The following is a 57671-nucleotide window of genomic DNA, read 5'->3' on the forward strand; positions in this document are numbered from 1 at the left end:
GATTAATGTCCGCGGCTCCTGTGCCAAATCGCGTAATACCTCCCGGCGCCCTTTACTTTTTGCCGGCAAAAAACCTTCGTAACAAAAACGATCGGAAGGTAGCCCAGCGGCAGATAATGCCGTAATGGCTGCACAAGGCCCCGGCAATGGGACAACATTAATACCCGCTTCACGGCAACGACGGACAACGTGATACCCCGGATCATTGATCAATGGTGTTCCGGCATCAGAGACAAGAGCAATACTCAAACCTTGCTGCAATTTCGCAATTAATTGATCTGCTTTCTGCTGTTCATTATGATCATGAAGTGCGAACATGCGCGCATTAATGGCAAAATGCTGAAGCAATAAGCCAGTGTGTCGCGTATCTTCGGCTGCAATCAGATCGACATGTTTAAGAACTTCAAGTGCACGCTGAGTGATATCCCCCAGATTTCCAATAGGGGTTGGCACAACATACAGCGTAGATGTCGTAACCACTGCTCGATTGGGTTGATTCATTGTTTCATCCGAATGACCGATTTAAAATTGAGCATCTTTGAAAAAAACATCACTGGATACAGTATGCTTCCCTCAATTTTTGTGCGTTTCAAAACTGGTTTAGTCTGCTCAGCAGTGCTGACGACTATGATTATTGCAGGGTGTACCATGCCTAAACCGCAAGGGCAACCATCTTCTGAGCCACAAGACAAGATCAGCGCAGAGATTAACCGCTATCAAGCTATTATTGATGCCGCTGATAACCAGCCTTCTCTGGATGTCATCCGTGCTTATATTGCACTGGAACCACACACAGTAAATAAAGCTACACATCAGAAAAATATTGATGATACATGGCAGGTTCTGACGCATCTGACTTCACAACAACTAAGCGAATTGGTAATTAATGCCAATGAATATACGCTTCAGGGATGGTTAGATCTGCTAAATGCTTATCAGACCAATAAGCAGGATCAGGATAAGCTACGTTCTGCTATTCGTGACTGGCAAATCCGCTATCCAGATAATCCCGCTGCTCGGAGTTTACCTGCTGCCCTGCAACAAATGCTGTTTACCCCCACAGATCGTCAGGCCAGCATAGGGCTGTTTCTGCCTCTGAGTGGTCAGGCAAAAGCGTTTGGTGAAGCGATCCGCCAAGGCTTCCTTGATGCACAAAAAGGCTTGCCACACCCCGAACGACCTGTGAATACAACTGATTCTGCCAATGTTCATTCCGTTAATACCAGTACTGCTGATATCGGAGACACGCATAATACAACAACGGGTGATGCTCTCAGAGATGTAGCAGGAACAGATATGGCAAATTCTGAAACCGGAAACCCTGAAAATAATTCCGGCAATACCAGTACAGCAGCTCAATTTACGATCAGCCCGGTTCCTATCAATGATCATCCTGTGAAAATCTATGACACCAGCAGTCAGCCTCTGGCTAATCTGTTGGCACAAGCTGAACAAGATGGGGTTACACTGGTAGTCGGCCCATTACTGAAACCTCAGGTTGAGCAATTGACACAACTCAACACATCATTAGATATTCTGGCACTCAACAAACCGGATATATTACAACCTCATTCCAATATCTGTTATTTCTCCCTGTCACCGGAAGATGAAGCTAAAAGTGCCGCCTTACATATCTGGCATCAACAGAAACATAATCCACTGGTGTTAGTACCGCGTACGGTATTGGGTGATCGAGTGGCAAAAGCCTTTGCAGCCGAATGGCAGAAATTAGGCGGTTCCGACGTCTTACAACAATCCTTCGGAACCACAACAGAGATGAGACAATCCATGAACCGTGGTGTTGGGATTCGTTTATCCGGCACACCAATTTCTGTCAGTCCTTCTTCCGTCAATACTTCCACTCCTGGCATTGACGAGCCACAAGCTAATAAAACCTTATCCGTTGCTGTTACCAGCACTTCACGTGAGCAAATTGATGCGGTTTACATCGTTGCGACAACAAATGAATTAGCGCTGATCAAGCCAATGATCGATATGGCAATCAGTTCTCGTGAAAAACCCGCTCTTTATGCCAATTCACGTAGCAATAAAGCAGATGCTGGGCCAGATTTTCGCCTAGAAATGGATGGTATGCAATTCAGCGATGTTCCGTTATTAACAGGAACGAATATTCCCTTGATGAAACAGGCAGCAAATAAATTTGGTAATGATTATTCTCTTATGCGCCTTTACGCGATGGGAATCGATGCCTGGTCATTAGCCAATCATTTTACTCAATTACAACAAGGTATCGGGTTCAATATGAATGGAGCATCTGGAGAGCTTTCCATCACAGAGGGTTGTACAATATCCCGTCAGCTACCGTGGATGCAATTTAATAATGGACGCATTGTGGTTGAGAACCGTGTGACAGAAATTAATCCCGCTGATAATACTGACAGCACGATTAACAGTACCTCAGACAATATTTCTGCCATTGATAATACTTCTGTTCAGAATACAAACAAAAATATTGCCATACAGTCGGTACAATAAGTGACTTTTTCTTTTTGACTGGTAATTTCAGGATGAAAAAAAACCAAAACAATCGCTATGCTCAGGGATGCTATTATGAACAACAAGTTAAACAATTTTTGCAGCAACAAGGTCTTGTCTTTGTCGCAGAGAATGTGAAAATTCGTGGCGGGGAAATTGATCTGATCATGCGTGATAAACAAACATGGGTCTTTGTCGAAGTTCGTTTCCGCCAAAATGCACAATACGGCGATGCCGTTGCTACAATTACCCGAAGCAAACGCAGAAAGATATTGCGCACCGCCTCGTTCTGGCTTTATCAGCGTGATGAATGTTTTGAAACTGCGGCCTGCCGCTTTGATGTTTGTGCAATTACTGGTCAAAAATTTGAATGGCTGAAAGATGCTTTTAATTTAAATGAAAACCTATCTGATAGGTTCTGAATTTACTCGATCAATAAAATAGAAATATATAGGTCATAACGTGCTGGATAGAATTAAAGTCTGCTTTACCGAAAGTATTCAAACACAAATCGCAGCAGCAGAGGCATTACCCGACGCGATATCCCGCGCCGCAATGATGATGGTTCAGTCACTGCTGAATGGCAACAAGATCCTGTGCTGTGGTAATGGCGGCTCAGCCGCAACAGCACAACGTTTTACAGCCAGTATGATAAACCGATTTGAGACAGAGCGACCAAGTCTGCCAGCGTTGTCGCTGAATGCTGATAATGTGGTGATCACTGCCATTGCCGGCAGTAAACAGCCAGAAGAGATCTACGCTAAACAAGTCAGAGCACTGGGGCAGACTGGAGATGTTCTGCTGGCTATCTCTACACATGGAAACAGCCGGGCGATTATCAAAGCAGTAGAAGCCGCTGTCACCCGTGATATGACTATTGTTGCATTGACGGGTTTTGATGGCGGTGAACTGGCAGGGTTGTTGGGTCCACAAGATGTAGAAATCCGCATCCCTTCCCATCACAGTGTCAGAATTCAGGAAGTGCACATGCTGACAATTAACTGTCTGTGTGACTTAATCGATAATACGTTATTCCCTCATCAGGATGACTAAGGAGCCAAATAATGCGGTTATTTTCTCTATTATTGGTATTTTGTGGTGCAATATTATTGCAAGGATGTATTGGTGCTGCCATCGTCGGCTCTGCTGCTATTGCAACCAAAGCAGGCACCGATCCCCGTACAGTCGGGCAACAAGTTGACGATACCACTTTAGAAGCTCGTATCAGTAATGCCATCAGTAAGGACCCACAAATTAAGTCCCGAGCTCGTATCGTTACAACAGTTTATGAAGGTAAGGTGCTATTAACCGGCCAGAGCCCAGATATGCAGCTAGCAGATCGAGCCAAGCAGATAGCATCAAAAATTGAAGGGGTTAGTGTAGTTTACAACGAAATCAGACAAGGTAATCCTGTTACACTCAGTACTGCATCTTTAGATACCTGGCTGACAACGAAAGTACGTTCGAAAATTCTGGCCAGTGATGCAGTGAAGTCATCAAATATTAAAATTGTGACTGAAAATGGCGAAGTCTTTTTATTTGGCATTGTTACCCGGCAGGAAGGAGCTGATGCCGCGAAGATTGCCAGTGAAACTGACGGGGTTAAACGCGTAACCATCGCGTTCATTTATCTTGATTAGATTTCGATATTAGAAGTAGCGATTAGCACGATACAAATCACGGCATTAACAGTAAAACTGTCGCCGTTAATTTTTTCCAACACGCCCTGGCAAACAACTCTGTCAAACAAACTATTCCAAACAAAGCGGCACAAAAAGAGCTGCTTTGTTTGGGTTTTTCTACTGTTTCCTGAGCGCTGCATTTCAAATTATTTGCTCAATTTATTTGATTTTAGATAATGCTGTCCCCCTAATAACTGCATTTGCCGTAAAATCCATCGCTGACGTTGCAACACATAAGGAGAAGGCGTATCAACCCTATAACGGAGAGGATTAGGTAACACTGCCGCCAAAAGAGCGGCCTCGGAGGCTGTCAATCGACTGGCTGGTTTGCTGAAATAGTGTTGAGCAGCTTCTTCCACACCAAAAATACCATCACCAAATTCAGCAATATTGAGATAGACGGTCAAAATACGTTTCTTCGGCCACAGTAGCTCCAGCACAACCGTCATTCCCGTCTCCAACCCTTTTCTCACCCAACTACGCCCTTCCCACAGAAAGAGGTTTTTAGCTGTTTGCTGAGTTATGGTAGAAGCACCACGTATTCGCTTCCGATACTTTTTGTTATGTTCCACTGCCATTGCTATCGCTGGAAAATCAAATCCCCAGTGTTCCGGAAACCGTTGATCCTCGGCAGCAATCACGGCTAATGCCATATAAGGTGAAATTTGATCTTGATCTACCCAAGTAGAGCGAGAAACATAAGATAAATTAATTGACACTAAAGCGCTGATCTGTTTTTCCAGCATTACCATAGAAAACGGCACTGGCAGAAATGAAAATGTGATTACAGCAACAAACCACAAAAGAGTGATCATGCCCACAATTTTTTTCAACCAGTGCCATAATATTGAAAAAGGATTTCTCATCCTATTACTCAATCATTTCCAATATTTTTCTGACCAATTTGTCTATCCCTATTTCGGCCTCAGATAAAGATTGAGCAAGCATATAAGCTGGCGTTGTAACAATTTTATTTTCAAAATCAACAACAATGCCATCAACCGGACACGCTATATGAACCCCTCCCATTTTTTCTATCTGTGCTACCATTTCGGGATCATTACCTACAGTGACTTTTATCGGTTTATCTAATATTTTGGGAACCATAACGGGTGCAATACACATAAAACCCATTGGCTTACCTTTTTGGTGCATATTTTGCACAACGCTTAAAATTTCTTTATTTATTTCACAGTCAGATCCTTTAAATGCGAAATTACATAAATTTTTAGCTACGCCAAAACCGCCGGGAACAATCAATGCATCCAAAGTATTAACATCAACCTCAGATAATGGCTGAATATTACCTCTTGTTATACGGGCTGACTCTTCCATTATGTGACGGATTTCTTGTTTCTCCTCTCCATTAAGATGATTAATTACATGATGTTGTGACTCATCAGGCGAAAAAAAAGACACTTCAGCACCCAAACGACTCAAAGAGAGCATAGTTAAAACGGATTCGTGGATTTCACTACCGTCATAGACCCCACATCCACTTAATATAACTGCAACAGATTTCATATTTCTCTCCATTTGTAGTAGATTAATGCTTAACCCCTTAGAGGGTTAAACACCAATCTTCATCACAGATTTTAATGAATCTTGTAACAAAAAATCTGGTCATGTTCCCAATGGTTAGATCGGTGATGAGATGTAGTATTCACGCTCAATGAACGTACCTATCACTTTGTCGTGCATTTCTTCGGATTTGGAATAACCTATTGTCTTTCTATTCAACCTCTTTATCCGGATACGAAGCGTAAGATTCGTTCTCTCGATACGTTGGGTAAATTTCTTTCCCGTGAGGTGTTTTTTCTTAGGCAGGTAATCGTAAACGGCATAATCATCTGTACAGTAAAACCGGATAGTAAAAGGAGATAGGAGTGCCAGCAGCTTTTTCAACGTCTTCCTGCTGCGATCCCCAAACACATGTGCCACTACCCGTTTCCTATTCGGCTCCCACGCATACCAGAGCCAGCGCTGATTTCTTTTATTACCGACAAATGACCACTGCTCGTCTATTTCACAGACAATATGAATTTCACTGCCCGAAAGCGGCAGCGTAGTTACTTGTCTTGGCGTGAGTTTTTTAATGTGCGAATGACCGTGTTAATACCGACTTTCAGAACCCGAGCCGTGTCCCTGACACCAGCGTTATTCATGGACATATCAATAATTCGTTCTTTCATGCCGGGGTGGCAGGCTTGGTAGGTATAGTTCAGTTGGAAGGTTTTACGGCAAGCATAACAGTGATAGCGGGGGTGCCCAGTACGCCCTTTTCCATGCCCTTTAACCTCGTCTGTTTTATGACAGTAACGACAAACCACATCAACTTTAGCCATATCTCACCCAGAATAAAAAGTAAGGAGTTTATCACAATATCTAACCATTGGGAGCATAACCAAAAATCTTATCTTTGCTATGTTGGTACTTGTATTCTGTGTGGAAGAATTCTTTAATTGCTCGCGCCTAAAATAAATCTTAGATAAGCGGGCAAACAAGTTTCCCTGGTGTTGGCGCAGTATTCGCGCACCCCAACTTCGGTTGGGGTTATTTTTTTGTAGCGTCCGCCAGCCAGTTTCTCAATGTTTCCGTATCATGTTTCCATTCCTGACTCAGCTCATCTACCCACTCCTGCACGTTATCCCACCACGCGGGTAAATCTGGTGACTGGATCTGCTGTGCTAATTGTTGTAAATGACGTAATCCGACAGAACCGACAGCACCCTTGATTTTATGAGCCTCTTCCGTAATTCCTTTTTGATCCTTTGCTGTCATATTCGATTCCAGTAAGGCAAGGTAGTTCGGCATCATATTTTCAAAGATGGTCAGATTATCAGATATCATCTTCGGACCTACCAAGTCGATATACTGATTGAGCATCTCTAAATCAAGTAGTTCATCAATGAATGCTTCATCCTTTTTCAAGGGCTCCGGTAACCGTGGTTCAGATTCAGCCAATTTACCCCAGAATTTTTCCATTACGGCAGTCAGTTCTTTCACAGAAAGAGGCTTATTGAGAACTTCATCCATGCCTGCCTCAAGATATTCTTTCTTGTCTTTCAAAACATTGGCAGTCAGAGCGATCAGAGGAGGAAGAGTGTGATTCTGGTAACGTTTATGCAATTCACGAGCAATATCCCATCCAGTCATATCCGGTAATTGGATATCAAGCAGCACCAAGTCATACTCATCGGGATCAAACATCTCCAGAGCATCACGGCCATTCATGGCGACATCTACACTATTACCGAGTTTCTCCAGAACAGAACGGGCAACAATGACATTCAGCTCAATATCCTCAACCAACAGGATATTCAGTGCGGGTAATGGCAGTGAATCTTCTTCTTCCCCTCCTACAGCGTTTTCATCAATCGCAGGGGCAATCACAGATAAGGTAAAACAAGATCCCTCACCTACTGTACTCTTAACCGTAATATCACCTTCCATAGCTTGTGCGAGCCGTTTGGATACAGCAAGACCGATCCCTGTCCCCGTGGCCGGACGTCCGCCAGCACTGTCTCTCACCTGATAATACATGGCGAAGATTTTTTCTAGCTCATCAGAGGGGATACCAATACCGGAATCAGTGACTTCAAACAGCAGGCGATCTTCTTCTTCACACCAGATACGCACTCTGATTTCGCCTTTCTGGGTAAATTTCACGGCATTGCTAATTAAATTCCACAGAATTTGGCGTAGGCGAGTACCATCAGCCAAGACCTTAGCGGGTAATGGCAATTCTGGCTCTAAAACAAACCGAATGCCTTTTGGTTGTGCCAACAATCCAGACAAATTCTCCAAATCAGCCATAAAACCAGTAAAATCAATCGGCTGAGTGTCAAGTTGGATCTTACGGCGCTCAATTTTATCTAACTCAATAATATCATTAAAGATATTACCCAGAGTGATCGCACTGACGTGGATTGTTTTTAGATAGTTGCACTGTTCAGGTGTCAGATTGGTATCCATCAGAATACGGCTTAAGCCGACAATGCCATTTAAAGGCGTACGAAGCTCATGGCTAATCGTAGAGATAAAGGTAGTCTTATCTCTGCTGGCATTCTCCAACGCGTCCTGATAGCGCTTACGCTCCGTTATATCGCGTCCAAATCCCATCAGACCATGACGTCTACCGATACGATCATAAAAAGGAACTTTTCTCAGCTCAAAACAGGCCTTGCGTCCATCAGGATAAACCAGCCATTGTTCATAAGTCAGCGAGACGTTATGACGAAAGACTTTTTCATCCGTTTCCATCACCTTGCTGGCAATTTCCTTGTCGTAAACTTCTATCGGTGTCAGACCAATCAGTTGTTTTTCACTTTTGCCTGTCAGCAGTTCCATCGCACGGTTACAGCCAGAAAACTCATTATCTTCATTGCGGTAATAAACTAGATCAGGTGAAGCATCAAGGAATGAACGTAACAGAACCGATTGCTGTTCAAGTTCAATCTGTGTTTTTTCACGGTACTCCATTTCTAATTTCAATTTGTCCAACAATACCAGATGCGCTTTTTCTGCTTTTTCCCTTTCGCTGATTTCTTGATTTAATTGAGTAATATTATCTTTTAGCTGCTGATTCAATATTGCATCACGTTGACGCATTTCCTCCAGTTTTGCCACCAAACTGGATAAGCGTTGACGGGACTCTTCAAGTTGTTCCACGACAATAGAGAGAAAATAAACCGCCCACGGCGTAATTAATAAACCAAAAAAGATGGAACGGATTAAATCGATACGTTGTACTTCCCCATGCAAGACGAATGTCACTGCCATTTGCATCGTCATTGCCAAGATCACCAGAACAGATGCCAGTAGTAACGAAAAGCGTACTAATCCCAGTTTCATCATTAAATCAACGTAATATTGGGCAAGCCCCCTGATCAGCTTCATAACAACTCCATAATAACTCCAAGTAAAATCACCAGATTGAATCATAACTTAAATAAAGCCCAACTTCGTTAAGGGATATTGTTCTTAACTCCCTTAAAAGAATAAATAATCAAAAAAACAGAATATTAAATCAAACCCGATTTTAGTGACTTATAAAAGAATAAAAATCAATCAATCATTTACTCTTAACGAACACAAAATACACAACAAAATGCCAATAAAATTCACCAACAAAGATAAATATTCTAAAAAAAGTCATTTTATAAGCATATTTAAAATACATAATATGGATAAATTAGTGATATAACTCACATCATTTCTAAGTCATGATCTGAGTCACATAATAAGGTAGTAACAATATTTTTATTTTAATTCAATCTGATATGTATTTTTCAATTACATAAAACACGATCTGGCATTATTTGACCTGTTTTATTTTTCTCGCTAAGTTGGGAATTCACTGAAAATTACCTGTTGGTTATTTCTCCAACTCATATTTATGCAGTGACCTTATACAAAAACACAATATCATTTCGCTCTGCTGTTTTTATTAACGGTTATGACTGATAACCAGTTATTACCAATAAAACTTAAACAAACAAATGGTATTTGACTGAGGGCGCAATTCAGACGTCTGTAGCAATAATAATCTATATCATCTCGTGAGTGATGTAAGAGTCGGACAGAACTTGGGAGCTTTACCATGTTGTATGACAAATTACAGGAAAAAGATAACTGTGGCTTTGGATTAATCGCACATATTGAAGGAGAGCCAAGCCACAAGGTTGTGCGCACAGCAATACATGCACTTGCCAGGATGCAACATCGGGGAGCAATTCTGGCAGATGGAAAAACAGGTGATGGCTGTGGCTTATTAATGCAAAAACCTGACCGGTTTTTTCAGATGATTGCCCATGAACAATCATGGCGACTGGCAAAAAACTACGCTGTCGGTATGTTGTTTTTGAGCCAGGATAGCCAGATAGCCCAATCATGCCGCGATATTATCGAACAAGAATTAGAAAATGAAACGCTGTCCATTGCCGGATGGCGAGAAGTCCCTATAAATCGCGATATCTTAGGCAACATCGCACTGTCAAGCCTTCCCCGAATTGAACAAATTTTTGTTAATGCCCCTGCCGGATGGCGATCACAGGATTTAGAACGTCGTCTATTCATTGCCCGTCGCCGTATAGAGAAACGCATTACCGATGACGATTTTTATATTTGCAGCCTCTCCAATCTGGTCACGATTTACAAAGGGCTATGTATGGCGGCTGATCTGCCTCGATTCTACTCGGATTTGGCAGATTTACGCATGGAGTCAGCGATCTGCCTGTTCCATCAACGGTTTTCAACTAATACCGTCCCTCGCTGGCCATTAGCACAGCCGTTTCGTTATCTGGCTCATAATGGTGAAATCAATACGATCACCGGAAACCGCGAATGGGCCAAAGCGAGAGCCTATAAATTCCGTACGCCTTTGATCCCTGACTTACAAACTGCGGCTCCTTTTGTCAACGAAACAGGTTCAGACTCCAGTTCACTGGATAATATGCTGGAACTATTTCTCAATGGCGGTATGGATTTGATCCGTGCAATGCGCTTACTGGTTCCCCCCGCATGGCAGAACAACCCAGATATGGATGACGATCTGCGTGCTTTCTTCGATTTTAATTCCATGCATATGGAGCCGTGGGATGGGCCGGCGGGTATCGTTATTTCTGATGGACGCTATGCAGCCTGTAATCTCGACCGCAACGGTTTACGTCCGGCACGTTATGTTATTACGAAGGATAAACTGATCACCTGTGCTTCAGAAGTCGGGATCTGGGAGTACCAACCCGATGAAGTCGTAGAAAAAGGACGTATCGGTCCAGGTGAATTAATGGTAATCGATACCCGGAAAGGCCGAATTCTTCATTCTGCCGAAACCGATAACGATTTGAAAAGCCGCCATCCTTATAAAGAGTGGCTGGAAAAGAATGTCAGGCACCTGATTCCTTTCGAAAAATTACCAGAAGAACAAGTTGGCACACGGGATTTGGATGATCGCATGTTGGCAACCTATCACAAACAGTTTGCCTACAGTCATGAAGAGCTGGACCAAATCATTCGCGTACTCGGCGAGAATGGTCAGGAAGCAACGGGTTCAATGGGGGATGATACACCATTTGCCGTACTTTCCAGCCGCCCACGCATAATCTATGACTATTTCCGCCAGCAATTTGCTCAAGTGACCAATCCTCCCATCGATCCGCTGCGTGAAGCACATGTTATGTCGTTGTCCACCCGCATAGGCCGGGAGATGAACGTCTTTTGTGAAGCTGAAGGACAGGCTCACCGCCTGAGTTTCGAATCCCCGGTACTGCTCTATCCCGATTTTGTGCAACTGACAACACAGCAAAGCTCTTATTATCGCGCAGAAACATTGGATTTAACGTTTAACCCACAAGAAACGAATCTCAAGACCGCAATTTCAACCCTGTGCGAACAAGCAGAAAAACGTGTCCGTAATGGTGCGGTATTGCTGGTCTTATCCGACCGTAATATTTCTCCAGAAAGATTACCGATCCCTGCCCCAATGGCAGTTGGTGCCATCCAGCACTGTTTGGTGGAAAAAAGTTTGCGTTGTGATGCCAACCTGATAGTCGAAACTGCCAGTGCCCGCGATCCACACCATTTTGCGGTATTGCTTGGCTTTGGTGCTACCGCTGTTTACCCTTATTTGGCGTATGAATCATTGGGCAAAATGGTCGATGATGGCACAATCAATACCCCATATGCCCGTGTGATGCTGAATTATCGCAATGGTATCAATAAAGGGTTATATAAAATTATGTCCAAAATGGGCATCTCCACGATTTCATCCTATCGCTGTTCTAAGTTGTTTGAGGCTGTCGGCTTACATTCTGAAATAACAGATCGCTGCTTCAATGGGGTCGTCAGCCGGATTGAAGGGGCTGATTTCAACGATTTTGAACAAGATTTGCGTAACCTTTCCAGACGGGCGTGGCTGTACCGCCATACGATCGATCAGGGTGGATTACTGAAATATGTCCACAATGGGGAATATCACGCTTATAACCCTGATGTCGTGAGTACCTTACAAGCAGCCGTTCACAGCGGCAAGTACAGTGATTACCAGAAGTACTCACAATTGGTCAACGGCCGCCCTATCACAACACTACGCGACCTGCTGGCAATATCTCCAAAAGGAGAGCCGATTCCCATTGAAGAAGTCGAACCCGCCGAAGCGCTGTTCAAACGTTTTGACACCGCGGCGATGTCAATTGGTGCGCTAAGTCCTGAAGCACATGAAGCACTGGCTGAAGCAATGAATACACTGGGTGGTTTCTCCAATTCCGGCGAAGGTGGAGAAGATCCTGCTCGCTATGGTACGAAAAAAGTTTCCCGGATTAAGCAAGTTGCCTCCGGGCGTTTTGGCGTCACTCCCGCTTATTTAAGCAGTGCCGATGTTATTCAAATTAAAGTTGCCCAGGGAGCAAAACCCGGTGAAGGCGGGCAATTACCGGGAGATAAGGTAACACCATACATCGCCAGACTACGTTATTCGATTCCCGGTGTGACATTGATTTCGCCACCACCGCATCACGATATTTATTCCATCGAAGATTTGGCCCAGTTAATTTTTGATCTGAAACAGGTCAATCCTAATGCCCTGATTTCTGTGAAATTGGTTTCAGAGCCGGGTGTAGGAACCATCGCTACCGGCGTAGCAAAAGCCTATGCCGATTTAATCACTATCGCCGGCTATGACGGAGGAACAGGAGCAAGCCCTCTGTCCTCTGTGAAATATGCCGGTTGTCCGTGGGAACTCGGCTTAGTAGAAACCCAGCAAGCGCTGGTCGCTAATGGCCTGCGCCATAAAATTCGTCTTCAGGTTGACGGCGGGTTAAAAACAGGTGTAGACATTATCAAAGCCGCTATTTTAGGTGCAGAAAGTTTTGGTTTTGGTACGGGACCAATGGTTGCGCTCGGCTGTAAGTACCTGAGAATTTGTCATCTCAATAACTGTGCAACCGGAGTAGCTACACAAGATGAAAAATTGCGTCAGTCTCATTATCACGGGCTGCCTGAACGAGTAATTCATTATTTCCGCTTTATCGCACAGGAAACGCGTGAAATTCTGGCTCAACTGGGAATGCGCAAATTAACAGATTTGATTGGCCGCACAGATTTGCTTGAAATATTGGAAGGTATCTCTGCCAAACAAAGCAAACTCAATCTTGAACCTTTACTGGAAACAGCACAGCCCCATGAAGGTAAAGCCCAGTATTGCACTGAAGATAACCCTTCCTTTGATCAGGGCGTGCTCAATAAAGCTATTATCAATCAGGCCCTGCCTTTTGTTAAAAAGGCGCAGAGTAAAAAATTCTATTTTGATATCCAGAATACTGACCGCTCTGTCGGGGCATCACTGTCTGGCGCGATTGCCGCAATACATGGTGATCAGGGACTGGCGGGTAACCCAATAAAATTACATTTTACAGGAACAGCCGGACAAAGTTTTGGAGTCTGGAACGCAGGCGGAGTTGAATTAACATTAACTGGTGATGCCAATGATTATGTCGGCAAGGGCATGGCAGGTGGACAGATTGTTATTTTGCCTCCGGTAGGCTCTGCATTCAAAAGTCACGAAGCAACGATTATTGGCAATACCTGCCTTTATGGTGCAACTGGCGGAAAATTATTTGCCGCCGGATGTGCAGGTGAACGCTTTGCAGTAAGAAACTCAGGTGCCATCACCGTGGTTGAGGAGATTGGAGATAATGGCTGTGAATATATGACTGGTGGAATAGTCTGTGTTCTGGGTAACACAGGAGTCAACTTTGGCGCAGGTATGACAGGAGGATTCGCGTATGTTCTCGATGAATCTGATGATTTCCGCAAACGGGTTAACTCTGAATTAGTCGAAGTTCTCTCAATTGATACCCTCTCCATTCATAAAGAACACCTACGCGGATTAATCACCGAACATGTTCGCCTGACTGGCTCACAACACGGTGAAAGTATTCTGGAAAACTGGTCACAATGGGTCAATAAGTTCGCACTGGTTAAACCTAAGTCCAGTGATGTCAGTGCACTGCTGGGGCACCGCAGCCGCTCCTCCGCAGAATTGCGGATTCAGGCGCAGTAGGAGTTAAGAATGAGTCAAAATGTTTATCAATTTATCGATCTACAGCGTGTCGATCCACCCAAAAAAGCGTTGAAAATCAGAAAAATAGAATTCGTGGAAATTTATGAGCCTTTTTCTGAAATTCAAGCACAGGCGCAAGCAGATCGCTGCCTCGCATGTGGAAATCCGTATTGTGAGTGGAAGTGCCCGGTACACAACTACATCCCGAACTGGCTAAAATTAGCCAATGAAGGCCGCATTATTGAAGCAGCAGAGCTATCCCATCAAACAAATAGCCTGCCGGAAGTTTGTGGGCGGGTTTGTCCGCAGGATCGTCTTTGTGAAGGTGCCTGTACACTGAATGACGATTTTGGTGCCGTCACTATCGGTAATATTGAGCGTTATATTAACGATACTGCTATTGCGATGGGTTGGAAACCCGATATGTCACACGTGAGTACGACCGACAAACGAGTCGCCGTCGTTGGAGCAGGCCCTGCCGGATTGGCATGTGCTGATGTTCTGACACGCAATGGTGTACAGGTTGTCGTTTACGATCGACATCCTGAAATCGGCGGATTGCTCACATTTGGTATTCCTGCTTTTAAACTAGAAAAAGAAGTCATGAGCCGGCGCAGAGAAATTTTTACCGAAATGGGTATCAAATTCTGTCTGAATACAGAGATAGGGAAAGATGTCACACTTGCTGAACTCACAAAGCAATTTGATGCCGTCTTTTTGGGTGTTGGAACTTATCAGTCCATACATGGTGGTCTGGAAAATGAAAATGCCGACGGGGTATATGATGCTCTGCCTTTTCTAATTGCCAATACCCGTCATTTAATGGGCTATGAAGAATTACCGGAACAACCCTATATTGATATGAAAAATAAGCGGGTTCTGGTTCTGGGGGGTGGTGACACAGCAATGGACTGCGTACGTACTTCTGTTCGTCAGGGTGCAACCCATGTGATCTGTGCCTATCGGCGGGATGAAGACAACATGCCGGGTTCTCGCCGTGAAGTGAAAAATGCCCGGGAAGAAGGTGCTGAATTCCAATTCAACCTCCAACCAGTCAGCATTGAAGTCAATGATAAAGGCCATGTTCGAGGTGTCAAAGTAGCTAAAACACAATTAGGAGAAATGGATGAAAAAGGCCGGCGCCAGGCCGAAATCATTCCAGATTCAGAGTTTATCATTGAAGCCGATGCTGTGATTATGGCGTTTGGTTTCAAACCACATACCATGCAATGGCTGGATGAATATCAGGTCAATCTTGATCAACAAGGACGCATTATCGCCCCCGAATCCAGTGATTTTCCTTTCCAAACCAGCAACCCTAAAATTTTTGCTGGTGGAGATGCTGTCAGAGGTTCTGATTTAGTCGTCACTGCCATTGCTGAAGGCAGGAGAGCCGCCTCCGGTATTCTTGATTACCTTGAGGTTTAATTTCATCTTATCCTAAATTTTTCTCCGGTCTTCTGACTGGAGAAAATCTCACAAAATAGACTCTCACTTCTTTTATTGTCATTCCAAAACCACTTCTTGTTGGATTTATTGATCATTTTCATTTGATTGATGAATTCTATCAATGAATATGAAATTGATCGTCAATACCGATCAATTTATTGATCTTTTTTGATTCATCTGGTACATTTTTTGTGTATACAGAAGATTGTGTTCTAAAACCACCATCTCCTATGGAAGTAGTGATGATTTCCGTTTTACTACCATGATTATTGTATTTTTCTGTGTTATGCGACTATTCTTATATCCCAAAAGTAAATATTTGAATTTAATATCTTAGCTAATCTTAAAAATAGGTTTGACTTCTTTTTAAAGAAAGATTTCAGCATATAGCTCTAGGATATAAAGAAGATATGAGGGATTAATGAAATAAGATGATGATTTATACGTAAATTACAGATTTGAAGCCTGCACTTTCAAGTAAACTAATTAAATAATAAACAATTTAAAATTAATTACATAATAGTAACTCCGAGAACTAAATGCGTTTACTAACTAAAATATCTCTGCTCTCTTTCATATTCTTAATTAGTTCCCCTTCGGTCGCTGGATTATCTACCCCTATAGAAATCAGACAGCAAGTAAAAGAAAGGGGGGTGAATTCCATCGTTGCTGAAATAGGTGAACAAGGTAAAAGGAACGAAATTGCTCATTATATTACGACTGGAAATCCTGAATGGGTAAAAATTGCTTTTGAGTTAACTCCCAACATACATCAAGACTTTTCCAAACAGATTGTTAATTCCTTATCTTTTGCCCTGATTAATAATCCTGTTGAAGTTCTAACACTGGCAAACAAACGCAAACCTTCCTTATCAAGTGATATCTGTAATATTCCACCAACATTAATAGGTTTGGAAAATAAAGAGCAATTTGTTCGAAATGTAGCTAAAAGTTTAAATGCAGCCAAAAAATCAGCAAGCAGAAAGGACAAAGAAAATATAGAGATATGTCAATGGGAGTTGAACCAGTCTTACACTGAATATTTGTAATACAATATCAATTCAATAACCAATAAAGACAACTAAAAATAAAGGAGATTTTTATCTCCTTTATTTTAACGACTTATTGGCACTACATGGTTTATGTGCCTATTTTACCACACGTAATATCGGGCGGCCTTTTGGTGGTTGAGGGGGTTCATCATCCGGAGAATTATCATCATGTTGTGTTTTCATATCACGAATCAGCACCAGATTATCAGCCACCGGAGAATCGGAATCTTCCTGCCCAGATCCCGCTTCATAGGCTACTTCTGGCTCAAACATCATTCCGGCCCCATTTTCACGAGCATAAACTGCGATCACAGCAGACATAGGAACAGAAACCTGACGTGCTACCCCACCAAAACGAGCATTGAAGCGAACTTCGTCATTGGCTAATTCCAGATTACCAACCGCCCGTGGAGAAATATTCAGGATGATCTGCCCGTTCTGCGCATATTCCATCGGAACGCTTACTCCATATTGAGTAACATCCACAACGATATGCGGAGTCAAGTCATTATCCAGCAGCCACTCATAGTGTGCCCGCAATAAATAAGGGCGGCGGGGAGATATTTGAGTCATACCCATACATTAACTCCGTGACTGTAAACGTATTTCACGCTCCGCTTCTGTCAATGAAGCCAGAAACGCATCACGTTCAAATACACGTTGCATATAGACTTGAAGATCTTTGGCTCCCGGGCCAGATAACTCAACACCCAGTACAGGTAAACGCCACAACAGAGGAGAGAGATAGCAGTCTACCAAACTGAATTCATCGCTCATGAAGAAAGGCATCTCTCTGAAAATAGGTGCTATTGCCAGCAACTCTTCAGCAAGCTGTTTCCGTGCAGCATTGGCTTCCTGCATATTCCCTTCCTGAATTTTGTACATCAGGGAATACCAGTCTTTTTCAATTCTGTGCATCATCAAACGGCTGGAACCTCGTGCAACAGGGTATACAGGCATGAGCGGTGGATGCGGGAAACGCTCATCCAAATATTCCATTATGATGCGAGAATCATAAAGAGTCAGCTCACGATCAACGAGGGTAGGAACCGTCTGATACGGGTTCAGGTCAATAAGATCCTGCGGCAGATTGCCTGCTTCAACGTGTTCTATTTCAACGCTGACCCCTTTCTCCGCCAGTACAATTCGCACTTGATGGCTAAAAATGTCGGTCGGGCCGGAAAACAGAGTCATTACCGAACGTTTGTTGGCAGCGACAGCCATGAAAACCTCCAAGTTTATCTAAAAAAAGGAACGAACAGCCCTTCAATGAACAATGGCTATTCTCGCTCATATTCTCATCCGGCTTCGCGCTTATTATCCGAGGATTATAGACAAATCAGGCAAACACATGGACAAGACAAAAAATTGTCACTAGTTTACCAGATTTTGAACATTTTGTGGGGAAGTAGATTAAGAATTAATGATGATATATTGGAGTTCAGAAATTTATCTCTGCAATATGCTTTTTTTTCTGGAAAAAAAGAGTATTCACAAAGGCAAGAAAACCCAAAGATAAAAAACCCGCCATAAAAATGGCGGGTTTCAACATTAATCCAATGCCACCATTGCGGCAAAAAATTAACGCTTGGAGAACTGTGGACGACGACGTGCTTTGCGCAGACCCACTTTTTTACGTTCAACTTCACGAGCATCGCGAGTAACGAAGCCAGCTTTGCGAAGATCAGAACGCAGAGTCTCGTCATAAGCCATCAGTGCACGGGTAATACCGTGACGGATTGCACCTGCCTGACCAGAGATACCACCACCTTTAACAGTGATGTACAGATCCAGTTTGTCCAGCATGTCAACCAGCTCAAGTGGCTGACGAACAACCATGCGCGCAGTTTCACGACCGAAGTAAACTTCAAGGCTGCGTTGGTTGATTACGATGTTACCGCTACCTGGCTTAATGAAGACACGAGCGGAAGAGCTTTTGCGGCGACCAGTGCCGTAGTATTGATTTTCAGCCATTGCCTATAATCCCGATTAAATGTCCAGAACTTGTGGTTGCTGTGCCGCATGGTTGTGCTCACTGCCCGCGTAAACTTTCAGTTTACGGTACATTGCACGACCCAGTGGCCCTTTTGGCAGCATGCCTTTAACCGCGATTTCAATGACACGCTCAGGACGGCGGGCAATCATCTCTTCAAAGGTCGCTTGCTTGATACCACCGATGTGACCAGTGTGGTGATAATAGATTTTGTCAGCACGTTTATTGCCGGTTACAGCAACTTTCTCTGCGTTAACAATAATGATGTAATCACCAGTATCAACGTGCGGAGTGTATTCCGCTTTGTGCTTGCCGCGCAGGCGACGAGCTATTTCAGTTGCAAGACGGCCCAGAGTTTTGCCATCTGCGTCAACAACATACCAGTCGCGTTTTACGGTTTCTGGTTTAGCTGTAAAAGTTTTCATTAAAGCTTACCCAATTATAAGTTACACGTTGGTGAACGCTCGAGGTTCAGAAACTTTTTTGAGGTTCACACGACTCATGTCCAGCAAACCTACCCCTTCGAATAGCCTATGCCGGCACTAATGCAAGTTTTTCGGGAAATAAAAAATCCTGCTGTAACGTGGGGTCGCAAGATTATAGAGAAGTCGCTATAAAAAATCGACCCCAAATTCAATAATTATCTCGCCAGATAACGGTAATCCTGGCGAAATCTCTCTAGAATTTCACCGAATATCAAGGCAGATGCGGGCGCTGCAAATATTCCTCACTCTGCATTTCCTGTAAACGGGACAGGCAACGCTGGTACTCAAAACGGAGTAATTCTCCCTGATAAATCTCTTCCATTGGCGCTTCAGCATTGATGATCAATTTCACGTGACGTTCATAGAATTCATCGACCAATGCAATAAAACGCCGCGCAGCACTCTCATTCAATACCGTCATCACCGGTACGTCATGCAGCAAGACAGAGTGGTAGATCTTAGACAACGCAATATAGTCCAACTGGCTGCGGGGTTCCTCACACAACGTCTTGAAATTGATTGCCAACACACCATCAACACTGTTAATCGCAGGCATCTTACGATGATTAATCTCTAGTACCGGTGCTGGCTCACCTTCCCGCCCGGCCAGACGCAGGAAAACCTGATGCATCTCTTGGTGGGTACTTTCCGACAGTGGCGTCAAATAAAGATGTGCCTGAGTGAGTGTCCGCAATCGATAATCAATTCCGGCATCTACATTCATCACGTCACAATATTTCTTGATTTGTTCAATCGCTGGCAGGAAACGCGCGCGTTGTAACCCGTTCCGATACAGTTCATCTGGTGGGATATTTGATGTTGCCACCAGTGCAATTCCTCGTCTGAACAAAGCTTCTAATAATGTGCCGAGGATCATAGCATCCGTAATGTCAGAAACAAAAAATTCATCAAAGCAGAGTACATCCGTTTGTGCTTTGAAACCATCTGCCACAATTTCCAGAGGGTTTTCGCGCCCCTGTAATTCAGTTAATTCTTCATGTACCCGCAGCATAAAACGGTGGAAATGGAGGCGTAATTTCCGTTCAGTAGGCAAACTCCGGAAAAACATATCCATCAACCATGTTTTTCCTCGTCCCACGCCTCCCCACATATAAAGCCCCTGAACCGGACGAATCTGTTCTGTTGATGAGCGCTTCAACAACTTACTCAATAGCCCTTTCAATCCATTTGTTTTCACGCCATCTGAATATAAGGTATTACTGGCAGAAAACTGCACGAGATCATGATAAATCATATCAAGGCGGACAACTGTCTTGTGTTGCACTTCATCAGGTTGATATTGTCCATCGGACAGCGCAATTTGGTAAAGAGACGAAGGTGTAATCGGTGACATTAACGTGGTGATCCTTAAAAATTTTTTATTCCCGGTCTACATACCTTGGGTATAACTCACAACCTATCATGACAAATTCGTATAAAATTAACATCTCAGGTGATATATAAATTAATTAAATAATAATCAATATTCCACTCTGACTGAATTAACGGTTATAGTGATAGCTGTGATGTTAATAAAGGAGTTGCCATGACTTGGGAATACGCACTGATCGGATTAATTATTGGTTTTATCATCGGAGCACTGGCTGTCCGCTTTGGCAGCACAAAATTGCGTCAGCAAAATGCGGTACAAGCAGAACTGGAGAAAAATCGGGCAGAACTTGAAGAATATCGCAAAGAGCTGGTTAGCCATTTTGCCCGTAGCGCCGAATTGCTGGATAATATGGCTCGTGATTATCGCCAGTTGTATCAGCATATGGCTAAAAGCTCCAATGAGCTGATGCCAAACATGCCTGTACAGGATAATCCCTTTAATTACCGTCTTAACGAATCCAAGACCGATTCTAATCAAATTGTCACCGATACGCCTCCGCGAGACTATTCTGAAGGTGCATCCGGCCTGTTTCGTCCAATTCAAGACCAAAAGCAATAAATCGCCTTGCCGTGGTAACAATCAGCATCACGGCAAGCTACTTTATCCTGTTATATACGTTTGTTTTTTATTTTTTATTCAGGTAAATCCCTGTAAAGACATTCAACAAAACTACATTATTAGTGAACTTTGCTGAATACTTGGTAGTCATAACTGCAACGAAACAATTATGATTGAGACCTGTCTCAATTAGAGTAATTTCTCAGAAAGCAGAATTTCTTTATGAGATGGGAATTTTAAGTACGATTTTCCTTTTCTGGCTTAAGTATGTAAGAGAACGTATTCAATGAAAAGTAAAAACACATTGCTCAGCGCACTCGCGATCAGTATTGGATTATCTTTGGCCTCGGTTCCAATGGAAAGTAATGCAGCTTTACCTGCTGCCATGGCCTCTCAAGAATTGCCGAGCCTGGCTCCAATGCTGGAAAAAATTCTTCCTTCTGTCGTTACCATACATGTTGCTGGTACTGAGGTGCAAACCCAACAGCTTCAGCTACCAGAAGACTTCCAGTTCTTCTTTGGGCCAGGTTTTCCGCCAATGGAAAAAAGAAGCCGGCCATTCCAGGGATTAGGTTCTGGTGTCATTATTAATGTCGATAAAGGGTACGTACTTACTAACAATCACGTTATCAATAATGCGGATAAAATTAAAGTCCAGCTAAATGACGGGCGTGAATATTCGGCCAAACTCATCGGGCGTGACCCACAAACTGACATTGCTCTTTTACAGTTAAAAGATGCCAAAAATCTGACTGCCATCAAATTTGCTAACTCAGATCAGCTACGTGTCGGTGACTATGCTGTTGCCATCGGCAATCCATTTGGGCTAGGGCAAACCGTTACCTCAGGGATCATTTCCGCCCTTGGCCGTAGTGGCCTGAATCTGGAAGGTTTGGAAAACTTTATTCAGACTGATGCCTCCATTAACCGGGGTAACTCTGGTGGTGCTCTGATTAACCTAAAAGGGGAGCTGATTGGTATTAATACTGCTATCGTCGCACCAAGCGGTGGCAATGTTGGCATTGGCTTTGCCATCCCAAGTAATATGGCCAAGAACTTAGCCGATCAGCTGATTGCTCATGGTGAAGTAAAACGAGGCCTGCTTGGTATCAGAGGTACCGAAATGTCAGCAGATATCGCCAAGGCACTGAATATTGATGCGCAACAAGGTGCATTTGTCAGTGAAGTCACGCCTAAGTCTGCTGCGGCTAAAGCGGGTATCAAGCCAGGAGATGTATTGGTCTCCATTGATGGCAAAAAAATTAATAGCTTTGCTGAGTTAAGGGCGAAGATCGGCACTACCCTTCCAGGTAAAGAGGTCAAAGTTGGTTTACTGCGTAAAGGGAAGCCAATGGAAGTAACTGTCATACTGGAAAACAGTGAAAATCAGGCAACTAAAGCGGAAAAACTGAGTATTGCTCTGCAAGGTGCAACTCTCAGCACTAGCATCGTGAATAACACTCCTGGCGTAAAAGTCGATGCAGTTGCCAAAAATTCACCAGCGGCAATGGTAGGTTTGCAGAAGAATGATTTGATTATCGGTGCTAATAATGTTCGAGTTAAGAACATCAATGAACTGCAAAAAATACTGGAAGAAAAACCATCCGTTATTGCCCTGAATATTCTGCGTGGTAGCGATAATATTTACCTACTGCTGCACAGTTAATCAATATATACCTCTATGAATTTCAGGTTGTAGCGTGATAACAAAACAGTGTGATAACAAACAATCCGAAAGATAAAAGGTATAGAAAAGGCAGACACAGGAATAAGCTGTGTCTGCTCGCTTCTGTGCTATGCTTTTTTAACTTATTGATTATTGAATAATGCCATGCTGATCAAATTACTGCGCTCCATATTGGTAGGATTACTTATTGCAACGATTTTCCTGGTTGCTATACCATCACTGCGTCCCAATAAGTTAAATAATTTCCTATACAGCAACGACACAGAAAAACCTTCCAGTTACAGTCAAGGCGTTCGCCGGGCAGCTCCTGCTGTCGTTAACATCTATAGCACCAGCATAGGTAGCTTTTCCCATGAACCACGGGAGCTTATCCCTCTGGGTTCTGGTGTTATTATGAGTGAGCAGGGGTATATACTCACCAACAAACATGTCATCAATAAAGTGGGATCTATTATTGTGGCGTTGCAAGATGGGCATTTTTATGAAGCGCTGTTGGTCGGCTCTGATGGCCCGACCGATCTGGCTGTTCTCAAGATAAACGCTGAAAATCTCCCGGTGATCCCGATCAATCTCAAACATACTCCCCATGTGGGCGATATCGTGCTGGCAATCGGCAACCCTTACAACTTAGGGCAGACCATTACTCAGGGTATTATCAGTGCGACCGGGCGTGTCGGGCTCAGCCCGACACGGCGACAAAATTTTCTGCAAACAGACGCGTCAATTAATCAAGGTAGTTCCGGCGGTGCGCTGGTTAATACATTAGGAGAACTGGTGGGCATTAATACGCTGTCATTTGATAAGTCTGAGTTTGGCTCTACACCTGAAGGACTAGGATTTGCTATTCCTACAAAGCTTGCAACAAAAATCATGCAGAAATTAATCCGTGATGGACGAGTTATCAGAGGATATATTGGTATTTCAACAAAAGAACTGCCTAATATTCGTTCTTCAGGGACCAATATTCATCAAATTCAGGGAGTTCGGGTTTTCCAGCTTTTACCGGGCAGCCCCGCCAAAAAGGCAGGCATTCAAGTGGGGGATATCATCATCAGCTTCAACCGTAAGCCTGCAATTTCACCTCCCGAAGTCATGGATCAGGTTGCTGAAATCCGCCCCGGTAGCATCGTTCCTGTTACCGTCTTGCGTGATGGTCAAACCCTCACGTTCAACGTTACGATTGAAGAATTTGATGAACACTGAGATGCATCATGAGATGAAAGACGCTCAGGTTTTCAATTCAACGCTTTCCCAACTCTCTCCGCATATTCTCTCCCCAAATCTTGGAGGAGAGAATATATTTATCCTACTTAATGCGTTCGATATTGGCACCCAGACCACGCAGCTTATCTTCAATATGCTCGTAACCCCGGTCAATATGGTAAATACGATCGACGATGGTTGTTCCTTCTGCAATACAGCCAGCTAATACCAAACTAGCAGAAGCGCGTAAATCCGTTGCCATCACCTGAGCACCAGATAGTTTTTCTACGCCGTGGCAAAGTACAGTGTTACTTTCAATTTCTGCATGTGCGCCCATACGAATCAATTCAGGGATATGCATAAAACGATTTTCGAAAATAGTTTCGGTGATCATGCCCGCACCTTCAGCAACAATATTCAGTAAACTAAATTGTGCCTGCATATCAGTCGGGAAGCCCGGATGTGGTGCAGTGCGAAATGTGACTGCTTTTGGCCGTTTCCCATGCATATCCAAACTAATCCAGTCATCACCTACCTGAATATCAGCTCCGGCTTCACGTAATTTAGCCAGAACAGCATCCAATGTATCTGGCTTAGCCTTGCGACAGATAACCCTTCCACGGGAAGCCGCCGCTGCAACAAGAAAAGTTCCTGTTTCGATGCGATCAGGCAATACACGATAGACACCACCACCTAAACGCTCGACACCTTCAATCACAATGCGATCAGTTCCTGCCCCCGTAATTTTTGCACCCAATGTATTCAGGAAATTGGCCGTATCTTCAATTTCAGGTTCACGTGCTGCATTTTCAATGATGGTTTTACCTTCCGCCAGTGTTGCTGCTGTCATGATAGTTACCGTTGCACCGACACTCACTTTATCCATAACGATACTGGCACCTTTTAAACGACCATCTACAGACGCTTTAACATACCCTTCTTCCAGGACAATCTTCGCACCAAGCTGTTCCAGTCCGGAAATATGAAGATCGACAGGACGGGCCCCGATAGCGCAACCACCAGGTAAAGAAACCTGTCCCTGCCCAAAACGGGCTACCAGTGGCCCCAATGCCCAAATAGAAGCACGCATGGTCTTAACCAGCTCATAAGGTGCACAATATTTATTGACCCCTCTGGCATCAACAAATACCGAGCCATTACGTTCTACTTTCGTTCCCAAACGGTTCAGCAGTTTGATTGTGGTATCAATATCTTTTAATTCAGGAACATTCTGTAATTCAACTGGCTCTTCCGCCAGCAACGCTGCGAACAGGATTGGTAATGCGGCATTTTTTGCCCCGGAAATAGTCACCTCTCCTGACAAGCAGGTAGGCCCTTTCACTCGAAATTTATCCATCTGTCATGATTCTCTTATTTAATTCAAAGTGTGCTGTTCGCGGCGATGCAAACAACCTCAAAATCCCTGGAGTTTGCGGTCACGTTGCCATTGTGCTGGTGTGTAGGTTTTAATTGACAAAGCGTGAATGCGGTTATCAGCGATATATTCCATCAGGGGAGCATAAACTGTCTGCTGTTGTTTAACACGGCTTAGCTCACCAAAAATCTCACCCACTGCAATTACCTGAAAATGGCTACCATCACCACTAACGATCACGTCATCAAGCACCAACTTTTCCATCAGTACTTTTTTAATTTCATTAGTATCCATAGTTTGCTCACACTCGCTGTTAAAATAATAATAGACGCCTATCGTAATGGAATCCAGGCGACTCTTAAACCAAGAAAAACGCCCTTATAAGACAAGGACTCATAGGTCATGCTCCCAATAGTTAGATCTGTTATGAAAGATAGTATTCACGCTCAATGAACGTACCGACCACTTTGTCATGCATCTCTTCGGATTTGGAATAACCTATTGTCTTTCTATTCAGCCTCTTTATCCGGATACGAAGCGTAAGATTTGTTCTCTCAATACGTTGGGTAAATTTCTTTCCCGTGAGGTGTTTTTCTTTAGGCAGACAATCGTAAACGGCATAATCATCTGTACAGTAAAACCGGATAGTAAAAGGAGACAAGAGAGCCAGCAGCTTTTTCAACGTTTTCCTGCTGCGATCCCCAAACACATGTGCCACTACCCGTTTCCTATTCGGCTCCCAGGCATACCAGAGCCAGCGTTGATTTTTCTTATTACCGACAAAGGACCACTGCTCGTCTATTTCACAAACAAGATGAATCTCACTGCCCGCAAGCGGCAGCGTAGTTACTTGTCTTGGTGTGAGCTTTTTAATGTGCGAATGACGGTGTTAATGCCGACGTTCAGAACCCGAGCCGTGTCCCTAACACCGGCGTTATTCATGGCCATATCAATAATTCGCTCTTTCATACCGGGATGGCAGGCTTGATAGGTATAGTGCAGTTGGAAGGTTTTGCGACAGGCATAGCAGTGATAGCGAGGATGTCCAGTACGTCCTTTTCCATGCCCTTTAACCTCGTCTGTTTTATGACAGTAACGACAAATCACATCCACTTTAGCCATATCTCACCCAGAATAAAAAGTAGGGAGTTTATCACAAGATCTAATCATTGGGAGCATGACCGACTCATAAGGGCGATAATTATACCCACCATCTTTCTGGGGAGTTATTTTCAGATTATAAATGGCCTGCAAAGTATCTTTGCAGGCCATAAAGCGCAATAAGCGTTTTCAGGCGCTCCCCTATACCAGAAAATGTCAACCCTTTGCCTTGTTGCTGCCTGTCACCTTTTACGCGAACAAATAAGGCCAGCCCCGTGGAATCCACATGTTCAAGTTGGGAAACATCAATATTATCTATTTGAGCCAATACGCTGTCTCTTTTCTGCCAAAAGGATAGCAGGCTATCGCGATCTAACGTACCTTTCAGAAACAGCGTGTTTCCTTCTTGTTCCCAACTTAGCTGCGTGATTCTATCAGGCACTTTATCCTTTTCCCGGCTTTTCATATCACTTTTTCTTTTCCAAAGTGATTGGAACTTGTGCACTGATCTTCAGTTGCTCAGTTAAACCATCAATACCTTTCTGGCGCAGAATTTCCGACCATTCATTCTGTTTTGTCGTAATCATGCTTACACCTTCTGCTATCATGTCGTAAGCCTGCCAGTTCCCAGTTTTACTGTTTTTTCGCCACTGAAAGTCGAGACGAACAGGTGGTTGACCATTAGGATCTGTGATGGTGACACGGATCGCTACGATGGTCTTATCACCCAGTGGTTGCTCAGGAGCAATCTGGTAATTTTGTCCATGATACATTGCCAGAGCCTGACCATAAGCTTGCTCCAGATAAGACTCAAATGCCTTGAAATAAGCGTCACGCTGCTCAGGTGTCGCTTGCTTGTAGTAAGGCCCTAATACCAATGCCCCTGCATATTTTGTCTGCACATAAGGCATTAATTCCTGATGCACAATCTGACGCAGTATTTCAGGATTTGCCTGAATCTGCGGCTGTTCATTCTTCAAACGAGAGAACGTTTTTTCTGCTGCATCTTTCATTAATGCATAAGGGTTGGTTTGATCAACAGCACTGGCGAATGGCGCAACCACCAGTAAGGCAGCCATAAGTAATCGCTTAAACATCATTAGCATTTCTCCTAAGCAGTGGATTATTGGTTAGTGTACCTGTGCGGGTGCAGCAGAAGACTGATGATCTCCGCCGCCACTCTTGTACAGGAACTGACCAATTAAGTCTTCAAGAACCATCGCAGGTTTGGTGTCCTCAATTCGATCTCCATCTTTCAGCATGGTAACGCCCAAATCAGGATCATCAAACCCTACATTCAACGCGACATATTGTTCACCCAACAGACCAGAGGTCCGAATAGAAAGAGAACTGGAACTTGGAATGTTGTCGTACTGCGTGAAAATATCCAGCTCGACCTGTGGAGTATAGGTTTTCTTATCCAGCCAGATTTTCCCTACCCGGCCAATAACAACGCCCCCGATTTTGACAGGAGAACGTTCTTTCAACCCACCAATATTGTCAAATGCCGCAGTGACACGATAAGTGGTCTGACTACCGAAAGACCGAATATCAGCGACTTTTAGACATAAAAAAATGATTGCTGCCAATGCAATTACAACAAAACTTCCAACCCAAATTTCATTTTTCTTACTTTGCATCGAATTAGTTCCCAAACATCAGTGCCGTCAACACAAAATCCAAGCCCAATACTGCTAACGACGCATGAACTACTGTGCGCGTCGTTGCCCTGCTGATCCCTTCCGATGTTGGGATAGCGTCATAACCATTGAACAGCGCGATCCATGTAACTGTGATGGCAAAAACTACGCTCTTAAGAAAACAATTAAGTATATCTTTCTGCCATTCCACCGCTGACTGCATGGACGACCAGAAAAAGCCACTATCAATGCCTTTCCAATCCACACCGACCATCACACCGCCCAGAATGCCAACTGCAACAAAGATCATCGATAACAAAGGCATACTGATAAAACCAGCCCAAAAACGTGGGGCGACGACCCGACGCAATGGGTCAACTGCCATCATTTCCAAACTGGAAATTTGTTCTGTCGCTTTCATCAAGCCAATTTCTGCGGTCAATGCAGAACCTGCGCGACCAGCAAACAAAAGTGCCGTCACTACCGGGCCTAATTCCCGCAACAGCGATAAAGCTACCATCATGCCAAGGCTACCTTCAGCACTGAAAGTTCTCAGCACCAAATAGCCCTGCAACGCCAAAACCATGCCAATAAATAAACCTGAAATAATAATAATCAATAGTGACTGTACACCTACACTATAAAGCTGCTGACGCAATAATAACCACTGTCTGGCAGGTTCCGGTTTACCAATAATTGCGCTAAACAGCATGAACCCCGCACGGCCGAATGAAGCAGCAACTTCAATCGCTCGCCGGCCTAATGTTGCCAATGCCCGTGTTAACATCAACATTCCATTATCCTAATAACTATTTTGTTACTAACTAATTTTATTAGCTAATAACTCGGTTTTATAATCCCCCGCAGGGAAACGGAAAGGCACTGGCCCATCAGCAATGCCATCAAGAAACTGTCGTACCCGTTGATCCTGATTCATTTTCAATTGCTCCGGTGTACCTTCTGCAATGACCTTTTTTTCTGCCACAATGTAAGCATAATCAGCAATACTTAATACTTCAGGAACATCATGAGAAACCACAACACAGGTGACACCAAGAGCGTGATTAAGTTCATCGATCAACTTTACCAGAACACCCATTGTAATCGGATCCTGACCAACAAATGGCTCATCAAACATGATTAAATCAGGATCCAGTGCAATCGATCTTGCCAAAGCAGCCCGCCTTGCCATACCCCCGGACAACTCTGATGGCATCAATTGAGCAGCACCCCGCAATCCTACGGCTTCCAGTTTCATCATTACCGTAGTATAAATTAACTCTTCGGGCAGATCGGTATGCTCACGTAAGGGAAAAGCAACATTGTCAAAAACATTCAGATCCGTAAATAGCGCACCTGACTGAAATAACATGCTCATTTTCTTACGAACGGCATAAAGGCGGGGACGGGGCAATGCTGGGATATTATCGCCATCAAACCAAATTTCACCACGCTCAGGACGGATTTGCCCACCAATCAAACGCAGCAAAGTCGTTTTTCCAATACCGGAAGGGCCCATGATGGCGGTTATTTTCCCTTTGGGGACGGTTAGATTAATATCAGCAAAAATTGGGCGTTGACCACGGGTGAAATACATACCGCTGATCTCAATAAGATTTTCTGTTTGTTGACTCATTATTGATAGCCCTTAATTGTTAATAAACTAATTGCTTACTGTTTCCAAATAATCAGTGATGCATACTACAAAAAAATTGCCAAATTTGCGTTAGCAAAGTGATAGCAAATTTTACTTTTTATCGTTCGACCTTCAGAATATATAACTCTGACTAAATAAATATTTTTGTTTATAAATCAACCAACACTGGCATTGTGCTCAATTAAATCTTATCTAAGGAACACATCATGTTTCTGACTATTGTACTGCTCATTACCGGGTTGATTTTACTGGTGTACGGTTCTGATAGATTAGTATATGGTGCTGCGGTGTTTGCCCGCGCATTAAAAATACCCCCTTTTATTATCGGCCTTGTGGTCATGGGAATCGGCACCTCTTTGCCAGAATTGATGGTATCTGTCACCGCAAGTCTGAATGGGTTACCAAACATGGCCGTGGGTAATGCAATCGGTTCTAATATTACAAATTTACTGTTAATTACCGGTGCCGTCGCACTTATTCGTCCAATAACAGTACAATCAGAAATTTTGCGGCGAGAATTGCCCCTGATGTTGCTGATTATAGGGTTTGCAGGCTACTTGTTGTCCAATAACTACCTGAGTCGTTTGGATGGCATTGTTCTGTTGTTTACCGCTCTATTTTTCATATCAATAATGATAAAAATGACAGCAAACTCCCAATGTAATGATATCGACAACTACACACGGGAACGGGACTCAGAACTGCCCATTGAAGGCAACAAAGGGATCGCGCTGCTTTGGGTTGTTTTAGGATTAATTATCCTGCCGATATCTACCCGCATGGTCATTGATAATGCCACCGTAATTGCACATATTTATGGTCTCAGTGATCTGGTTATTGGACTGACAATTTTAGCTGTGGGAACAAGCCTGCCTGAACTTGCTACTTCTATTGCTGCGGCCATTAAAGGTGAAAATGATATGGCAATAGGAAATATCATTGGTTCTAATGTTTTCAACATGACCTTTGTATTAGGTATTTCCAGCATATTTTCACCCAGTGTTATTTCACCCTATGCCTTTTCCCGGTATTTTTGGATCATGATGGCAGCAAGTGTACTATTCACGCTATTCTGTGTGAGGAGAAAACATCGATTGAATCGGTTGAACGGCGCGCTATTACTCGGCTGTTTTATCGCTTATTTTGTCGTACTTTTTGTGATGTCTGGTGATTAATATCCGGTAATTAATGTACTGAATAATTACCGATTGAATGGGAAGAAGTGGGAGTAGAAATGCCTAAGATCGATTTTCAGCAAGCAGGTAAGAGAGTATTACATATCGAACTCGACGGATTGACGAGATTGGAACAGTACATCAATGATGATTTCAGCAAAGCCTGTGAGTTAATGTTTGACTGCGAGGGCAAAGTCATTGTCATGGGGATGGGTAAATCCGGCCATATAGGAAGAAAAATGGCGGCAACATTTGCCAGCACCGGAACGCCATCGTTCTTTGTCCACCCCGGAGAAGCCAGCCACGGTGATCTCGGCATGGTGACTCCAAAAGACATTGTCATAGCAATTTCCAATTCCGGTGAGTCCAATGAGATCCTTGCCTTAATTCCGATACTTAAGCGGCAAAAAGTCCCACTCATCTGTATGACAAATAACTGTAACAGTAGTATGGGCAAAGCCTCTGATGTCCATCTGTGCATCAAAACACCACAAGAAGCCTGCCCATTAGGATTGGCTCCCACAACCAGTACAACCGCAACGCTGGTCATGGGCGATGCCCTGGCCCTTGCACTACTGGAAGCCCGTGGTTTTACCGCAGAAGATTTCGCCCTTTCCCATCCCGGTGGTGCACTTGGACGCAAACTTTTGCTACTGGTCAGTGACCTAATGACCACTGGTGATGCCATTCCCCAAGTACCTCACACTGCCACCCTGCGTGAAGCATTGATAGAAATCACACGGAAAAAACTGGGCATGACTGTCATCTGTGGTGATGATATGCAGATCGCTGGTATCTTTACTGACGGGGATCTACGTCGCGTTTTCGATATGGGTATCGATTTAAACAACGCCAAAATTTCTGATGTTATGACCACAGGGGGTATCCGCATCAAACCGAATGCGTTAGCTGTTGATGCCCTGAATTTGATGCAATCACGCCATATTACCTCCCTGTTGGTTACAGAAGGCAACACACTGCTTGGTGTATTACATATGCACGACCTATTACAAGCAGGAGTTGTATAAAAACCCGCCACATAAATCTGGTAAGATAGTAATAAACAGGCCTGCAACCAAGGGCCTGTCACAATTTAATACTGGTTATAACACAACGCTAGTGACAATAATGTAGTAGAGAATTCCTGAATGAAGCAAAACGAATATCTGGATACCTGTTATGGCCCAGTAAATAAAGAAATTATCGAGAAAGCCAAAAAGATCCGTCTATTGATCTGCGATGTTGATGGTGTCATGTCAGATGGTCTGATATACATGGGCAACGAGGGTGAAGAGCTGAAAGCCTTTAATGTTCGTGATGGTTACGGTATCCATTGTTTAATTACCTCTGGTATCGAAGTTGCAATTATAACTGGTCGCCAAGCCAAGTTGCTGGAAAATCGCGCAAAAACTCTTGGTATTACATATCTTTACCAAGGTCAGAACGATAAGATTTTGGCGTATCAGGAACTGTTGGATAAACTAGCACTACAACCTGAACAGGTTGCTTATATCGGCGATGACCTGATTGATTGGCCTGTCATGGCTCAGGTCGGATTATCGGCTGCGGTGGCCGATGCTCATCCACTATTACTGCCGAAGGCAGATTATGTGACTCAGATTGCTGGCGGACGTGGGGCAGTCAGAGAACTTTGTGATTTGGTGCTTTTCGCTCAGAATAAGCTTGAAGATGCCAAAGGGTTATCAATATAAAATATGAACTGAAAAAAGAATGAGCAGAACTCAATCCTGGCTGATCGCAATACTGACTTTAATTGTGCTTGCATTGATTGGCTGGAATTTATCCAATTCAAATCAAGACACTTCATCACCAATTTTAGATGAGAGTTATCCTACTTACCAAACAGAGGAAGCCATCACATTTGTTTATGATCCAGGGGGTAAATTGGCTTATAAACTAGTGGCAGATGATGTTAAAAATTATACGGAAACAAAACTGACTTGGTTTACCAAACCAGTATTGATGACTTTTGATGCTAACAGCTCATCCACATCCCCAAAACCAACATGGACAGTACGCGCCAATAAAGCAAAACTTACCCATGATGATATGCTCTACTTATATGGGGATGTCCAAGTGGACAGCTTAAATGACGCCTCACAATTGCAAAAGATCACAACAGATAATGCAACAGTCAATCTCGTGACTCAGGATGTTGCCTCTGACGATAAAGTCACTTTAGAGGGAGTCGGACTGCAATCTGTTGGCATGAGAATGCGCGGCAATCTACGAGACAAAACTGCTGAATTGATTGAAAAGGTAAGCACTCGCTATGAGATTCCACATGAAGAACCTAATCCGTAATACCCTGATTACCAGTACACTGGTTGCAGTTAGCCTGCCTGCGCTGGCATTGAAAGATGACACGCAAAAACCCATTACCATTGATTCAGCCAGACAATCTTTGGACGTAACAGGGAACGTTGCCACATTTACGGATAATGTTATCGTGAAGCAAGGTTCTATCGATATTCGGGCTGATAAGGTTGTTGTTACCCGCCCTGATGGTGATTCGAAAAAAACCGTTATCGAAGCCTATGGCAATCCTGCAACGTTTTACCAATTGCAGGATGATGGTAAACCCATCAAAGGCCATTCTTCAAAGATGCGCTATGAAATGGGTAGTGAGCTAGTCACACTGACAGGCAATGCTTATCTTGAACAGCTCGACAGTAACATCAAAGGCGATAAAATCACCTATTTAGTGCCAACACAGCAAATGGAAGCCTTTAGCGATAAAGGTAAGCATGTCACCACCGTCCTATTACCTTCCCAGTTGCAGGAAAAAGGCCCTGGTGTTAACAACACTGATGTTAATAAAAAGAGTAAATAACGACGTATGGCAATATTAAACGCGGACAATCTGGCAAAAGCTTATAAGGGACGTAAAGTCGTTGAGGATGTCAGCCTGAAAGTAAGATCAGGTGAAATTGTGGGCCTGCTTGGGCCAAACGGTGCAGGTAAAACCACAACTTTCTATATGGTTGTCGGTATTGTGCCACGTGATGCAGGTACTATCGCTATAGACCATGAAGATATCAGCCTGCTACCTCTGCATGAACGTGCCCGCCGGGGCATCGGTTACTTACCACAGGAAGCCTCTATCTTCCGTCGGCTGAGTGTGTACGATAATTTAATGGCGGTTCTTGAGATCCGTAAGGATATCAATCAGGAACAGCGCAAAGCGCGCGCCGAAGAATTGATGGAAGAGTTTCATATTTCTCATTTGCGTAACAGCCTTGGTCAATCATTGTCCGGTGGTGAACGCCGTCGTGTGGAAATCGCCCGCGCACTGGCCGCAAATCCTAAATTTATTCTATTGGATGAACCTTTTGCAGGTGTTGACCCTATTTCTGTTCTTGATATTAAAAAGATCATTCAACACCTACGGGACTGTGGTTTGGGCGTTCTGATTACTGACCATAACGTCCGTGAAACACTGGATGTTTGTGAGCGCGCTTACATTGTCAGTCAGGGGAATTTGATTGCCCACGGTACACCAGAAGATATCCTCAGCAATGAGCAAGTTAAGCGCGTTTATCTGGGTGAGGGCTTCCGGCTTTAAGCTCATTGTCAGGTAAAATTCAAGGGCATTCAGTTCAGGAGCATTAAGGATCAATTCAGGAGGAAGTGAGAACGTTATGAAGCAAAGTTTGCAACTCAAGCTCAGTCAGCAATTGACGATGACGCCGCAACTTCAGCAAGCTATCCGTTTGTTGCAACTTTCTACGCTTGAACTTCAACAGGAGCTCCAACTGGCTTTGGAAGCCAATCCTATGCTTGAGCAAGAAGAACTGTATCAAGAAATTGATATCCAAAGCTATTCTGATGCACAAACAGCCCCTGATGCAGAAACATATCCTGATAGCGAAACAAAAGTCATGGATACTCTTGAAGCCCTTGAGCAACGGGATATGCCTGAAGAGCTTCCTCTTGATACTAGTTGGGATGAAATTTACACCGCGGGCACATTTCTGGGAGCAAAAAGTGACTACAGCGCAGATGATTTTCCCGTCTATCAAGGTGAAACAACCCAGACATTACAAGATTATTTAATGTGGCAGGCTGCATTGACTCCCTTTACTGAAACAGATTCAGCCATCGCCACATCGATCATTGATGCCATTGACGAAACAGGCTACCTGACAGTCCCTGTCGAGGAGATCCTTGTCAGCATTGGTGATGATGAACTGACTTTAGAAGAAATCGAAGCCGTACTCAAGCGAGTACAACACTTTGATCCTATTGGTGTTGCGGCACGTAATTTACGTGAATGTCTGCTGATCCAGCTTGCAATGCTACCAGCAGAAACACCTTACCTGAACGAAGCAAAACTGGTTACCAGCAAGTACCTTGAACTATTGGGCAACCGGGACTTTCGAAATTTGTTGCGACAGAGCAAATTAAAAGAAAGTGCATTAAAAGCAGCAATTGATATTATTCAGTCACTGGAGCCGAGGCCCGGATTAATGGTGAATACCGGAGAATCCGAATACGTTATTCCCGATGTATTAGTCCAGAAAGAGAATGAACGCTGGCAGGTCAGGCTGAATACCGATAACATCCCTCGTCTGCGCATTAATCAGCATTATGCTGCACTAGGGCAACAATCTCATAATGAGAGTGACAGCCTGTTTATCCGTAATAACCTGCAAGAAGCTAAATGGCTGATAAAAAGCCTCGAAAGTCGCAATGAAACGTTATTGAAAGTCAGTCACTGCATTGTGGAGCGACAGCAAGATTTCTTTGAATATGGTGCGGAATATATGAAACCACTGGTACTGGCTGATATCGCTTATCAGGTTGACATGCATGAATCCACCATTTCCCGTGTGACAACTCAGAAATATCTGCATAGTCCACGTGGGATTTTTGAATTGAAATATTTTTTCTCCAGTCACGTTAATACTGATAGCGGAGGCGAAGCCTCTTCTACGGCGATACGGGCACTGGTGAAAAAACTGGTCGCGGCAGAAAACCCGGCCAAGCCACTGAGTGACAGTAAATTGACAAACTTACTTGCCGAGCAAGGCATTCAAGTAGCACGTCGAACTGTCGCAAAATATAGAGAGTCGTTATCCATCCCGCCTTCAAACCAACGTAAAAAATGGGTTTGAACAACACAGAGAAGGAAAACACTATGCAACTCAATGTTACAGGCCACAATCTTGAAATCACTGATGCACTACGCAACGTTGTAAACACAAAATGCGGCAAATTGGATCAATATTTCGATAAGATTAACCTTATTCAGGTCATCCTCCGAGTGGAAAAGGTGCAGAAAATCGCTGAAGCCACGGTGCATGTCAATGGAGGAGAGTTGCATGCGAGTTCAGAGCATGAAGATATGTATGCAGCAATTGATGCGCTGGCAGACAAACTGGCTCGTCAATTGACCAAACATAAAAGTAAATTGAGACAACATTAACAGTTTTCAGACAACGGGACTGTCATAAGATTAGCACTGTTCTATCTATATCCAATAGACTTCCGGTTGCATCAAAGTAGGCAATAAATGAATGCAGCTAACGAAAGAAACAACCAGAAGGCTCAATGGCATAAGCATAAATAGTGCTCTGATACCAGATGTCTAAACTCAGGCATCTGGTATTACAGGCCCTAAGTGAATAAAGAAATGAACAACGAAACAGATTTACCACTAAGTTCAGTGCTTTCATTCGAATGTACGCGTAACAACGTACCTTGTTCGAGTAAAAAGCGCGCCTTAGAGATTATCAGCGAGCTGGCATCAAAACAGCTTAATTTGCCAGAAAATGCCGTATTTGAAGCCATTCTTTCCCGCGAAAAAGTGGGTACAACAGGTATTGGCAGCGGGATTGCCATTCCTCACGGCAAGCTGGAGACAGAATGCTCAAATAATGCCGTTGGTGTATTTTTGCATCTGGAACAACCGATTACCTTTGATGCTATTGATAATCAACCTGTTGACTTGCTATTTGCTTTATTGGTTCCATCTAACCAGTGTCAGATCCATTTGCATTCACTCTCATTGATTGCAAAACGGCTGTCAGATAAAAATCTCTGTCGTCGTTTGCGTTCAGCACAAAGTGATGAAGAACTATACAAAATCATTACTGAATAAATAACGATTACAATTGCGGTTACAATTGATTGTTGAAAAGCAATAAAAAAACAGCAGCGGTTCTTACGAACCGCTGAGACATTAAGGGGAGTCATCTCATGGTGCTGATGATAGTCAGCGGTCGTTCTGGTTCTGGTAAATCCGTAGCCCTGCGTGCACTGGAAGATATGGGGTTCTATTGTGTGGATAACCTGCCGGTAGTGTTACTTCCGGAGCTGGCTAATACATTAGCTGAGCGTGATATTTCAGCAGCAGTCAGTATCGACGTGCGAAATATGCCGGAGTCACCCGAAATTTTCGAAGAAGCACTGACAAAATTACCCGACAGCTTTTCACCGCAGCTTCTGTTTCTTGATGCAGATCGTAACACATTGATCCGTCGTTACAGTGACACCCGGCGCTTGCATCCACTCTCAAGTAAAAATCTGTCACTGGAAAGCGCTATCGACAAAGAGAGCGATCTACTGGAACCACTACGTTCACGGGCAGATCTGATCATTGATACGTCTGAGATGTCAGTTCATGAACTGGCTGAAATGCTCAGAACGCGTTTATTGGGTAAACGTGAACGTGAACTGACAATGGTGTTTGAATCTTTCGGCTTCAAACACGGTATTCCGATTGATGCAGATTACGTTTTTGATGTGCGCTTCCTGCCAAATCCACACTGGGATCCCAAACTGCGCCCAATGACGGGGTTAGATCGCCCTGTTGCCGCATTTTTGGATCGTCATACAGAAGTGCATAACTTCATTTACCAAACCCGCAGTTATCTTGAACTCTGGCTGCCGATGCTGGAAACCAATAACCGTAGCTACCTGACAGTTGCCATAGGTTGTACTGGCGGTAAACATCGTTCAGTTTATGTGGCAGAACAGTTAGCTGATTACTTCCGTTCCCGTGGTAAAAACGTGCAATCACGTCACCGCACACTGGAAAAACGTAAGTAACCGAATGTAACGCAACCCATCAAACTAAAGCAGGCCATGACAGTCAAACAGAGACTTGAGATCAAAAACCGACTCGGTATGCATGCCCGGCCTGCTATGAAATTGCATGATCTTGTGCAGCAGTTTCAATCTCAGGTCATTCTGCGTAACAATAGTAATATTCAAGCGGAGGCTCATAGTGTTATCGCTATGCTGATGCTGGATTCCGAACAGGGTAGTTACATTGAAGTTGAAGCAACCGGGCCGGATGAACAACAGGCTCTGGCGGCTATTGTCAAGCTATTTAATTCTGGCTTTGACGAAGAATAGGATAGACATAAGATAGAAAGTAACTATGAGCACGTATTCATGCATTTTTCCCAAATTTCTTCACCTCTCTTTCAAGAACGGTGACAAACACCGTATTTAAAACCAATAAAAAATGTAATCCAATAATAGTGTCTGGTTAAATCTTATTTCATTAACAACACAAAACAGTTCGTGATCATGATCTCTTTATTTTCACGTCAGAACAGCCTAATATCACTTTAATCACATTTGAAAATAACACCCCCCTCCTTGCGTTGCGGGGTGTTATTTTGTATTGAGCCTAATTTGGAGCGTGGTATGACAAAACCTAAAATTATTATCAATGAATTAGATGCAGAACGTTTAGATTCTCTGTTGGAACAACCTGCGTTTGCTAATAGTAGTATCGCAGATGCACTAAATGAAGAGCTGGATAGAGCTGAAATTGTGCCACCAGTAGAAATACCCGCAGATGTTGTCACAATGAACAGTGAAATTAAATTTATTGATTTCAGTAATAACGAAGAACGGACCCGCACTCTCGTTTACCCGTCTTCTCTGCAAGACAGTACAAAACAACTGTCCGTGATGGCGCCTTTAGGTGCGGCACTTTTAGGATTACGGGTAAATGATGAAATAACCTGGGAGTTGCCAAATGGTGAAAAAACCCGAATAAAAGTATTAGAAATACTTTATCAGCCTGAGGCGGCAGGTGAATATCACCGTTAATTCACAGCCAGCTCAGTAGAACCAAACTGGCTGTTGTTGATTGAGTATCCCTATTGACCGGCGATACTCATTTCCGGCAATAGTATTGATCCACACTGAATGTTACTGCGCGTTTCAATATCATTACCTATTGTTACCATATGTGCCCACATATCTTTCAGATTGCCTGCGATAGTGATCTCACTGACCGGATATTGTATTTCGCCATTTTCAACCCAAAACCCGGCCGCACCGCGAGAATAATCCCCAGTCACAGCACTGACGCCCTGTCCCATCAGTTCCGTCACCACCAAGCCAGTTCCCATTTCCCGTAGCAAACCTGCAAAATCCAGCCCTTGCCCCGCGATACGCCAGTTATGAATTCCACCTGCATGGCCTGTACTCGCCAGCCCCAGTTTACGGGCAGAATATGATGTCAACAGCCATGACTGTAAAACACCATCTTTAATAATTTCACGCGGAAGTGTACGCACACCTTCACTATCAAAAGGTGTAGAAGCCAACCCTCTCAGCAAATGTGGTTGTTCTTCAATGGTCAACCATGAAGGCAGGATCTGCTTACCCAGACTGTCCAACAAGAAAGATGATTTACGATAGATGCTACTGCCGCTGATCGCTCCGACTAAATGACCAAACAGGCCAGTAGCGACTTCGGCAGAGAAAATCACAGGTGCTTTCATCGTCGGGAGCTTACGCGCATCTAAACGAGACAATGTACGATGTGCACTTTCTTGCCCAACCCATTCTGGCGATTGCAACTCATCAAAACGACGGTTCACAGTATAAGCATAATCACGCTCCATATTACCATCCTGCTCTGCAATCACGCAGCTCGACATGGAATAGCGGCTTGAACAATAGCTCTGTAACATACCGTGACTATTACCAAAGACCCGAATACCATAATGACCATTAAAACTACCACCTTCGGTATTGGTAATACGCTGATCTGCCTGTAATGCAGCCTGTTCGGCACGGGCAGCCAACTCAATCGCCTTATCAGCATCTAAATTCGCGGGATGGAATAAATCCAGCTCCGGTGCCTCAAACGCCAATAATTCTTTGTCTGCGGGACCAGCACAGGGATCAGGTGAAGTGTAACGGGCGATATCAATGGCGGCCTGTACAGTACGTGCAATGGCTTCCGGGCTTAAATCGGTAGAAGAGGCACTACCTTTGCGCTGTTGGTGATAAACGGTGATCCCCAATGCACCATCACTATTAAACTCAACATTTTCGACTTCACTGAAACGGGTACTGACACTAATTCCCGTCGTTTTATTGACTGCGACTTCCGCTGCATCACTGCCTGCTTTCGCTAATTCCAGTGCGTGAGAAACCGCATCTTCCAGTTGTTTGCGCTGCTCCGCAATTTGTTGATTGGTAACTATCATTAATTAACCACATGAATTAAAGAGAAGATTTATCAGGAAAAATGCGTGTTTCGGCTTTCAATATTAATGCCGAGTGGTAATCAGACAATTTTCCCAGTTACAATACACGATATTAGGATGTTAACACCCACCGGACGATAGGTCATGTTCCAAAGTGTACCTTATCCGGCCTTTTTAGAAGGAAAACAATTATGGCAAAGCAGCCTGAAGATTGGCTCGACAATTATCCTGCTGAAGAGGAAGAAGAAGAGATAATCTGGGTCAGTAAAAGTGAAATCAAGCGGGATGCTGAGATACTGAAAAAGCTAGGGGCAGAGCTGGTTGAATTGAGCAAGAGCGAGCTGGAACGCATCCCGTTGGATGAAGATCTGCTGGCCGCTATTGAATTGGCACAGAAAATCAAGCGTGAAGGTCGCCGCCGTCAATTACAATTGATTGGTAAATTGTTGCGGGCCCGTGATCCTGAGCCAATTACCACGGCACTGGATAAACTGAAAAACCGTCATAACCAGCAGGTTGTGATACTACATAAGCTGGAAGAGTTACGGGATAAATTACTTGAGAGCGACAGCGCCCTTGAAGAAGTCGTAGCGCTATATCCACACACAGATCGTCAACAACTGCGACGCTGATACGCAATGCTAAAAAAGAAAAAGCAGCGAATAAGCCACCGAAATCCTACCGTCAGATCTTCCAATATCTGAAAGAGTTATCTGGAACAGTATGATGTCCTAACCGCCATTTCTTAAAGAAATGGCGGTTACTTAAATACAAAAATTGTGTAAAACATGGGAATATTACTTTTTAAGAAAAAACTCCCTTTGATAAACGGAAGTTTCCTGATTTTTATCCGCCTGATTAATACAACCACCATATATTAGATATATAAGAAATTGACATTATTAACTCCTCCTGAAATTACTCTTTATTAAACAAATATTGAAAGATCAATATCTAATTACATTATTAAATCCCCAAAATTAAATAAAAGAGTTATTATTGGATATAGTTCAATTTCCTACATATTGCATAAGTCATCTTAAACTATTAGTTTGGTTTTAATATAATAAAGTGATATTTATACATAAATAGTCTATAATACAAAACCTTTATCAAGCTCTTTCAAACTCGTAAAAAGGATATTTTAAATGCCATTAATTGTTATTCCCGATGATTATCAATCTGCTACAAGACAAATTCAGGCTTTATATCAGAATAGTCATTTTGAGGTTATCAGTCTCGGTGCAATTGATCGCGATTCGAAAGCTGACGAACTATTATCAAAAGCTGATGCCCTTATTTTAATCCGTGAAAGAACGTTGATTGATGAAAAGTTTTTGTCCAAAACACCCCATTTAAAACTTATCAGCCAGACAGGAAAAGTTGCTACCAACATCGATCTGGAGTTGTGTAAACAACGGGGCATTGCGGTCGTAGAAGGGGCCGGTTCACCCATTGCAGCCGCGGAATTAACTTGGCTGTTAATCCAAAGTTCCATCCGCCGGTTCGTTTCGTCAGTGGAAGCAATGAAAAAAGGCTATTGGCAAACTGAACTGGGGGATACCGTTGTCGGTAAAACGCTTGGGATCCTGGGCTATGGGAAAATAGGTCAGTTAGTTGCAAAATATGCGCGTGCATTTGATATGAAAGTTCAGGTATGGGGATCAGAACGTTCACAAGAAAAAGCGCGTCAGGACGGTTTGATTGTCCCTCATTCCCGCGAAGATTTTTTTAAAACATCGGATGTCATCACTCTGCATCAACGACTGGTTAAAGAGACCACGGGCAATGTCACATTGGCTGACCTTACTCATATGAAAAATAGTGCTGTATTAGTCAATACAGCAAGATCCGGATTAATAGAGGCAGGTGCACTTGAGAAAGCCCTCAATCTGGGTACGCCGGGTTTTGCAGCACTGGATGTTTTTGATATTGAACCCATTTGGGATATCAATCACTCTTTATTAAAACGAGATAACATTCTGTGCAGCCCACATATCGGTTATGTCACTAAAAGTTGTTATGACATTTATTTCAACAGTGCATTTAAGAATGTTGAGAAATATTTTTCCGGCGATGATAGCCATGTTATTAATAAATAATCAGTAGACTAGGCAACCTAATGCTAAGTTAGTTTGAAGCTGATAAAATTTTATACGGAAATTTAAAGACACCTCCGCGTTTTGGCGAATACGGAAGTGTTGTCATAAAACAGAGAAGAGCTTAATTGATCACATTAAAACGTAGTTCCCCTTCCAGCTCTTCTTCAGCCTCTTGAAACAAGAGTACCAGTGCAGCAAAACGCGGTCGTTTCTGCACATCCAGGCAGATAAAATTAATATCAACTGGCAGCTCAATTTCACCCGTTACTGCATCCCATAGAGCATCTAAGTTCGCACCAAAATGATCATCAAGATCGAAACACTCCTTGAACTGACTGTAGAAGGTTTCTAAATCAGGGATATAGTCAAAATCGAATTCCACTTTTTTCATATCATTCTTCCAGCTTTGTGAAAGTCTTGTAGTGATCAAGTGTCAAGTAGATAAGACCATCATTAGAATAGAGTAACCTGTTACTACCCCGATGCCCACACTTATAATTTACGTCCGCTTCAAACCACTGGCGACCCTTTTGATTTGGCAACTTATTTTCACGATTGGAAAACCGATCTCCACCAATTGCTTTTCCCGATAATACTTCGCACAAATTGCCCTTATGAGCGTTCCAACCGAGGCGACGAGCCTGTTTCTTTGTGATGTAATAGTCAGGCAACCGACTATTCTGGCGTACATAATCCGCAACCCGATTATACTCAGTCAGAATATCAATCTGTTGAGGCGAAACGTTTCCCGCTATCGCAATAGCTTGCTGAGTTTTATCAGAGCCGGGTAATCCAATATCTTTGATAAAAATAATGGATATAACAACCAGAATCAGTAATACACCTAGCAGCATCCTTCTTTTCATAATAACCTCTATGCTTAATTGATCAGGCTATAACCCAATAGATTTCAGGTGTATCGCGGCAGCAAAGACGCAAATCCCCAGAAGCATAGATAACTATGTGACTAGGGTGAGCGAGCACATCCAACAATACTGCAACTTGGAAGACGACAGAGATACTCAAAAAAACAGATACATTCAAAAAATGTTAAGCTGTTCCGCCTACAGTCAGGTTATCCAGTTTTAATGTAGGCTGTCCAACTCCCACAGGGACACTTTGACCCTCTTTACCACATACACCAACCCCCTTATCAAGGGCTAAGTCATTGCCAACCATCGAAATCTGCTGCATGGCCTCAATACCTGAGCCAATTAACGTTGCGCCTTTTACTGGCTTAGTGATTTTGCCATTTTCAATCAAGTACGCTTCTGATGTCGAGAAAACAAACTTACCAGAAGTGATATCCACTTGACCACCACCAAAATTCGGCGCATATAACCCATGATTAACACTGGCAATAATTTCTTCTGGTGTAGAGCTTCCTGCCAGCATATACGTATTAGTCATGCGTGGCATGGGTAAGTGGGCATAAGATTCACGACGCCCGTTACCTGTCGGCGCGACTCCCATCAAACGTGCATTCAGTTTGTCCTGTATGTAGCCCTTCAAGATACCATTCTCAATCAGAACATTGTATTGCCCCGGAACACCTTCATCATCAATAGACAATGAGCCACGGCGGCCTTCAATCGTACCATCATCAACCACAGTACACAGTTCAGATGCTACTTTTTTCCCAATCTGACCAGAGAAAACAGATGTACCACGGCGGTTGAAGTCACCTTCTAAACCATGACCCACCGCTTCATGCAATAAAACACCCGGCCAACCCGCTCCCAATACAATCGGCATTGTTCCCGCCGGAGCCGCAATAGCAGAAAGATTCACCAACGCCATGCGAACAGCTTCACGGGCAAATTGTTCTGCTAACGTTTGTCCATCTGCGGTTTGCAGGAAGTATTCATAACCATAACGAGCACCACCACCACTGGAACCACGTTCACGTTTGCCATCTTCTTCAACTAATACGCTGACAGAAAGACGTACTAGTGGGCGAATATCAGCGGCCAATGTCCCATCTGTGGCTGCAACCAATACCTGCTCATAAACACCGCTCAGGCTGGCATTCACTTCCTGCACTCTGTGATCTTCTGCGCGTGCAATTTGATCAACATGATGTAACAGAGCAATTTTTTCTTCCCTGCTCATGCCTTGCAGCGGGTCAACCGCCGGATACAAAGCATTATGTGTCACAGCACCCAATGTATGTGCGGTGCCATTACCCGTTTCCCTTACAATACTGCGTGCTGCCTTTGCACTCTGCTGCAAAGCATTCAATGTGATTTGATCGGCATAGGCAAAACCCGTTTTTTCACCACTGATCGCCCGGACTCCCACGCCTTGATCTATATTATAAGAGCCATCTTTGATGATGCGATCTTCCAGAACCCATGTTTCGTGGTAGCTGGATTGAAAATAGAGGTCGGCATAATCCAGACGACGTTCTGCTAATTGCCCCAAAACAGAAAATAAATCTTTATGACTCAGTTCATTGGCAGTCAGTAAATGTTCACTGACATAAGTTAAACTCATAGTGATTTCTCTTTACCTTAATTTGTATTCTTTTTTATCAAAGAAGTCAGTTGTGGACGGAAACGATTATGTTTCACCACTTTGATCTGCTCACGCATGTGGATCAAACTATCCCGTCGGATGTTGAGCTGTAGTGCACTGACAGTCAGAGGATTCTTCTTGATGATTTCTCCCCAACCACTTACCGCCATTGAATGCCCCCATGTTCTGCGAGTACCGTGCACTCCGACTTGTGCGGGTGCCAAGATGATACATTGGTTCTCAATTGCGCGAGCTCTTAAAAGTGGTTCCCAGTGTGCCTTACCCGTCAGTCTGGTAAAGGCAGCAGGTACAGAAATCAGCTCAGCCCCCTGCTCCCGTAGTGCCTGAAACAGCCCAGGGAAGCGCAGATCATAGCAAATAGTCATACCCAAACGACCAACGGGTGTATCAACAACAGTGATATGTTCCCCACGTTGGTAGATGGAGGATTCATTATAGGAGCCATGTTCATCCTTGATATTGACATCAAACATGTGGATTTTGTCATAACGGGCACGAATCTCACCCTGATCATCAAACAATAAGCTACTGCTGGTTATACGGCTCGGATCTTCCCGGCTGATCATCGGCATTGAACCAATCAACAACCAGATACCATAACGTTGCGCAATTTCACTTACAGCTTGCTGTAGTGGGCCTTTTCCCTGCTCTTCTGCGTGTTCGCGGTAAGTATCTGCATCAGCAAACAGTAATGCATTCTCCGGAGTCAGAACCAGTTTTACTGTTTTGGGCAACTGCTTAATTTGCTGTTCAATTTGCGCTAAATTATGTTTAATGTTTGTACCACTGCATAATTGTAAGAGTGCAACATTGACGTTTTTCATGACCCTTTATTCTCCTTAAGCTGACGTAAAACTTCATCAATTTTAGGCTGTTCCAGATTACCCGTTAGTCGATAGCGAATGACCGATATCTTACTCCACAATGGGCCTAATGCTTTCGTCGCTGCAAAAACAGCAGCGCCTACCATAGGATTAACCGCAAAAGCTGTCGCCACACCAACTGTTGCTGATATTTCCGGGGTGATCATCAACTCCATATTAAGCTGATGACGGATAAAATTTATCTGGCCTTTTCCATGAATGTCCGCTTCCAGCCCATCAATACGGAAGTTATCGGTATACATGACACCATTTTTTATCGCGGCATCGCCACTTATAGAATCAAAGTTAAAATCATTACTGAATGTATCACTGAAATCCAACTGTAATTTACGTAACAATGCATCAAAACTAACTAATCTTAATAGTTGTCCTGCTCTGCCACCCCCCAGTTTTGCTATTGCTCCTTTCCCCACTTTTCCTGTTAAAGCGCCATTGAACGTTTTAACATCAGGGTTCCACGGTGTATCCTTCCAGTTCAGGTCAAAATCAAACTTAAACAAAGCGCCAGTAATTGGAACAATAAATCCGAGATAGGCAGCCATATCATCAAAACTTTTTCCGGATATCTGGCCCTTAACCCAAGTATAATTACCTGTATTACTTTCACTCCAACGCCCGGATAATGTCAATTTACCGGCACTGTTTTCTATCCGTCCATTAGTCAGACTCAAGGCATCACCTTCTGGTGTTACCGTCCCTGAGATTTTCCCAACATTTAATCCGGCAAGCCAACATTCATCACATTTAACGTCAAGTGTAGGCCAATGATTCAGAGCATATTTTGGCGTTTCTGCTACGTTTGAAATTAACGACTCATTATCGCTGGAAGAGTTATCCGAAAACATAGGGTTATAATAGAGATAGTTGAGTGTTGCCTGCCATACTCCACCAACTTTAATCAGCAAATCACCATTGATTTCTTCTCCAATTGCATTGATATGCAGGCTATCAGGTTGGTTAGCTGCACTGAGTATAAGATTATGCCAACGTTGTCCTCCAATATCCAAATAAGGCGTTGATATTTCAAATAATTCAGGCCATATCAGGCTGTTATCTGCTGCTGATTTAGCCTTTAAGGGTTCAATCAGTGCCAGCCATTTTTCACCCTCAATCGCAGGTAAGTTTAATGTCAGCATTGGTTTTTCCGGCAAATCAGGTAGGCCATTATCATCCGTATTCAAAGTACCTCGCTGTAAACGGACATAATTTTTCCCCAATAACCATTGGCTATTGAACACATATCTTTTCCCCAATGAACCGATAACCTGAAGTTGGTTTGTATCCCCTGTAGCCTGAAGATTGATATCATTCCATGCCCGTAAAGATTCTGTTTCCAACCCAACCAGTGTACTGTTGATATGTGACAAATCAGCATTGATTACAACCTGATATTCCGCCCCATGTTGTAACGGCCTGCTTTGTGAAGGTTTGGCCTGTGAAGGGAGCATAATGTTCACTTTTCCCTGCCAGTCCAATTGTCCTGATAGCTGACGACGAATTTTAACCGGAAGTTTCGGTAATGTTGCAGCAGGCCAGCGAGCATCCAAATCCACATTAACCCGATAATATCCCGGTAAATCCTGAGTGGTAAGAGGGGGTTTCCAAGCCAATGAGCAGAAAGCGTGTCACTTTGCAACGTGCCATTATCAAAGTGGAATTTGCCACTAAGATGCTTCATCTTGCTATCTAATGGCTTGATGAACAAATCGGTATTTTTCAGTACAACCTCTCCACTTGCATGAGTTGTACCATTTTCCAGAAGAACATCCAGATGTAGTTTTCCATCAACCTGACCGTTAAGTTGCAAATTATCCAGCGTACTACCAACCGTTTCCGTCAATGGACTATGATGAAAATAATTGTGGATATCCTTTCCTTCTCCAGATATTTCAGCATCAATCAATAACTTCTCTTTACCGTAATCGGGGATAACAGCCGAGATCCGGGAGGCATTAACTTTTCCCAATCTCGTTTTCTCTGCTTGCATCTGTAAGCTGTTATTCTGGAAATTCAAATCAATATTCAGATCAAACAGGGCTGGCCAATCAGGCTGATACTGGAATGTCGCATGACGCAGAGGAACCCATACCTGAAACTGGCCATTATTCTGCTTGAATGGGAAATCATGAGGGTTTCCCTGAAAGATCAAAGTAGCATTATCTACCTTTCCTTTGATCAACGACGCTGTTAAATATTCTGTCAGCGATTCCCCCATCAATGGCTTGGGAAAATAGCGCCATGCATCACCCGCATCATCCAAACGAATTCCAGCCAGTATCCCTAGCATTGGTTGCTGATTTTGGGATTCCGTGTAATGAAAATCTCCGTTTATCCATAGTGACCTGGCCTGCAAATCCAGCCCCTGGCTCCATATCTTCAAACCATCCTGACCATTTTTCCACGTGATTTTTCCTTCACTGCGGGCAATATTAAATGGTGCCTGGAACATAGTCCGGTAATCAATGAGGCTGTTTTTCAGTTCAAACCTAAAGGTTCCCCACTGTTTATTGCCTTCTAATGCACCACTGAAGTGATTGACTGAAGGTAACTTTTTCCAACGAGACCAACTGACATCCTGCCATTTGATGGCAATCTCCGCGCTATCAGGTAATTCGGGGGTGACATCAAGGGCAAGACTACTGACTAATCCTTTGAGTTGCCGATATTGCCAGTCTTTAACAATATCGGGGGTCACAAAAGAAATCATCGGCAACATCCCACTCAGGCGTTCAAGCTGAATATTTTCAGCGCGAACCCGCCAATGATCTTTGTTCTGATATTGCTGCGCCTGCATAGCATACAATATCGCAATACGGCCTGCGGGCCATGGCTGACCGTTTGTCTTCAGGCTTGCCAGATTGGGGATATCAAACAGCCAGCCTTCTCCCTGACGATGCATTTGCAGGAGTAAATCATGAACAGCAAGCTGATGTTTTTCATCACCCACATGCCAATTAGCATGCCCTTGCTTAAGTTGCAGATATCCGTTATCAATCCTCCCATTTTTCAGGGTAATCCAACTGGCCAGACTGAATCGGGCATCTTCCAAACCGGTATTGTCTTTTAACCAGCGGCTGAACCACAACCGCATATCGATATCATCAGCCTGCAAATAAATCGTGCCGCTATCTAAAACACGATTAATATCTTTCAAGTCAAATTTAACCTGCACAACACCTTCCTGTCCGTTAATCGAAGACAGATTAATATTGCCTTGTGCACGATGACGATTATCTTTATTCAGCCATGTCAGTTGCGGCAATATCAGCCGGATCTTTTCTCCCGATGGAGTCGGAAACGTCAGGCTGCTGTCGTGCAAATCAAAATGATTAAACCGTTCAAGGAAAAGGGAGGATAAGCTATCCGGCTTGGGAAACAGGCTTTCGTCTTCCCCATCCAATAATGGCTTATCATAATCAACCTGAAGCTGGTAAAAGGAGAGATCACGAAAATGCCAGCGCCGTTGTAGCAACGAACGCCAGATATCCAGAGAAAACGTCACTTTTTTGGCTTTAACATCCGTTTCCCTCGTTACAACACGAAGATCACGAACTTCCAACTGGGGGCCGAATGGTTGCCAATTTCCGCTGATATAGCCAATATCGACAGAAATATCCGTCAATTCAGAAATCTTATGCGCCAATTGCTGGCGATAATCATTAATATGTGGCAGGGAAAAACGTAACCCGCTGACAAGCAAAGCCACAATGATAATGACTATTGCGGCTGTCGCTAATAATATCCCGAGCAGTCGCCTCACTCATTTCTCCTTGGTTGTCAGCATATTTCTACCCAATAGATTTCACGCCACATTTCAAAATGACTATAGCCAACCAGAGAAGCAACCTGAAAAATATGAAGTATCACTGCAATCCCGCGTAGTAATTACATCATAACAACATCAAATTGTTCCTGACTGTAGAGTTGTTCTGCCTGCACTTTCACTGGCTTGCTTACAAAAATCTCTACTTCGGCTAAAGCATGAGAGTGTTCCCCTTTAAGGGCTTCACTCACAGCATGGGATGCGTAAACCAGAAAACGATCTGCATTAATGGCGCGGTGAACACGTACAATTTCCCGTAAAATTTCATAGCATACTGTTTCAACAGATTTCACGGTGCCACGTCCCTGACAAATCGGACAGTTATCACACAAGATATGTTCAAGACTTTCTCGTGTGCGTTTTCGTGTCATTTCCACCAACCCAAGCTGGGAAAAACCATTAATGGTCGTTTTCACACGATCTTTGCTTAATGCCTGCTCTAAAGAAGCCAAGACTCTACGACGATGTTCCCCATTACTCATATCGATAAAATCAATGATAATGATCCCGCCTAAATTACGCAGCCTTAACTGGCGGGCAATCGCTTGAGTCGCCTCAATATTAGTATTAAAGATAGTCTCTTCTAAGTTGCGATGCCCAACAAAAGCTCCGGTATTAATATCGATAGTCGTCATGGCTTCGGTTTGATCGATAATCAGATAGCCACCCGATTTTAATTCTACTTTGCGTTCCAATGCGCGCTGAATTTCATTTTCTACGCCACACAGATCGAATATCGGCTGAGTTCCTTGATAATGATCCAGTTTGGCATTCATTTCAGGAATATATTCATCAATGAACTCTTGCAATTGCAGATAGGTCTGACGGGAATCAACCCGAATGCGATCAAGAGAAGCTCCTGCAAAGTCACGCAGAATACGCTGTGCCAAAGCAAGCTCACCATATACTTTCGTTTTAGTAATATTGCGTTTCTTACGCTCAATAACCTTACGCCACAGACGCTTCAAAAAAGCCGCATCCTGCTCAATTTCTTCTTTTCTCACACCTTCTGCGGCAGTACGGATAATAAATCCACCATACTCATCGCAATAATCCATCACGATGGATTTCAGGCGCTCACGTTCTTCTTCACTTTCAATTCGCTGAGAAACGCCAACATGAGAGGCACCCGGCATAAATACCAGATAACGTGATGGCAGGGTAATGTCCGTTGTCAAACGGGCGCCTTTCGTGCCAAGAGGATCTTTCACTACCTGAACAAGCAGATCCTGTCCCTGACAAACCAATTCAGCAATATCCCTGACATTGAAGTTCTTCCGTTCCTCACCGGCTATACATTCCGTATGAGGCATAATGTCAGATGCGTGCAAGAAAGCCGCTTTTTCCAACCCGATATCTACAAAAGCCGCCTGCATACCGGGCAGAACACGGCTGATACGTCCTTTGTAAATATTGCCAACTATTCCCCGTTTAGCTTCCCGTTCAATATGAACTTCTTGCAAAATACCGCCATCTATATAAGCAACCCGCGTTTCAGATGGTGTTACATTGACTAATAACTCGGCTGTCATGAATGATCCTTCCCATCAGCTAACGCTAAAAATCGTTTGATTAATTCATACGTTTCCACCAATGGTAAGCCGACAACAGCATGGTAACTGCCATTAATCTTTCTGACAAAGCAACCGCCTTTACCCTGAATGCCATAAGCACCGGCTTTATCCATTGGTTCCCCAGTTGCAATATATTCCCGTATTTTACGTTGGGATAAATGGCGAAACATCACATCTGTAATGACTAACTCACTTAAGGTATGCTGATTGTTCGATAAAGCAACAGCAGTCATGACTTGATGGCACTGCCCTGACAGTTCTTGCAGCATTTCAGCAGCGTGCTGCTCATTACGGGGTTTTTCCAGAATGCGATTATTCAGTACAACAATTGTGTCCGCGCCCAGAACTGGAAAATTCTCCGGTGCAATCCTCACTCCCGCTTGCGATTTTTCTCTGGCCAACCGATTAACATAGTGCTGCGGAGACTCCCCTTCTTGCCACTTCTCTTCGACCTGTGGTGTCAGGAACTGAAAATTAAAGTCCAACAATTCCACCAGCTCACGCCGCCGTGGTGAGCCGGAAGCTAAGTAAAGGGTTTTCATAGTGAGTCATCCTTTCTATCAGTTCATTGACAAGAGTTCATGGATAAGAGTTCATTGAAAAGCCGTTCATTAAAAAGTAGAGCTCGCCTTTAACGAACTGAAAATTGACGACGGATTTTCCGCATTAATAAGAATAGCCAAGGCCAGAGAATACCATTGACAAGACCATTCCAGAATACTTCAGGATGGAAAATAATCTTTGGTATCAAGGCATGAGCCAGAAAAACACAGAAGTTTATCAGTGTCGAAAGTACCATCACAATCAGGGACTGTTGCCAGAGTGCCATATTGCGAATGAGCTGAAATTTGAACGCGACCAAAAAACTAATCAGACTGAAAGCCAGTGCATGTGCTCCAAGAATACTCCCCTGTAACAAATCCATCAGGATACCCAGTATAAAACCAGTTCCAACACTAACACGGTGAGGGATCGCAAGGAGCCAATAGATCAGACACAACACGAGTAAGGTAGGCCGGAACATATCAAACTGCTCCGGCCACGGCATACTTTGTAGCACCATTGCGATCAGAAAAGATAACCAGACAACCCAACGGCCGCGCCCTTTATACTGACTCATCCACGATTCTCCGCGGCAGGCAGTTTGCTTGATGATACTGCCGGAGATGACGGTCTTGCTACGGGGAATGACACCCCATCTCCCTCTTTCTCCCTTCCGCCTTTCTCTGTTTTATCTTTACCTTCACCTAAATCTTCTGTCGGAAATTGGGGCTTAGCGTCAGAGGGATTTGGCAGTACCTGCGGTAACATCTGCATCAAACGTTCATTTGCTGCTCGGTACACTTCGGAAGGCGGCAATGGTTCAGATGGGTTATTATCCGCCCCCCATAGCAATAATAGATAACGCAAGCGCCGCAATTCTGCCAATGGACGCGCATAAATAACCGTATGGGCTCGCTGATTATCTATCCTGACAGAGGAAACCACCGCTACAGGGTAACCTTCAGGGAAACGCCCTCCAAGGCCGGATGTTACCAGCACGTCACCAACCCGGATGTCTGTATCACTGGGTAGCGGTTCAAGGTGAAGATCGTCCGTACATCCCGCACCACCAGCAATCACTCTAATATCATTACGCAGTACCTGAACCGGCAATGCATGGGTTGGATCACAAATCAACAACACCCGGCTGCTTAATTGACTTACTGAGATAACTTGACCAACGACGCCACGATCACTGATAACAGGTTGCCCTTCATAGACGCCATCTTTCGCGCCCTTATCAATAACAACTTGATCGCGATAAGGATCCATACCACCAGAAATCACCTGCGATACCATCATATGTTCATCACTGCGTAAAGGTGACCCCAATAATTCACGCAAACGGGCATTTTCTTGTTTTAATTGTCCTAACAGTAAAAGATGACTGTTCTGTAATCTCAACTCGTTGCGCAGGGTGTTATTTTCCAGTTCAAGTTGTTTACGGGTGGCCAAAGAATCGGAAACACCATCTAAGAATTGGCGGGGACCATTGGCAAGAAAATAAAAAGGACTCACTGCCGTATCCATATAACTACGGATTTTATTGAAAAAACCAAAACGGCTGTCTACCACAACCAGAATAATGGCAATAATAACAGCAAAAAAGAGTCGTAATTGTAGGGAAGGCCCTCTGCTGAAAATCGGCTTCATAAGTTGCGCATTGTTGAGCTGTTTTGTGTCATAAACAATAAAAGAGTCATAAACAATAAACTCTCAGATAAACAGCAAGGAGGCACTGATAAAAACACCTCCCAGCCCGCAGAGTTATTTTCAGTCTTCGCTGAACAAATCGCCACCGTGCATGTCGATCATTTCCAGCGCTTTGCCGCCACCTCTGGCAACACAAGTGAGAGGATCTTCAGCCACAATGACAGGAATTCCTGTTTCTTCCATCAATAAACGGTCAAGATTGCGTAACAGTGCACCACCACCTGTCAGCACCATACCACGCTCTGAAATATCAGAAGCCAACTCTGGTGGGCATTGTTCCAATGCCACCATGACCGCACTGACGATACCTGTCAGCGGCTCCTGTAAGGCTTCCAGAATTTCATTAGAATTCAGTGTGAAGCTACGCGGCACACCCTCCGCGAGGTTACGACCACGCACTTCAATTTCACGAACTTCATCTGTCGGATAAGCAGAACCGATTTCATGTTTAATACGCTCTGCTGTCGCTTCACCAATTAATGAACCATAGTTGCGACGAACATAGTTGATAATCGCTTCATCAAAGCGATCTCCACCAATACGGACAGAGGAAGAATAGACCACACCATTGAGGGAGATAACTGCAACTTCAGTTGTCCCTCCACCAATATCAACAACCATGGAGCCTGTCGCTTCAGAAACAGGTAAACCCGCACCGATTGCTGCTGCCATAGGCTCTTCAATCAGAAAGACTTCACGTGCACCCGCACTTTGGGCAGATTCACGAATGGCGCGACGCTCAACTTGCGTCGCTCCCACAGGCACACAGACCAGTACACGTGGACTCGGACGCATAAAACTGTTGTTATGAACCTGTTTAATAAAATGCTGCAACATTTTTTCCGTGACATAAAAATCAGCAATCACACCATCCTTCATTGGACGAATGGCTGCGATATTTCCCGGAGTACGTCCCAACATCTGCTTTGCTTCCAGCCCCACGGCTGCAACGCTTTTTGGTGAACCTGCTCTGTCTTGTCGGATAGCAACAACAGAGGGTTGATCCAAGACAATTCCCTGACCTTTGACATAAATAAGGGTATTGGCAGTACCCAAGTCAATGGACAAATCATTGGAAAACATGCCACGAAATTTCTTTAACATAACGAAAGGATAATCCTGCAAGCTGGGGACGGATGTTTGTCCGTCTACTCTACCAACCACATGAAGCAGCGACAAGGCGCATCACTAACTACTTTTTACTACTTCAATGAAAGTGGCTACGTTATTCACATCAGAAACACGATATTCTACGTTACTTTTTTCTGACAGAGCAGAAAAAAACTGCATAAAAATGGGTTAATTCCACCCATAACCCCATTACTAAATCCTAAAATATCCAAATGCTCTAAAAACCAACAGTATAGTGTATATATGGTGTATCCCGCGATGTTGCTATCCCACTTTTTCCTTTTCTGTGTTGACCTATAATGATTTCAGCAAGTTCAACCAAAATTCACTTTTTATCAAAAATTTTTATCTGCTCTGATATCGCTATTCAGTAATTTCAATAAAGGTAATTTATTGAATGTCAGAATGGCTCTCAAAAGCCCATGAAAATCTGTGAGAAATCGTTCACTGCAATTGTTCCTGAAATACACGAGTAAGGGATAAATTTGCTGATTATTGAGCCATTGCGGTATAAAACGAAAGGTATTATTAACATTCTGATCGTTATCCAGAACATTTTCATCTTTTACAATGTTATCTTAAACAATGTCATCTTAAACAAAATAATTAATCACCATTTTACGACTTTCCATCACAATATTGCAGCCTATCCATTTCCGCATTTTCAATTTTATCTATATTGATGATGTCACAAGAGATGAAATCATAAGAATCGTGATGGTGTCAGACATAAAACCCACCAATGGAGAGAAATGATGAAAGCTTTATTGCTTGAACAGCACGGCACACTATCAGCATCTATTCAGGACATTGATATCGCTCAACTTCCACCCGGTGACGTTACCGTCGATATTCACTGGTCAACCCTCAATTATAAAGATGCCCTTGCTATCACTGGCAAGGGGAAGATTGTCCGCCAATTTCCGATGATACCGGGGATCGACTTTTCCGGGGTTGTCCGCCATTCAGAAGATCCCCGTTTTCATGTAGGTCAGCAGGTTTTATTGACTGGCTGGGGGGTGGGAGAAAATCATTGGGGCGGCTTGGCACAACAAGCCAGAGTTTCCGGGGAATGGCTGACACCATTGCCACAAGGGTTAACTACCAGACAAGCCATGATTATCGGTACAGCTGGTTTTACTGCCATGCTATGTGTTATGGCACTGGAACAAGGAGAAATAACACCTGAAAGCGGGGAAATCGCCGTTACGGGGGCCAGCGGTGGTGTCGGTAGTACAGCGATTGCCTTATTATCTCTGTTGGGATATTCCACTGTCGCCATCAGCAGTAAACTGGAAAATCAGGAGCATCTATTTTCACTGGGAGCAAAAGCAGTCCTGCCTGTCTCCGATTTCAATCAACCCTCTCGTCCACTGGAAAAACAACGCTGGTCAGGTGTCATTGATACTGTCGGCGGTACAATTCTGGCTAAATTACTGGCACAAGTTTCTCACAACGGCACGGTAGCAGCCTGTGGTATGGCAAGTGACATTCATCTTCCTACGACTGTTATGCCATTTATTCTGCGTAATGTTCGTTTACAAGGCGTTGAATCAGCCACAGTCCCCGCCACAAAACGACCTGGAATTTGGAAACGATTGCAAGAACTGCTACCAGATCCCTTTTACCAACAAACAGCCAATGAAATTTCATTAGACCAGGTAATCGAGTATTCCAATAAGCTGGTAAATAATCAGGTAACTGGCAGAACACTGGTGAAGATACGGTAAAACGCCTATAACACCAAGATTATAAAACCAAAGCAGATAAAACCGTGCTGATAAGACCAGTATTTAGCTGCTAAATGTCACGATATGTTTATAATGTCGGGCTTTATCGCCAAATTTACAAATATTGATAGCAGAAAGAGATGACAAACCGTTGACATCGAGTTATCTTGAACGATTGTTGACAGATTGCCGGAGATACCCGCACAATGGCAGACAAGTTTCGCATTTTACTCTTGAATGGCCCCAACCTGAACATGTTGGGAACACGAGAGCCTGAGACCTACGGTAAGTTAACGCTTGATGACATCGTCAGCAAACTGTCAAAAGAAGCTCACCAATCGGGAGTTGAATTATCCCATCTGCAATCCAATGCAGAATCCGAATTGATTGAGAGGATCCATACAGCGCGGGGCAATATTGATTTTATTCTGATTAACCCTGCGGCATTTACACATACCAGCGTGGCGCTACGCGACGCACTTCTGGCGGTAGATATCCCATTTATTGAGATTCATCTCTCCAATGTGCACGCCCGCGAGCCGTTCCGCCATCACTCATATCTTTCAGATATTGCAGTTGGCGTGATCTGCGGTTTGGGTGCCGATGGTTATCGTTTCGCATTACAGGCAGCGGTCAACCGATTGTCTACATTCAACTAATTACATAAATAGAGTACGGAATCACACTCATGGATATTCGTAAGATAAAAAAATTGATCGAGCTGGTTGAAGAATCTGGCATTTCTGAACTGGAAATTTCTGAAGGTGAAGAGTCAGTTCGCATCAGTCGCACTACGGCAACCCAGGGCATACCAGTCACTCAACAATACCTTTCTGCCCCTGTTCAACCGCCTGTACAAGCTGCTACAACAGCGCCGGCTGTCCCTGCCGCAGCAGAAAAACCAGCAGAGATCAGCGGCCATATAGTTCGTTCACCAATGGTTGGTACGTTCTACCGTTCACCAAGCCCAGATGCGAAACCTTTCATTGAAGTCGGTCAACACGTTAATCAGGGGGATACCCTGTGCATCGTTGAAGCCATGAAAATGATGAACCAGATCGAAGCCGACAAAACCGGCGTAGTTAAGGCGATTCTGGTACAAGACGGTCAACCTGTTGAATTTGACGAGCCACTGGTCGTCA

At 43.7% G+C, this 57671-nt stretch carries 56 protein-coding genes and 1 pseudogene (2 of these 57 running past the window's edge); 27 read left to right on the forward strand and 30 right to left on the reverse strand.

Annotation, left to right across the window (positions count from 1 at the left end):
* Positions 1–501, reverse strand: partial view of a 16S rRNA (cytidine(1402)-2'-O)-methyltransferase gene (gene rsmI / locus AAC852_RS14795; protein ID WP_340621667.1) — the 5' portion only. 372 nt of this gene lie to the left of the window's left edge; 501 of the gene's 873 nt are visible here — the first part of the coding sequence; it begins with the start codon at positions 499–501; its stop codon lies beyond the left edge, outside the window.
* A gap of 63 nt (positions 502–564) precedes the next feature.
* On the opposite strand from rsmI, the gene AAC852_RS14800 reads away from it, so the two are divergent.
* The 4 genes from AAC852_RS14800 to dolP are packed head-to-tail and all read left to right on the forward strand — an operon-like array spanning position 565 to position 4136.
* Positions 565–2496: a penicillin-binding protein activator gene (locus AAC852_RS14800; protein ID WP_340621668.1), complete on the forward strand. Its 1932-nt coding sequence runs from the start codon at positions 565–567 to the stop codon at positions 2494–2496.
* Positions 2497–2528: 32 nt separating this feature from the next.
* Positions 2529–2918, forward strand: a complete 390-nt coding sequence (locus AAC852_RS14805; protein ID WP_340621669.1) for a YraN family protein — start codon at positions 2529–2531, stop codon at positions 2916–2918.
* A 40-nt stretch (positions 2919–2958) separates the two neighbouring features.
* Entirely contained in the window at positions 2959–3549 is a 591-nt protein-coding gene (diaA, locus tag AAC852_RS14810; RefSeq protein ID WP_340621670.1) for a DnaA initiator-associating protein DiaA, read from the forward strand.
* 11 nt (positions 3550–3560) lie between these two features.
* Positions 3561–4136, forward strand: a complete 576-nt coding sequence (dolP, locus tag AAC852_RS14815) for a division/outer membrane stress-associated lipid-binding lipoprotein (RefSeq protein ID WP_340621671.1) — start codon at positions 3561–3563, stop codon at positions 4134–4136.
* Positions 4137–4324: 188 nt separating this feature from the next.
* On the opposite strand, the gene mtgA is transcribed toward dolP, so the two are convergent.
* The 4 genes from mtgA to arcB all read right to left on the reverse strand — a co-directional run bounded on the left by mtgA (position 4325) and on the right by arcB (position 9077).
* Positions 4325–5044: a monofunctional biosynthetic peptidoglycan transglycosylase gene (gene mtgA / locus AAC852_RS14820; protein WP_340621672.1), complete on the reverse strand. Its 720-nt coding sequence runs from the start codon at positions 5042–5044 to the stop codon at positions 4325–4327.
* A 4-nt stretch (positions 5045–5048) separates the two neighbouring features.
* Positions 5049–5702, reverse strand: a complete 654-nt coding sequence (gene elbB / locus AAC852_RS14825) for an isoprenoid biosynthesis glyoxalase ElbB (protein WP_340621673.1) — start codon at positions 5700–5702, stop codon at positions 5049–5051.
* Between the two features lie 114 nt (positions 5703–5816).
* A protein-coding gene (locus tag AAC852_RS14830; RefSeq protein WP_340620646.1) for an IS1 family transposase occupies positions 5817–6523 on the reverse strand; the annotation gives its coding sequence in 2 pieces (ribosomal slippage) (positions 5817–6274 and positions 6274–6523; 708 coding nt in all).
* Positions 6524–6731: 208 nt separating this feature from the next.
* Positions 6732–9077 (reverse strand): aerobic respiration two-component sensor histidine kinase ArcB, encoded by a 2346-nt coding sequence (arcB, locus tag AAC852_RS14835; RefSeq protein WP_340621674.1) that lies wholly within the window; start codon positions 9075–9077, stop codon positions 6732–6734.
* Between the two features lie 703 nt (positions 9078–9780).
* On the opposite strand from arcB, the gene gltB reads away from it, so the two are divergent.
* The 3 genes from gltB to AAC852_RS14850 all read left to right on the forward strand — a co-directional run bounded on the left by gltB (position 9781) and on the right by AAC852_RS14850 (position 16736).
* Positions 9781–14238, forward strand: a complete 4458-nt coding sequence (gene gltB, locus AAC852_RS14840) for a glutamate synthase large subunit (RefSeq protein ID WP_340621675.1) — start codon at positions 9781–9783, stop codon at positions 14236–14238.
* Between the two features lie 9 nt (positions 14239–14247).
* On the forward strand, positions 14248–15666 hold the full coding sequence (locus AAC852_RS14845; RefSeq protein WP_340621676.1) for a glutamate synthase small subunit: 1419 nt from the start codon (positions 14248–14250) through the stop codon (positions 15664–15666).
* Positions 15667–16226: 560 nt separating this feature from the next.
* Positions 16227–16736 (forward strand): hypothetical protein, encoded by a 510-nt coding sequence (locus tag AAC852_RS14850; RefSeq protein WP_340621677.1) that lies wholly within the window; start codon positions 16227–16229, stop codon positions 16734–16736.
* Between the two features lie 99 nt (positions 16737–16835).
* On the opposite strand, the gene sspB is transcribed toward AAC852_RS14850, so the two are convergent.
* The 5 genes from sspB to zapE form a co-directional block, all read right to left on the reverse strand.
* The gene (sspB, locus tag AAC852_RS14855) at positions 16836–17318 is read right to left on the reverse strand and encodes a ClpXP protease specificity-enhancing factor (protein ID WP_340621678.1); all 483 of its coding nucleotides are present in this window, start codon (positions 17316–17318) and stop codon (positions 16836–16838) included.
* Between the two features lie 3 nt (positions 17319–17321).
* Positions 17322–17963 (reverse strand): stringent starvation protein SspA, encoded by a 642-nt coding sequence (gene sspA / locus AAC852_RS14860; RefSeq protein WP_047686007.1) that lies wholly within the window; start codon positions 17961–17963, stop codon positions 17322–17324.
* Positions 17964–18320: 357 nt separating this feature from the next.
* Positions 18321–18713, reverse strand: coding sequence for a 30S ribosomal protein S9 (rpsI, locus tag AAC852_RS14865; RefSeq protein WP_021323578.1), 393 nt, complete (start codon positions 18711–18713; stop codon positions 18321–18323).
* A gap of 15 nt (positions 18714–18728) precedes the next feature.
* Positions 18729–19157, reverse strand: a complete 429-nt coding sequence (rplM, locus tag AAC852_RS14870) for a 50S ribosomal protein L13 (protein ID WP_038259580.1) — start codon at positions 19155–19157, stop codon at positions 18729–18731.
* A gap of 271 nt (positions 19158–19428) precedes the next feature.
* On the reverse strand, positions 19429–20571 hold the full coding sequence (gene zapE / locus AAC852_RS14875) for a cell division protein ZapE (protein ID WP_340621679.1): 1143 nt from the start codon (positions 20569–20571) through the stop codon (positions 19429–19431).
* Between the two features lie 192 nt (positions 20572–20763).
* Between zapE and zapG the strand changes: the two genes are divergently transcribed.
* From zapG to degS, 3 genes are all read left to right on the forward strand, one after another.
* The gene (gene zapG / locus AAC852_RS14880; protein ID WP_340621680.1) at positions 20764–21168 is read left to right on the forward strand and encodes a Z-ring associated protein ZapG; all 405 of its coding nucleotides are present in this window, start codon (positions 20764–20766) and stop codon (positions 21166–21168) included.
* A gap of 286 nt (positions 21169–21454) precedes the next feature.
* The gene (degQ, locus tag AAC852_RS14885; protein WP_340621681.1) at positions 21455–22834 is read left to right on the forward strand and encodes a serine endoprotease DegQ; all 1380 of its coding nucleotides are present in this window, start codon (positions 21455–21457) and stop codon (positions 22832–22834) included.
* Between the two features lie 165 nt (positions 22835–22999).
* Positions 23000–24058, forward strand: coding sequence for an outer membrane-stress sensor serine endopeptidase DegS (gene degS, locus AAC852_RS14890; RefSeq protein ID WP_340621682.1), 1059 nt, complete (start codon positions 23000–23002; stop codon positions 24056–24058).
* Between the two features lie 103 nt (positions 24059–24161).
* Here the strand turns inward: degS and murA are convergent, their stop codons facing one another.
* The 8 genes from murA to mlaF form a co-directional block, all read right to left on the reverse strand.
* Entirely contained in the window at positions 24162–25415 is a 1254-nt protein-coding gene (gene murA, locus AAC852_RS14895) for a UDP-N-acetylglucosamine 1-carboxyvinyltransferase (RefSeq protein ID WP_340621683.1), read from the reverse strand.
* A 57-nt stretch (positions 25416–25472) separates the two neighbouring features.
* On the reverse strand, positions 25473–25727 hold the full coding sequence (gene ibaG, locus AAC852_RS14900; RefSeq protein WP_340621684.1) for a BolA family iron metabolism protein IbaG: 255 nt from the start codon (positions 25725–25727) through the stop codon (positions 25473–25475).
* Between the two features lie 130 nt (positions 25728–25857).
* Positions 25858–26555, reverse strand: a protein-coding gene (locus AAC852_RS14905; protein ID WP_340619583.1) for an IS1 family transposase whose coding sequence is annotated in 2 segments (ribosomal slippage) — positions 25858–26306 and positions 26306–26555 — 699 coding nt in all. Because the reading frame shifts where the segments join, the coding sequence is not laid out codon by codon here.
* A 115-nt stretch (positions 26556–26670) separates the two neighbouring features.
* Complete coding sequence (gene mlaB / locus AAC852_RS14910) at positions 26671–27000, reverse strand: lipid asymmetry maintenance protein MlaB (RefSeq protein ID WP_340621685.1); 330 nt, start codon at positions 26998–27000, stop codon at positions 26671–26673.
* A gap of 1 nt (position 27001) precedes the next feature.
* Positions 27002–27631 carry a phospholipid-binding protein MlaC gene (mlaC, locus tag AAC852_RS14915; RefSeq protein ID WP_340621842.1) on the reverse strand — a complete coding sequence of 210 codons (630 nt, stop codon included), beginning with the start codon at positions 27629–27631 and terminating at the stop codon, positions 27002–27004.
* A 33-nt stretch (positions 27632–27664) separates the two neighbouring features.
* A complete protein-coding gene (gene mlaD / locus AAC852_RS14920) occupies positions 27665–28174 on the reverse strand; it encodes an outer membrane lipid asymmetry maintenance protein MlaD (RefSeq protein ID WP_340621686.1) in 510 nt (169 codons plus the stop codon).
* A 4-nt stretch (positions 28175–28178) separates the two neighbouring features.
* A complete protein-coding gene (mlaE, locus tag AAC852_RS14925; protein ID WP_340621843.1) occupies positions 28179–28961 on the reverse strand; it encodes a lipid asymmetry maintenance ABC transporter permease subunit MlaE in 783 nt (260 codons plus the stop codon).
* Between the two features lie 33 nt (positions 28962–28994).
* On the reverse strand, positions 28995–29810 hold the full coding sequence (mlaF, locus tag AAC852_RS14930; protein ID WP_340621687.1) for a phospholipid ABC transporter ATP-binding protein MlaF: 816 nt from the start codon (positions 29808–29810) through the stop codon (positions 28995–28997).
* A 227-nt stretch (positions 29811–30037) separates the two neighbouring features.
* Between mlaF and AAC852_RS14935 the strand changes: the two genes are divergently transcribed.
* From AAC852_RS14935 to rnk, 12 genes are all read left to right on the forward strand, one after another.
* On the forward strand, positions 30038–31006 hold the full coding sequence (locus AAC852_RS14935) for a calcium/sodium antiporter (RefSeq protein ID WP_340621688.1): 969 nt from the start codon (positions 30038–30040) through the stop codon (positions 31004–31006).
* A gap of 59 nt (positions 31007–31065) precedes the next feature.
* Positions 31066–32034: an arabinose-5-phosphate isomerase KdsD gene (gene kdsD, locus AAC852_RS14940; protein WP_340621689.1), complete on the forward strand. Its 969-nt coding sequence runs from the start codon at positions 31066–31068 to the stop codon at positions 32032–32034.
* A 120-nt stretch (positions 32035–32154) separates the two neighbouring features.
* The gene (gene kdsC, locus AAC852_RS14945) at positions 32155–32718 is read left to right on the forward strand and encodes a 3-deoxy-manno-octulosonate-8-phosphatase KdsC (protein ID WP_340621690.1); all 564 of its coding nucleotides are present in this window, start codon (positions 32155–32157) and stop codon (positions 32716–32718) included.
* Between the two features lie 19 nt (positions 32719–32737).
* Complete coding sequence (gene lptC / locus AAC852_RS14950; protein ID WP_340621691.1) at positions 32738–33331, forward strand: LPS export ABC transporter periplasmic protein LptC; 594 nt, start codon at positions 32738–32740, stop codon at positions 33329–33331.
* On the forward strand, positions 33312–33860 hold the full coding sequence (lptA, locus tag AAC852_RS14955) for a lipopolysaccharide ABC transporter substrate-binding protein LptA (RefSeq protein WP_340621692.1): 549 nt from the start codon (positions 33312–33314) through the stop codon (positions 33858–33860). Before lptC ends, lptA begins: the two co-directional genes overlap by 20 nt.
* Positions 33861–33866: 6 nt before the next feature.
* Positions 33867–34592 (forward strand): LPS export ABC transporter ATP-binding protein, encoded by a 726-nt coding sequence (gene lptB / locus AAC852_RS14960; RefSeq protein ID WP_340621693.1) that lies wholly within the window; start codon positions 33867–33869, stop codon positions 34590–34592.
* Between the two features lie 76 nt (positions 34593–34668).
* The gene (gene rpoN, locus AAC852_RS14965) at positions 34669–36144 is read left to right on the forward strand and encodes an RNA polymerase factor sigma-54 (RefSeq protein ID WP_340621694.1); all 1476 of its coding nucleotides are present in this window, start codon (positions 34669–34671) and stop codon (positions 36142–36144) included.
* Positions 36145–36167: 23 nt separating this feature from the next.
* Positions 36168–36455 carry a ribosome hibernation promoting factor gene (hpf, locus tag AAC852_RS14970; RefSeq protein WP_047682002.1) on the forward strand — a complete coding sequence of 96 codons (288 nt, stop codon included), beginning with the start codon at positions 36168–36170 and terminating at the stop codon, positions 36453–36455.
* Between the two features lie 207 nt (positions 36456–36662).
* Positions 36663–37130 carry a PTS IIA-like nitrogen regulatory protein PtsN gene (gene ptsN / locus AAC852_RS14975; protein WP_340621695.1) on the forward strand — a complete coding sequence of 156 codons (468 nt, stop codon included), beginning with the start codon at positions 36663–36665 and terminating at the stop codon, positions 37128–37130.
* 98 nt (positions 37131–37228) lie between these two features.
* Positions 37229–38080 carry an RNase adapter RapZ gene (gene rapZ / locus AAC852_RS14980; RefSeq protein ID WP_038259562.1) on the forward strand — a complete coding sequence of 284 codons (852 nt, stop codon included), beginning with the start codon at positions 37229–37231 and terminating at the stop codon, positions 38078–38080.
* 36 nt (positions 38081–38116) lie between these two features.
* Positions 38117–38389 carry a PTS phosphocarrier protein NPr gene (npr, locus tag AAC852_RS14985; protein ID WP_340621696.1) on the forward strand — a complete coding sequence of 91 codons (273 nt, stop codon included), beginning with the start codon at positions 38117–38119 and terminating at the stop codon, positions 38387–38389.
* A 297-nt stretch (positions 38390–38686) separates the two neighbouring features.
* Positions 38687–39097 (forward strand): nucleoside diphosphate kinase regulator, encoded by a 411-nt coding sequence (gene rnk / locus AAC852_RS14990; RefSeq protein ID WP_038259560.1) that lies wholly within the window; start codon positions 38687–38689, stop codon positions 39095–39097.
* 50 nt (positions 39098–39147) lie between these two features.
* Here rnk and pmbA read toward each other — a convergent pair whose 3' ends face one another.
* The gene (pmbA, locus tag AAC852_RS14995; RefSeq protein WP_340621697.1) at positions 39148–40491 is read right to left on the reverse strand and encodes a metalloprotease PmbA; all 1344 of its coding nucleotides are present in this window, start codon (positions 40489–40491) and stop codon (positions 39148–39150) included.
* Positions 40492–40682: 191 nt separating this feature from the next.
* Between pmbA and yjgA the strand changes: the two are divergent.
* Positions 40683–41218 (forward strand): annotated as a pseudogene (gene yjgA, locus AAC852_RS15000) (ribosome biogenesis factor YjgA).
* Positions 41219–41639: 421 nt separating this feature from the next.
* The gene (locus AAC852_RS15005) at positions 41640–42593 is read left to right on the forward strand and encodes a D-2-hydroxyacid dehydrogenase family protein (protein ID WP_340621698.1); all 954 of its coding nucleotides are present in this window, start codon (positions 41640–41642) and stop codon (positions 42591–42593) included.
* A gap of 121 nt (positions 42594–42714) precedes the next feature.
* On the opposite strand, the gene AAC852_RS15010 is transcribed toward AAC852_RS15005, so the two are convergent.
* The 11 genes from AAC852_RS15010 to mreB form a co-directional block, all read right to left on the reverse strand.
* Positions 42715–42984 (reverse strand): barstar family protein, encoded by a 270-nt coding sequence (locus AAC852_RS15010; protein WP_340621699.1) that lies wholly within the window; start codon positions 42982–42984, stop codon positions 42715–42717.
* Position 42985: 1 nt separating this feature from the next.
* The gene (locus tag AAC852_RS15015; protein ID WP_340621700.1) at positions 42986–43459 is read right to left on the reverse strand and encodes a ribonuclease domain-containing protein; all 474 of its coding nucleotides are present in this window, start codon (positions 43457–43459) and stop codon (positions 42986–42988) included.
* Positions 43460–43643: 184 nt separating this feature from the next.
* The gene (gene tldD / locus AAC852_RS15020; protein ID WP_340621701.1) at positions 43644–45089 is read right to left on the reverse strand and encodes a metalloprotease TldD; all 1446 of its coding nucleotides are present in this window, start codon (positions 45087–45089) and stop codon (positions 43644–43646) included.
* Positions 45090–45106: 17 nt separating this feature from the next.
* A complete protein-coding gene (gene nit1 / locus AAC852_RS15025; protein ID WP_340621702.1) occupies positions 45107–45955 on the reverse strand; it encodes a deaminated glutathione amidase in 849 nt (282 codons plus the stop codon).
* Entirely contained in the window at positions 45952–47562 is a 1611-nt protein-coding gene (locus tag AAC852_RS15030) for a YhdP family protein (protein ID WP_340621703.1), read from the reverse strand. The genes nit1 and AAC852_RS15030 overlap by 4 nt, the downstream gene beginning before the upstream one ends.
* Entirely contained in the window at positions 47469–49775 is a 2307-nt protein-coding gene (locus tag AAC852_RS15035; RefSeq protein ID WP_340621704.1) for a YhdP family protein, read from the reverse strand. The genes AAC852_RS15030 and AAC852_RS15035 overlap by 94 nt, the downstream gene beginning before the upstream one ends.
* A gap of 125 nt (positions 49776–49900) precedes the next feature.
* On the reverse strand, positions 49901–51370 hold the full coding sequence (gene rng / locus AAC852_RS15040) for a ribonuclease G (RefSeq protein WP_047681967.1): 1470 nt from the start codon (positions 51368–51370) through the stop codon (positions 49901–49903).
* A complete protein-coding gene (locus AAC852_RS15045; RefSeq protein WP_340621705.1) occupies positions 51367–51954 on the reverse strand; it encodes a Maf family protein in 588 nt (195 codons plus the stop codon). The genes rng and AAC852_RS15045 overlap by 4 nt, the downstream gene beginning before the upstream one ends.
* 89 nt (positions 51955–52043) lie before the next feature.
* Positions 52044–52532: a rod shape-determining protein MreD gene (gene mreD / locus AAC852_RS15050; protein WP_047681961.1), complete on the reverse strand. Its 489-nt coding sequence runs from the start codon at positions 52530–52532 to the stop codon at positions 52044–52046.
* Positions 52529–53608 carry a rod shape-determining protein MreC gene (gene mreC, locus AAC852_RS15055; protein WP_340621706.1) on the reverse strand — a complete coding sequence of 360 codons (1080 nt, stop codon included), beginning with the start codon at positions 53606–53608 and terminating at the stop codon, positions 52529–52531. Before mreC ends, mreD begins: the two co-directional genes overlap by 4 nt.
* 120 nt (positions 53609–53728) lie before the next feature.
* Positions 53729–54772, reverse strand: a complete 1044-nt coding sequence (gene mreB / locus AAC852_RS15060; protein ID WP_010847922.1) for a rod shape-determining protein MreB — start codon at positions 54770–54772, stop codon at positions 53729–53731.
* Between the two features lie 782 nt (positions 54773–55554).
* Between mreB and AAC852_RS15065 the strand changes: the two genes are divergently transcribed.
* From AAC852_RS15065 to accB, 3 genes are all read left to right on the forward strand, one after another.
* Positions 55555–56529, forward strand: a complete 975-nt coding sequence (locus AAC852_RS15065) for an oxidoreductase (protein WP_340621707.1) — start codon at positions 55555–55557, stop codon at positions 56527–56529.
* A 206-nt stretch (positions 56530–56735) separates the two neighbouring features.
* Positions 56736–57188 carry a type II 3-dehydroquinate dehydratase gene (gene aroQ, locus AAC852_RS15070; RefSeq protein WP_340621708.1) on the forward strand — a complete coding sequence of 151 codons (453 nt, stop codon included), beginning with the start codon at positions 56736–56738 and terminating at the stop codon, positions 57186–57188.
* Positions 57189–57217: 29 nt separating this feature from the next.
* On the forward strand, positions 57218–57671 hold the 5' portion of the coding sequence (gene accB, locus AAC852_RS15075) for an acetyl-CoA carboxylase biotin carboxyl carrier protein (RefSeq protein WP_340621709.1). Its footprint extends 8 nt past the window's final position; 454 of the gene's 462 nt are visible here — the first part of the coding sequence; it begins with the start codon at positions 57218–57220; the stop codon falls past the right edge of the window.

The sequence above is a fragment of the Xenorhabdus siamensis genome (genome assembly GCF_037996745.1).
In the GTDB taxonomy this organism is placed as follows: Bacteria; Pseudomonadota; Gammaproteobacteria; order Enterobacterales; family Enterobacteriaceae; genus Xenorhabdus; species Xenorhabdus indica.

What these genes read in the sequence shown, in the direction of transcription:
- AAC852_RS14845 (WP_340621676.1), top strand. Translation starts at nt 14,248, where the DNA reads ATGAGTCAAAATGTTTATCAATTTATCGATCTACAGCGTGTCGATCCA.
- lptA (WP_340621692.1), top strand. Translation starts at nt 33,312, where the DNA reads ATGAAGAACCTAATCCGTAATACCCTGATTACCAGTACACTGGTTGCA.
- mlaB (WP_340621685.1), bottom strand. Translation starts at nt 27,000, where the DNA reads ATGAAAAGCCGGGAAAAGGATAAAGTGCCTGATAGAATCACGCAGCTA.
- AAC852_RS14800 (WP_340621668.1), top strand. Translation starts at nt 565, where the DNA reads ATGCTTCCCTCAATTTTTGTGCGTTTCAAAACTGGTTTAGTCTGCTCA.
- gltB (WP_340621675.1), top strand. Translation starts at nt 9,781, where the DNA reads ATGTTGTATGACAAATTACAGGAAAAAGATAACTGTGGCTTTGGATTA.
- mlaE (WP_340621843.1), bottom strand. Translation starts at nt 28,961, where the DNA reads ATGTTAACACGGGCATTGGCAACATTAGGCCGGCGAGCGATTGAAGTT.
- rng (WP_047681967.1), bottom strand. Translation starts at nt 51,370, where the DNA reads ATGACAGCCGAGTTATTAGTCAATGTAACACCATCTGAAACGCGGGTT.
- dolP (WP_340621671.1), top strand. Translation starts at nt 3,561, where the DNA reads ATGCGGTTATTTTCTCTATTATTGGTATTTTGTGGTGCAATATTATTG.
- rnk (WP_038259560.1), top strand. Translation starts at nt 38,687, where the DNA reads ATGACAAAACCTAAAATTATTATCAATGAATTAGATGCAGAACGTTTA.
- AAC852_RS15045 (WP_340621705.1), bottom strand. Translation starts at nt 51,954, where the DNA reads ATGAAAACCCTTTACTTAGCTTCCGGCTCACCACGGCGGCGTGAGCTG.
- AAC852_RS15065 (WP_340621707.1), top strand. Translation starts at nt 55,555, where the DNA reads ATGAAAGCTTTATTGCTTGAACAGCACGGCACACTATCAGCATCTATT.
- mlaF (WP_340621687.1), bottom strand. Translation starts at nt 29,810, where the DNA reads ATGAGTCAACAAACAGAAAATCTTATTGAGATCAGCGGTATGTATTTC.
- AAC852_RS14805 (WP_340621669.1), top strand. Translation starts at nt 2,529, where the DNA reads ATGAAAAAAAACCAAAACAATCGCTATGCTCAGGGATGCTATTATGAA.
- rapZ (WP_038259562.1), top strand. Translation starts at nt 37,229, where the DNA reads ATGGTGCTGATGATAGTCAGCGGTCGTTCTGGTTCTGGTAAATCCGTA.
- mreB (WP_010847922.1), bottom strand. Translation starts at nt 54,772, where the DNA reads ATGTTAAAGAAATTTCGTGGCATGTTTTCCAATGATTTGTCCATTGAC.
- AAC852_RS14850 (WP_340621677.1), top strand. Translation starts at nt 16,227, where the DNA reads ATGCGTTTACTAACTAAAATATCTCTGCTCTCTTTCATATTCTTAATT.
- pmbA (WP_340621697.1), bottom strand. Translation starts at nt 40,491, where the DNA reads ATGATAGTTACCAATCAACAAATTGCGGAGCAGCGCAAACAACTGGAA.
- degS (WP_340621682.1), top strand. Translation starts at nt 23,000, where the DNA reads ATGCTGATCAAATTACTGCGCTCCATATTGGTAGGATTACTTATTGCA.
- ptsN (WP_340621695.1), top strand. Translation starts at nt 36,663, where the DNA reads ATGAACAACGAAACAGATTTACCACTAAGTTCAGTGCTTTCATTCGAA.
- aroQ (WP_340621708.1), top strand. Translation starts at nt 56,736, where the DNA reads ATGGCAGACAAGTTTCGCATTTTACTCTTGAATGGCCCCAACCTGAAC.
- mlaD (WP_340621686.1), bottom strand. Translation starts at nt 28,174, where the DNA reads ATGCAAAGTAAGAAAAATGAAATTTGGGTTGGAAGTTTTGTTGTAATT.
- zapG (WP_340621680.1), top strand. Translation starts at nt 20,764, where the DNA reads ATGACTTGGGAATACGCACTGATCGGATTAATTATTGGTTTTATCATC.
- kdsD (WP_340621689.1), top strand. Translation starts at nt 31,066, where the DNA reads ATGCCTAAGATCGATTTTCAGCAAGCAGGTAAGAGAGTATTACATATC.
- kdsC (WP_340621690.1), top strand. Translation starts at nt 32,155, where the DNA reads ATGAAGCAAAACGAATATCTGGATACCTGTTATGGCCCAGTAAATAAA.
- lptC (WP_340621691.1), top strand. Translation starts at nt 32,738, where the DNA reads ATGAGCAGAACTCAATCCTGGCTGATCGCAATACTGACTTTAATTGTG.
- elbB (WP_340621673.1), bottom strand. Translation starts at nt 5,702, where the DNA reads ATGAAATCTGTTGCAGTTATATTAAGTGGATGTGGGGTCTATGACGGT.
- sspB (WP_340621678.1), bottom strand. Translation starts at nt 17,318, where the DNA reads ATGGGTATGACTCAAATATCTCCCCGCCGCCCTTATTTATTGCGGGCA.
- zapE (WP_340621679.1), bottom strand. Translation starts at nt 20,571, where the DNA reads ATGTCACCGATTACACCTTCGTCTCTTTACCAAATTGCGCTGTCCGAT.
- murA (WP_340621683.1), bottom strand. Translation starts at nt 25,415, where the DNA reads ATGGATAAATTTCGAGTGAAAGGGCCTACCTGCTTGTCAGGAGAGGTG.
- npr (WP_340621696.1), top strand. Translation starts at nt 38,117, where the DNA reads ATGACAGTCAAACAGAGACTTGAGATCAAAAACCGACTCGGTATGCAT.
- mreD (WP_047681961.1), bottom strand. Translation starts at nt 52,532, where the DNA reads ATGAGTCAGTATAAAGGGCGCGGCCGTTGGGTTGTCTGGTTATCTTTT.
- degQ (WP_340621681.1), top strand. Translation starts at nt 21,455, where the DNA reads ATGAAAAGTAAAAACACATTGCTCAGCGCACTCGCGATCAGTATTGGA.
- mlaC (WP_340621842.1), bottom strand. Translation starts at nt 27,631, where the DNA reads ATGTTTAAGCGATTACTTATGGCTGCCTTACTGGTGGTTGCGCCATTC.
- AAC852_RS15010 (WP_340621699.1), bottom strand. Translation starts at nt 42,984, where the DNA reads ATGAAAAAAGTGGAATTCGATTTTGACTATATCCCTGATTTAGAAACC.
- ibaG (WP_340621684.1), bottom strand. Translation starts at nt 25,727, where the DNA reads ATGGATACTAATGAAATTAAAAAAGTACTGATGGAAAAGTTGGTGCTT.
- sspA (WP_047686007.1), bottom strand. Translation starts at nt 17,963, where the DNA reads ATGGCTGTCGCTGCCAACAAACGTTCGGTAATGACTCTGTTTTCCGGC.
- lptB (WP_340621693.1), top strand. Translation starts at nt 33,867, where the DNA reads ATGGCAATATTAAACGCGGACAATCTGGCAAAAGCTTATAAGGGACGT.
- mreC (WP_340621706.1), bottom strand. Translation starts at nt 53,608, where the DNA reads ATGAAGCCGATTTTCAGCAGAGGGCCTTCCCTACAATTACGACTCTTT.
- AAC852_RS15015 (WP_340621700.1), bottom strand. Translation starts at nt 43,459, where the DNA reads ATGAAAAGAAGGATGCTGCTAGGTGTATTACTGATTCTGGTTGTTATA.
- arcB (WP_340621674.1), bottom strand. Translation starts at nt 9,077, where the DNA reads ATGAAGCTGATCAGGGGGCTTGCCCAATATTACGTTGATTTAATGATG.
- mtgA (WP_340621672.1), bottom strand. Translation starts at nt 5,044, where the DNA reads ATGAGAAATCCTTTTTCAATATTATGGCACTGGTTGAAAAAAATTGTG.
- AAC852_RS15005 (WP_340621698.1), top strand. Translation starts at nt 41,640, where the DNA reads ATGCCATTAATTGTTATTCCCGATGATTATCAATCTGCTACAAGACAA.
- hpf (WP_047682002.1), top strand. Translation starts at nt 36,168, where the DNA reads ATGCAACTCAATGTTACAGGCCACAATCTTGAAATCACTGATGCACTA.
- rpoN (WP_340621694.1), top strand. Translation starts at nt 34,669, where the DNA reads ATGAAGCAAAGTTTGCAACTCAAGCTCAGTCAGCAATTGACGATGACG.
- nit1 (WP_340621702.1), bottom strand. Translation starts at nt 45,955, where the DNA reads ATGAAAAACGTCAATGTTGCACTCTTACAATTATGCAGTGGTACAAAC.
- rplM (WP_038259580.1), bottom strand. Translation starts at nt 19,157, where the DNA reads ATGAAAACTTTTACAGCTAAACCAGAAACCGTAAAACGCGACTGGTAT.
- AAC852_RS14935 (WP_340621688.1), top strand. Translation starts at nt 30,038, where the DNA reads ATGTTTCTGACTATTGTACTGCTCATTACCGGGTTGATTTTACTGGTG.
- rpsI (WP_021323578.1), bottom strand. Translation starts at nt 18,713, where the DNA reads ATGGCTGAAAATCAATACTACGGCACTGGTCGCCGCAAAAGCTCTTCC.
- tldD (WP_340621701.1), bottom strand. Translation starts at nt 45,089, where the DNA reads ATGAGTTTAACTTATGTCAGTGAACATTTACTGACTGCCAATGAACTG.